Origin of the sequence: Escherichia sp. 20412-1, assembly GCF_003027595.1 — a bacterium.
GTDB classification, from domain to species: Bacteria; Pseudomonadota; Gammaproteobacteria; order Enterobacterales; family Enterobacteriaceae; genus Escherichia; species Escherichia marmotae.
The window spans coordinates 1-56887 of the sequence record NZ_PYQM01000018.1 but is presented as its reverse complement, the minus strand read 5'-3'; the positions used below and the strand labels follow the sequence as shown (position 1 = coordinate 56887).

Here is a 56887-nt window from a genome sequence, read left to right as displayed (position 1 = left end):
TAACTTGCCAAACCAGCCGTGAACGCGCTGCCATTTGGCGTCTTTTACCTGATACAGACTGGTTATCCAGTAACCAGAATCAAACTGCATATCCAGCAATTGCGTGTGACCATTGCCTTGCAAATCCAGCAAATCATCTACGCCAGTTTTGCTTGCGGTGTAAAAACCATCGACCTGGAAAACACACGGGCGACCTTGCTGATTAAAGGTCATCAGGATCAAAAACGAGGAAGGCGCCAGCCCGTTTCCCGAAACGCCTCGCCAGATAACCAAATCCTGAATGCCATTACGATCGAGGTCAGCACGGTAAAATTGCGCATTACCCGCCATATTTTGCAGCACACCCACAGGCACAAACCAGGATTTACCAGCGCGGTCTTTAGCGGTTAATTGCCAGTAATCCTCTTCATTTGGCATCTTCTCAAGCGTCACGCCAGCAACGCCCACTTTTCTAAAATGCCAGTTTTGATCGGTAAAATAAGGCATGGTCAGGAGAGATTTCAGCGCACGCTTTTGCGCGTATTCGCTGTCACTCATCGGCAGATATTCGGTAAAGCTGGTGGCCTGCGCAGGCAGCACAAAGCCCAATAAAAAAGCGCACATCCCTGTCCTGATTTTCAATTCCCTGAATTCCTTAACGAAGAACTACTCTTCTTCCGCCGCTAACTGCGCAAATCCGCCGTTTCCTTCCCAGCCTTCCAGCCGTTGATAAACGGTTTCCACCGCATCTTTAATCGGCTGGGTCATCGGGTAGTAAAAGCCGACGATATCCGGCTGGATGCCGAGGAAAATCACTTCGCCAATATCTTCTTTCAATTGGTCGATAAGGTAATTCAACGGCATGTTATGGGTCGTCATCATAAACATCTCAGCGATGTCATCCGGGTCGATGATGCGGATCTCGCCGGGGTTTAGCCCCATATCAGTGGCGTCGACAATCAGCAGTCGTGTCGGGCGCAGCTCGCGGATGGCGACAATGTCGTTTTCCGGTGCGCTACCGCCGTCAATCACCACCCAGTTACCTTTCGGCGCGGCGGCGCACTTTTCTGCCAGCAACGGGCCCGCGCCATCATCGCCCATCATGCTATTGCCAACACAAAGTAAAACGTCAGTCACGCAATCTCCTCACCATCAAATAGATGGCGTTTTCCTGATGAATATCATGCAGCATACTTAACAGCATTGTACTCCATTCCTTCTGCTGCGAAGTTTGCGCTGCCCGGGCTTTATCGAATGCATTGGCCAGCATCGGCACATGGTTAATGTCGATGACGATCTCACCGTATTTCGGCACGCCTTCCATTTTTCGGCGGGCTTCGCTGCCCGCCTCCAGTGTCGCAATCCATGCCAGGTATTCATCCCACGGGCAGGTAAGCGCCGCTTCCAGGCAATCGATAACCCCAAGGTGGTGACCAATCGCCAGGCTGTAATAGACCACCTGCTGCGCCTCAGAAGGCGTGGCATCGTTCTCATCAATAAATTTACGGCTCAGTTGACTGAACACCACCTTTTCACTCATCGGATACGCGCCTCTTCAACAACATGATTCAGATGGCTGACAATCTCGTTCAGACGCGGATCGTTTTCCGCCTCCAGCCAGCGTGCAACCTGCTCTTCGCCCTGCCCTAACTGCGTCAGGAAATCATCAGCAATCTGGCGACCGTAACGGTAACCCGCCAGGCGGCGCGCTTCGCGATCCACTTTTACGCGCAGCGGCTGCACCATTTCCGGGTGCAGGATTTCTGCCGGTTGTTCATCCAGTTCGCCGGGGCCACGGGCGTGGATTTTCTGTTCCAGCAAACCGAGCGCCATCGCAAAGCCGTACAGCGTGGCGGCAGGCGTTGGCGGGCAACCCGGAATGTAGACATCCACCGGGACGATTTTATCTGTACCGCCCCACACGCAGTAGAGATCGTGAAAAATGCCGCCGCTGTTACCGCAGGCACCGTAGGAGATACAGATTTTCGGGTCCGGCGCGGACTGCCACGCACGCAGCGCAGGGGATCGCATTGCACGGGTGACCGCGCCGGTAAATAGCAAAATATCCGCATGACGCGGGGACGGAACGACTTTAATGCCGAAGCGTTCTGCATCGAACAGCGGCGAAAGCGTGGCAAAAATTTCGATTTCACAGCCGTTACAGCCGCCACAGTCCACGCGGTAAACGTAGGCAGAACGTTTGATTTTTTTCAGTAACGACGCCTTCATGCTGGCGATGGATTCATCCACCGTCATCGGGACCGGAATGCCGTTGGCGTCACGGGGGCCTAATAAATTGCTCATCAGATGGCCTCTTTCATATGGCGAGTCAGTTCAATACGGTCGGACGGCACCAGGCATTTCTGGCGCTTACATTCCGGGCAAGTCTCAAAGCTTTCGCGGTGGTTTTCCGCGCGGCTGTCGCCGTTGTGCTTAAGCAGCGCAATGGCGTAGTCGATCTCTTTCTGTACGGCGAAAGGACGATTGCAGACGCGGCAGTTGCACAGCGCGAAACGGGACTGTTGCAGGAAGTCTTCTTTCTTCCACACTGCCAGTTCGTACTCTTGCGACAGTTTAATCGCCGCTGTCGGGCAGACTTCTTCGCAGCGGCCACAGAAGATGCAACGACCAAGATTGAACTGCCACGCCAGCTCACCAGTGGCGAGGTCGGTTTCAACCGTTAAGGCGTTTGACGGGCAGGCATTGACACAGGCCGCACAGCCGATGCACTGCTGCGGGTTCTGCTCTGGCTTACCACGGAAGTTTTTATCAACCGCAATCGGCTCCAGCGGATAAGACGAGGTCGCCGTGCCGGTTTTGATGACTTTTTTGATAAAGGTAAACATGGCGATTCCTTATTTCAGCGGCGAGTTTTTACGCTCAATGCTGTAGCGCTCAAGTTCTTTGTACGGCACCACTTTGCTCTTCTTCTTACGCACATCGACCACGGTCATGCGGTCGGTACAGGAGTAGCAAGGGTCGAGGCTACCGATAATCAGCGGTGCATCAGAAACGGTGTTGCCACGCAGCATATAGCGTAGAGTCGGCCAGTTAGCGTAGGTTGCCGCGCGGCAGCGCCAGCGGTACAGCTTCTGGTTGTCACCGGTCATGCTCCAGTGAATATCATCACCACGCGGCGCTTCGGCAAAGCCCAACGCAAAACGGTGTGGAATATAGGTGAATCCTTCCACCGCCAGCGGGCCACCTGGCAAGTTATCCAGGCCGTAGTCGATCATATTGAGCGAAGTAAAGACTTCGTTGATACGCACTTTCAGGCGCGAAATAACGTCACAACCCTGTTCGCTGTGTACTTCCATCGGCAGCAAGCCATAACCAACAAACGGGTGATCGGCACGGGTATCACGAGCGTGGCCGCTGGCGCGAACCATCGGCCCAACGTTACTGAAGTCGCGGGCGATTTCTGGATCAAGACGACCAATTCCGACGGTGCGCTGTTCCATGTTTGGCGTACTCAGCAGCACATCCACCAGTTCCCGCACTTCACGACGCATTTGCTGCGCCAGTTGGCGGGTCTGGATCATGTCATCTTTCAGTAGATCGCGGCGAATCCCGCCGATCAAGTTCAGACCGTAAGTTTTACGCGCCCCGGTGAGGATCTCCGCCATTTTCATGGAGGATTCGCGCACGCGGAAGAACTGCATAAAGCCGGAGTCAAAGCCAGTAAAGTGGCAGGCAAGGCCGAGGTTGAGCAGATGCGAGTGCAGACGTTCCACTTCCAGCAGAATGGCGCGGATCATCTGCGCACGCTCTGGTACCTGAATGCCCATCGCGTTTTCCACCGACGTGGTGTAGGCGGTGCTGTGGGCGAAGCCGCAGATCCCGCAAACACGGTCAGAGAGGAACGTCACTTCGTTATAACCCATGCGGGTTTCCGCCAGTTTTTCCATGCCACGATGGACGTAGAACAGGCGGTAGTCGGCGTCGATAATGTTTTCGCCATCGACGAACAGACGGAAGTGCCCCGGTTCGTCAGAAGTGACATGTAGCGGACCAATCGGTACAACGTTATTTTTCTTATCACCCAGTTCGTTGATGAACTCGTAGGTTTCAGCATCGGTGGTCGGTGCCGGACGCTGACGATAATCCATGCTGTCTTTACGCAGCGGGTAGAGTTCATCCGGCCAGTCATCCGGCAGCACCAGACGACGTTCATCCGGCAGGCCAACCGGAATCAAACCGTACATATCGCGCACTTCACGCTCGCCCCACACCGCCGCCGGAACGCGCGGCGTCACGGACGGATATTCTGGTTTGTTGGCGTCAACTTCGACACGCACGGTTATCCAGCACCTGGTGCCCTTCTCCATCGACAGCACGTAGTAAACGGCATAATGGCCATTCAGTTTGCGCTCGTCGTTACCAAACAGCACCGACAGCCAGCCACCCTGTTTGTAGTAGAGAAACTCCACCACTTCCGGCAGGTAGTTCACCTTTACGGTAACGGTAAGCTGATCTTTGGTCTGCCAGGCGTGGTCCAGCACGACGCCCGGAAATGCCTCATTCAGCGCGGCGAGATAATGTTGACCTAATTTTTCTTCAGACATGCTCAAACTCTCTTTAATCACGCCGCCAGCAAGGAGACGAACGCTAAAAATGCAAAACCAAAACCAGCCCAGGTCATGCGCGGAGTAATATCAAGACGCAGACGGGCCATGCTGTTTTCGAATAGCGCGATAACCAGTACACCGACCACCAGTTTGACGATGGCAATCACCAATGCCAGCAGCAGCCCACCGGCGGTGAAGATTTCCATTTGTCCCCACGGGATAAACACCCCGACGAACATCTGCAACACCACCAGTTGTTTCAGGCTGATACCCCATTTCATTACGCCAAAGCCGCTACCGCTGTATTCAGAGAGCGGCCCTTCCTGCAACTCCTGCTCGGCTTCCGCCAGGTCGAACGGCAGTTTGCCCATTTCGATAAAGGTGGCGAATGCACAGGCGCAGAGCGCCAGCACCAGTGGAATACTTTGGCTCAGCGGCCAGTGATAAACGGTGTCGGTGATGTTGCTGATGTTGGTGGAACCGGCAACCTGTGCGGCGACCCACAGCCCAAGCAGCAGCATCGGCTCAACCAGCACACCCAGCATCGCTTCACGGCTCGCGCCGATAGCGGTAAACGGGCTACCGGTATCCAGACCGGAAATGGCAAAGAAGAAACGCGCGATAGCGAAGAGATACAGTAAGGTGATCAAATCACCCAGTTGCGGCAGCGGAGAACCGACGGTCACTACCGGTAACGCAGTGGCGATAGTCAGCATGACGCCCACCATCACATACGGCGTCAGGCGAAACACCCAGCCAGAGGCATCCGGGCCAACGCTCTGGCGACCCAGCAGTTTGATAATGTCGCGATACTCCTGCAGCACGCCTGGTCCGCGACGGTTATGCAGACGGGCGCGCGCCACGCGGGTAATACCGGAGAGCAGCGGCGCAACGGCAAATAACACCAGCGCCTGAATTAACGGATACAAAACACTCATTCTCAGGCTCCTCGTGAAACAATAATCACCACCAGTACCGCCAGTTCAACCAGCGCCATCCGGCGGAACAGCAACGCACTTCCCTCGCTCTGCCAGCCCGGCACCAGCGACACCGGATTCAGCACTTTGCGCAGTTTCAGCACCGGCGCAAACGCCTGTTTCACCGGCATGGCAAAACCGTGAGCAGTAATCACCATTGATTTTTCGTGGTCATAGCCACACACCCATGCCGCGCCACGGGAACGTGACGGCAGACGGTCGCCTTTGCAAATCGCCATAATGATGAATGGCAGCAGCGGGCAGGCAATCAGCAGCAACGTGATCATCGGTTGAGAAACGGTGGTGTTAGCAGGCTCCAGCGGCAGAGGTACAGCAGCAGACAGCATCGGCAGCAGCCACGGCGCAGCAACACCGCCAATCACGCAGCAAATCGCCAGTGCCACCACACTTACGCTCATCAGGATCGGCGCACAGGTGGCGTTTTCAGCTTCTTTGGTACGCGGTGCGCCGAGGAAGGTTACGCCATAGACTTTCGCCATACACATCACCGCCAGCGCACCGGTAATTGCCAGACCCACAGCGAGCAGCGGCCCCAGCAGACGGGCAACAAACGCGCCGCTATTGCTCAGTTTGAAGAAGGATTGATAGATAACCCATTCACCGGCAAACCCGTTCAGCGGCGGCAGCGCCGCCATTGCCATCAGCCCGACTAACATGGCGATGGAGATAACCGGCATTTTCTTGCCAATTCCGCCCAGTTTTTCGATATCGCGATGACCAGTACGGAACCAGACGCTACCCGCGCCGAGGAACAGTACGCTTTTGAACAGGCTATGGTTAAGCAGATGGTACAGACCACCGACCAGGCCAAGGGCAATCAGCGCCGGTTGTTCAAGCGCGATACCCGTTACACCAGCGCCCAGCCCCAGCAGGATAATGCCGATATTTTCCAGCGTGTGGTAAGCCAGCAGACGCTGGATATTGTGCTCCATCAGTGCATACAGACCGCCGACGAACGCGGTGATCATGCCGAGCACCAGCAGCGCAATCCCCCACCACAGCGGCGCGTTACCCCCCAGCAGCGACAGAGTTAAAATACCCAGCAGGCCTATTTTCATCACTACCGTGGAAAACAGCGCTGCCGCTGGCGCAGAGGCGTTGGCATGAGCCTGCGGCACCCAACCATGCAGTGGGATAATCCCGGCCAGCAGGCCAAAGCCAATCACGCCAAGCAGCCAGATATCGGAACCGAGCGGCAGTTGTTGCACGCGCATATCCAACAGGCGCAAATCCAGCGTGCCATAACGCTGCCACACCAGCCAGCAAGCGATCGCCAGCAGCAAAGTGCCAAGACGCCCCAGCGCAAACCACAGTTTGCCCTCTTTGCTATTACTGGTGAGGAACACCGCGCACAGGGCCATGATTTCAGCCATTACCACGAACATGCCCAGGTTACTGGCGATGACAGCGCACACGGCGGCAGCCATCAACATATTGATCTGCAAGCCGTTGCATTTCACCTGCGCATGGCGATGCCAGTCAATGTTGTAGAGGCTGACAAACAGGCCGCACAGACCAAGGGTAATCAGCCAAATCGCGTTAAGCGGGGAAATTTGGATATCAAAACTCACCAGCGACAGCGCACCGCTCACGCCGACCGCGCCAGTCAGCACGGTGAACCCTGCAGCAGCCGTGTACAGGCTACCGACCGCGCCGCCAATCCCGGCAATCCAGCCACTTAGCGCCTTATGAAAAGAAAAGAGAAATGCCAGAACAGCGGCGGCGGCAAACCACGCCACGCCGCTATTGATCAGTGAAATTGCGCTCATTTAGCCTCTCCACTTTGAGCCTGCTGAAACAAGGTGAGATCGCCAAAGTCCGTGTTAAAAGTCAGCTCACGCTTACGCTTGCTGACGCGGGCGATATCGGTGTTATCCACCAGATGCAGGGCTTTGGTCGGGCACATCCGCACGCAGGCCGGACCTTGTTCATCAAAACTACAGAGGTCACATTTGACGGCGATTGCGCGAATACCCGGCACCCAGTCAAGCAACGTGCTGACACGCGCCGGAGCAGGCGGTGCCGGTGGCGCTTTCGCGGTATTGGCGTTTGCCGGAATATCCAGCGGACGGCTGCCGGAAAATTCGATTGCGCCAAACGGACAGGCAATGCCGCACAGTTTGCAGCTTACGCACAGACTTTCATTAAGCTGGACTGCGCCATCAACGCGGGTGATAGCGTTAACCGGGCAGACCACCGCACAGGGCGCATCTTCGCAGTGATGGCAAAGCTGCGGTGCAGATTCTTTATCATTCAGCATCACTCGCAGGCGCGGCATAGATTGCAGGCCGTGCTGGCGATGCGTCTCTGAACAGGCTGCTTCACAGGTGTGGCAGCCGATACAGAGCGTGGAGTCAGCAATTACAAAACGATTCACCAGGCATTCCTCAGGTGATTGTCATTTTTGACGAAAACATGCCGATGAAATGTCATTTTCGACACTCATCGACACGCCCATCCCCAAACAGGCATGACGCCTGCAACACAGGCAAAGCCTCAGCTCATGCTGCCGAGCTTTGTCCCTTTACCAGTTGGCTTAAATTCACCGGGGTATTTTTTTCAATGGCGGTGTATAAGCTGTCGTAAACGCCAGCGATTTTTTCGAGATAGTGTTCCAGCACTTGTTCGCGATTGCGGATGTTGACCTTGCCATCAATCATGCCGTCAATGCCCAACTGAGCCTGTGCAATCTGCTGTTTATCTTCGCCGTCTTTCGTTTCAACGTAGTACTCGATGGTGTGGCTGTTAAAACCATCCCCGAGGGTGACGTAAATTCGAAAATGCTCAAAAAGAACGAAACAGAGTTCTTTATCTGGCGCGCAGCTCATAGCGTGATGCAAACGCGCTTTTGATAACGTGATCCCCTGAACCAGCGAATTGCAGTAAATATGCCACTGGTCCTGTAGGCGACGATGCCGCTGTGCGATGTAATCGGCTTTCTCGCTTATTTCCCAAATAGTCATTGTCAGGTTACCCGTTTAACAGAGATGCCTGCCCTCAAGCATTTTTTGTGCCAATTTTTAACCCATTGTTATTTAAGTATTTTTTATGATTCCACTGAATTTCGACGCCGTGTCGACGTGTCATTTCGACATCATCGACATTATTCACCGCAGCGATAATCAACGCTGGCACAATTATTGCTTATAGCTGGCAATAGTTAATGGGAGGCGATATGCACGAAATAACCCTCTGCCAACGGGCACTGGAATTGATCGAACAGCAGGCCGCAAAGCATGGCGCAAAACGCGTAACTGGGGTCTGGCTCAAAATTGGCGCATTTTCTTGTGTCGAAACCAGCTCTCTTGCCTTTTGTTTTGATCTGGTTTGCCGCGGCAGCGTGGCGGAAGGTTGTAAACTGCACCTCGAAGAACAAGAGGCCGAATGCTGGTGTGAAACATGCCAACAGTATGTGACGCTACTGACCCAGCGCGTCCGCCGCTGTCCACAGTGTCATGGTGACATGCTGCGCATTGTGGCAGACGACGGTTTACAGATTCGGCGGATAGAAATAGACCAGGAGTGAGCGATGTGTACAACATGCGGTTGCGGTGAAGGCAACCTGTATATCGAGGGTGATGAACATAACCCTCATTCCGCGTTTCGTAGCGCGCCTTTTGCCCCGGCAGCACGCCCGAAAATGAAAATCACCGGCATTAAAGCGCCTGAATTTACCCCCAGCCAGACTGAAGAAGGCGACCTGCATTACGGTCACGGAGAAGCAGGCACTCACGCGCCGGGCATGAGCCAGCGTCGGATGCTGGAAGTGGAAATTGACGTGCTGGACAAAAATAACCGTCTGGCTGAACGCAATCGCGCACGCTTTGCTGCCCGCAACCAACTGGTGCTCAACCTGGTTTCCAGCCCTGGTTCCGGTAAAACCACGCTGCTGACCGAAACCTTAATGCGCCTGAAAGATAGCGTTCCGTGTGCGGTTATCGAAGGTGACCAGCAGACAGTTAACGACGCCGCGCGCATTCGCGCTACCGGCACACCGGCAATTCAGGTAAACACCGGTAAAGGCTGCCATCTAGACGCACAGATGATTGCCGACGCCGCACCGCGTCTGCCATTAGACGATAACGGTATTCTGTTTATCGAAAACGTTGGCAATCTTGTATGCCCGGCCAGCTTCGATCTCGGTGAAAAACACAAAGTGGCGGTGCTCTCGGTCACTGAGGGTGAAGATAAGCCTCTGAAATATCCGCATATGTTTGCCGCTGCCTCGCTGATGTTGCTCAACAAAGTTGATCTGCTGCCGTATCTCAATTTCGACGTTGAGAAATGCATCGCCTGCGCCCGCGAAGTCAATCCAGAAATTGAAATCATCCTGATTTCCGCCACCAGCGGCGAAGGGATGGACCAGTGGTTGAACTGGCTGGAGACACAGCGATGTGCATAGGCGTTCCCGGCCAGATTCGCACCATTGACGGCAACCAGGCGAAGGTCGACATCTGCGGCATTCAACGCGATGTCGATTTAACGTTAGTCGGCAGTTGCGATGAAAACGGTCAGCCACGCGTGGGTCAGTGGGTACTGGTTCACGTTGGCTTTGCCATGAGCGTAATTAATGAAGCCGAAGCGCGCGACACCCTCGACGCCTTACAAAATATGTTTGACGTTGAGCCGGATGTCGGCGCGCTGTTGTATGGCGAGGAAAAATAATGCGTTTTGTTGATGAATATCGCGCGCCGGAACAGGTGATGCAGTTAATTGAACATCTGCGCGAACGTGCTTCACATCTCTCTTACACCGCCGAGCGCCCACTGCACATTATGGAAGTATGCGGCGGCCATACCCACGCCATCTTTAAATTCGGTCTCGACCAGTTGCTGCCGGAAAACGTTGAGTTTATCCACGGCCCGGGTTGCCCGGTGTGCGTACTGCCAATGGGCAGAATCGACACTTGCGTAGAAATTGCCAGCCATCCGGAAGTCATCTTCTGTACCTTTGGTGACGCCATGCGCGTACCCGGTAAACAGGGGTCGCTGCTACAGGCAAAAGCGCGCGGTGCCGATGTGCGTATTGTCTACTCACCAATGGATGCGTTGAAACTGGCGCAGGAGAACCCAACCCGCAAAGTGGTGTTCTTCGGCTTAGGGTTTGAAACCACCATGCCGACCACCGCCATCACTCTGCAACAGGCGAAAGCCCGCGATGTGCAGAACTTTTACTTCTTCTGCCAGCACATTACGCTGATCCCGACTCTGCGCAGTTTGCTGGAACAACCCGACAATGGCATTGATGCGTTCCTCGCGCCGGGCCACGTCAGTATGGTTATCGGCACCGACGCCTATAATTTTATCGCCAGCGATTTTCATCGTCCGCTGGTGGTCGCTGGATTCGAACCACTTGATCTACTACAAGGCGTAGTGATGCTGGTAGAGCAGAAAATAGCGGCTCACAGCAAGGTAGAGAATCAGTATCGCCGGGTAGTACCTGATGCCGGTAATCTGCTGGCGCAACAGGCGATTGCTGATGTGTTCTGCGTTAACGGTGACAGCGAATGGCGCGGACTGGGCGTGATTGAATCTTCTGGCGTGCACCTGACGCCGGACTATCAGCGGTTTGACGCTGAAGCGCATTTCCGCCCGGCTCCGCAGCAGGTTTGCGATGATCCGCGCGCGCGCTGTGGCGAAGTATTGACGGGCAAATGTAAGCCGCATCAATGCCCGTTATTTGGGAACACCTGTAATCCTCAAACCGCGTTCGGTGCGCTGATGGTTTCCTCCGAAGGAGCCTGTGCAGCGTGGTATCAGTATCGTCAGCAGGAGAGTGAAGCGTGAATAATATCCAACTCGCCCACGGCAGCGGCGGCCAGGCGATGCAGCAATTAATCAATAGCCTGTTTATGGAAGCTTTTGCCAATCCGTGGCTGGCGGAACAGGAAGATCAGGCACGTCTTGACCTGGCGCAACTGGTGGCGGAAGGCGACCGTCTGGCCTTCTCCACCGACAGCTACGTCATTGACCCGCTATTCTTCCCTGGTGGCAATATTGGCAAGCTGGCGATTTGTGGTACGGCGAATGACGTTGCGGTCAGCGGCGCAATTCCACGTTATCTCTCCTGTGGTTTTATCCTTGAAGAAGGGTTGCCGATGGAGACGCTAAAAGCGGTCGTCACCAGCATGGCAGAAACCGCCCGCGCGGCTGGCATTGCCATTGTGACTGGCGATACCAAAGTGGTACAACGCGGTGCTGCAGACAAATTGTTTATCAACACCGCAGGAATGGGCGCAATCCCGGCGAATATTCACTGGGGCGCACAAACTCTGACCGCAGGCGATGTATTGCTGGTTAGCGGTACGCTCGGTGACCACGGTGCAACTATCCTTAACCTGCGTGAGCAACTGGGGCTGGATGGCGAACTGGTCAGCGACTGTGCAGTGCTGACGCCTCTGATTCAGACACTGCGTGACATTCCCGGCGTGAAGGCGCTGCGCGATGCCACCCGCGGTGGAGTGAACGCGGTGGTTCATGAATTCGCGGCAGCCTGCGGTTGCGGTATTGAACTTTCAGAAGCTGCACTGCCGGTTAAACCTGCCGTGCGCGGGGTTTGCGAACTGCTGGGACTGGATGCCCTCAACTTTGCCAACGAAGGCAAGCTGGTGATCGCCGTAGAGCGTAACGCGGCAGAGCAAGTGTTGGCGGCGCTGCATTCCCATCCACTGGGACAGGATGCTGCGTTAATTGGCGAAGTGGTGGAACGTAAAGGTGTTCGTCTTGCAGGGCTTTATGGTGTGAAACGAACTCTCGATCTACCACACGCCGAACCGCTGCCTCGTATATGCTAATAAAAATCTAAAGCTCCTTTAATTTGTCATTTACCTTTTGCACCGCTTAGCGGTGCTTTCCTGGAAGAACAACATGTCGTATACACCGATGAGTGATCTCGGGCAACAAGGGTTGTTCGACATCACTCGGACACTATTGCAGCAGCCCGATCTGGCCTCGCTGTGTGAGGCTCTTTCGCAACTGGTAAAGCGTTCTGCGCTCGCTGACAACGCGGCGATTGTGTTGTGGCAAGCGCAGACTCAACGTGCGACTTATTACGCGTCGCGTGACAAAGAAACCCCAATAAAATATGAAGACGAAACCGTTCTGGCGCATGGGCCGGTGCGCAGCATTTTGTCGCGTCCTGATACGCTGCATTGCAGCTACGAAGAATTTTGTGAAACCTGGCCACAACTGGCCACAAGCGGTTTATATCCCAAATTTGGTCACTATTGCCTGATGCCACAGGCAGCGGAAGGGCATATTTTTGGTGGCTGTGAATTTATTCGTTATGACGATCGCCCGTGGAGCGAAAAAGAGTTCAATCGCCTGCAAACATTTACGCAGATTGTTTCTGTTGTCACCGAGCAAATTCAGAGCCGCGTCATCAACAACGTCGACTACGAACTGTTATGTCGGGAACGGGATAACTTCCGCATTCTGGTCGCCATCACCAATGCGGTACTCTCCCGCCTGGACATGGACGAACTGGTCAGCGAAGTGGCGAAAGAGATCCACTACTACTTCGATATCGACGATATCAGTATCGTCTTACGCAGTCATCGTAAAAACAAACTCAACGTTTACTCCACTCATTATCTTGATAAACAGCATCCCACTCACGAACAGAGTGAAGTTGATGAGGCCGGAACCCTCACCGAGCGCGTATTTAAAAGCAAAGAGATGCTGCTGATTAATCTCCACGAACGAGATGATTTAGCCCCCTACGAACGCATGCTGTTCGACACCTGGGGAAACCAGATCCAGACGTTGTGCCTGCTACCATTGATGTCTGGTAATACCATGCTGGGCGTATTGAAACTGGCACAGTGTGAAGAGAAAACCTTTACCACCACCAACCTGAGTTTACTGCGCCAGATTGCCGAACGTGTGGCGATTGCCGTGGATAATGCTCTTGCCTACCAGGAAATCCACCGTCTGAAAGAGCGGCTGGTTGATGAAAACCTCGCCCTGACAGAACAACTCAACAATGTGGATAGTGAATTTGGCGAGATTATTGGTCGCAGCGAAGCCATGTATAGCGTGCTCAAACAGGTTGAGATGGTGGCGCAAAGCGACAGCACCGTACTCATTCTTGGTGAAACTGGCACAGGAAAAGAGCTGATAGCCCGCGCAATTCACAATCTGAGTGAGCGAAACGGTCGTCGAATGGTGAAAATGAACTGCGCCGCCATGCCTGCCGGATTGCTGGAAAGCGATCTGTTTGGTCATGAGCGTGGCGCCTTTACTGGTGCCAGCACCCAGCGCATCGGTCGTTTTGAACTGGCGGATAAAAGCTCGCTGTTCCTCGATGAAGTGGGTGATATGCCGCTGGAGTTACAGCCGAAGCTACTGCGCGTGTTGCAGGAACAGGAGTTTGAACGCCTCGGCAGCAACAAAATTATTCAGACGGACGTGCGTTTAATCGCCGCGACTAACCGCGATCTGAAAAAAATGGTCGCTGACCGTGAGTTCCGTAGCGATCTCTATTACCGCCTGAATGTCTTCCCGATTCATCTGCCACCGCTACGCGAGCGTCCGGAAGATATTCCGCTGTTGGCGAAAGCCTTCACCTTCAAAATAGCCCGCCGTCTGGGGCGCAATATTGACAGTATTCCAGCCGAGACTCTGCGCATATTGAGCAACATGGAATGGCCGGGTAACGTCCGCGAACTGGAAAATGTCATTGAGCGCGCGGTGCTGCTGACTCGCGGTAACGTTCTACAACTCTCTTTACCCGATATCTCACTACCGGAACCTGAAACGCCGCCTGCCGCGACGGTCGTCGCCCAGGAAGGTGAAGATGAATATCAACTGATTGTCCGTGTACTGAAAGAGACCAATGGTGTAGTCGCGGGGCCGAAAGGAGCTGCACAACGTCTGGGGCTAAAACGCACCACCCTGCTGTCACGGATGAAACGGCTGGGAATTGATAAAGCGGCATTGGTTTGACAGATTTAGTTATACTCAGTCAACATTCAATGAAAGGAGGCAGTATGGCAGTTTCAGCAAGAAATCAATTAACCGGAACCGTTAGCGCAGTAGCAATGGGCGCGGTGAATGATGAAGTAGAACTGACGCTGGCAGGTGGCGCTAAGCTGGTGGCGATTGTGACCCACAGCAGTCAGCAAGCCCTGGGGCTGGCAAAAGGGAAAGAAGCGATTGCCCTGATTAAAGCCCCGTGGGTAACGCTGGCAACGGAAGACTGTGGACTGAAATTCTCCGCTCGCAACCAGTTTGCTGGCAGCGTGTCGAAAATCACCGAAGGCGCAGTGAATGCCACTGTCCATATCAAAACGGATGCGGGTTTTGAAATTGTGGCGGTGGTAACAAATGAAAGCCAGGATGAGATGAAACTCACCGCTGGCTCGCGCGTTATTGCGTTGATCAAGGCATCAGCAATCCTGATTGCGACCAAAGCGTAAGCGCCGTATTTGCCGGGGAATATAAACTCCTCCGGCAAATTTATTTCTTCGGGCGATATTTTTCTGGCAGTTCCGGCACCGGACGCTTGTCATCAATCAGATGACGCACGGTTAAGATCGGATGACGCCACAGCATTCGCGGCCCCGCCCAACGCATAATCTGCTTCATCTCTTCACGTTTCGCAGGCTGATAACAGTGCACCGGACACTGCTTACAGGCCGGTTTCTCTTCGCCAAACACACATTTATCCAGCCGTTTTTGCGCATAAGCAAACAACGCCTCGTAATGCTCCGGCTCCGCTGACGCCTGCGGGCATTTCGCTTGATAAAGATCGATCATTTTTTTAATCGTCAGTTTTTCACGAGAGATACGCTTGCCGGACATGCTGCCTCCACACTCTTAAGGTGCATTTATATTACAACTTAATTTTAAAGGGGACTATGGCTCTGAAGGAGGAGGTTTCTTCAACCAACGCAATGTTTTCATAATCAACACGCAAAAGCTGCAAAACAGCATCTTTCCCGGAACCAGCATCAAGAACTCACCGTTCGCGTCTTCCCCTGAAATGATTAACTCCGGTATCATGTGCGCCTTATGTGATTACAACGAAAATAAAAACCATCACACCACATTTAACATCAGGGAACCGGACCTAACTCCATGAGTGTAATAGAAAATTTCGAAGCCCATACGCCTATGATGCAGCAGTATCTCAAGCTGAAAGCACAGCATCCGGAGATCCTGCTGTTCTACCGGATGGGTGACTTTTACGAGCTGTTTTATGACGACGCGAAACGGGCGTCGCAACTGCTGGATATTTCGCTGACTAAACGTGGCGCTTCCGCGGGTGAGCCAATCCCGATGGCAGGTATCCCCTATCACGCGGTAGAAAACTATCTTGCCAAACTGGTAAATCAGGGCGAATCCGTCGCTATTTGTGAACAGATTGGCGATCCGGCGACCAGCAAAGGGCCCGTTGAGCGCAAAGTTGTCCGTATCGTCACGCCGGGTACTATCAGCGATGAAGCCCTGTTGCAGGAGCGCCAGGACAACCTGCTGGCGGCTATCTGGCAGGACAGTAAAGGTTTCGGTTACGCGACGCTGGATATCAGTTCCGGGCGTTTTCGTCTGAGCGAACCGGCTGACCGCGAAACGATGGCAGCAGAACTGCAACGCACCAATCCGGCGGAACTGCTGTACGCAGAAGATTTTGCTGAAATGTCGTTAATTGAAGGTCGTCGCGGCCTGCGCCGTCGCCCGCTGTGGGAGTTTGAAATCGACACCGCGCGCCAGCAGTTAAACCTGCAATTTGGCACGCGCGATCTGGTAGGTTTTGGTGTTGAAAATGCGTCACGCGGTCTTTGTGCCGCTGGTTGCCTGTTGCAGTATGCAAAAGATACCCAGCGCACAACCTTGCCACATATCCGCTCTATCACGATGGAACGCGAGCAGGACAGCATCATTATGGATGCTGCGACGCGCCGTAATCTGGAAATCACCCAGAATCTGGCGGGTGGCGCGGAAAATACGCTGGCTTCCGTGCTTGACTGCACCGTCACGCCGATGGGTAGCCGTATGCTGAAACGCTGGCTACATATGCCAGTGCGCGACACCCGCGTGTTGCTTGAGCGCCAGCAGACCATCGGCGCATTGCAGGATTTCACCGCCGAATTACAGCCGGTACTGCGGCAGGTGGGCGATCTGGAGCGTATTCTGGCACGACTGGCGTTACGTACCGCTCGCCCACGCGATCTTGCTCGCATGCGTCACGCCTTCCAGCAACTGCCGGAACTGCGCGCACAGTTAGAAACTGTCGATAGTGCACCGGTACAGGCGCTGCGTGAGAAAATGGGCGAATTTGCCGAACTGCGCGATCTGCTGGAGCGGGCAATCATCGACACGCCGCCGGTACTGGTGCGCGACGGTGGTGTTATCGCACCGGGCTATAACGAAGAGCTGGATGAGTGGCGCGCGCTGGCTGACGGCGCGACCGATTATCTGGAGCGTCTGGAAGTCCGCGAGCGTGAACGTACCGGCCTGGACACGCTGAAAGTTGGTTTTAACGCGGTGCACGGCTATTACATTCAAATCAGCCGTGGGCAAAGCCATCTGGCACCGATTAACTACATGCGCCGCCAGACGCTGAAAAACGCTGAACGCTACATTATTCCGGAGCTGAAAGAGTACGAAGACAAAGTCCTCACCTCAAAAGGCAAAGCACTGGCGCTGGAAAAACAGCTTTATGAAGAGTTGTTTGACCTGCTGCTGCCGCATCTGGAAGCGTTGCAACAGAGTGCGAGCGCACTGGCAGAACTCGACGTGCTGGTTAACCTGGCAGAACGTGCCTATACCCTGAACTACACCTGCCCGACCTTTATTGATAAACCCGGTATTCGCATTACCGAAGGTCGCCATCCGGTGGTTGAACAGGTACTGAATGAGCCGTTTATCGCTAACCCGCTGAATCTGTCGCCACAGCGCCGCATGTTGATCATTACCGGTCCGAACATGGGCGGTAAAAGTACCTATATGCGCCAGACCGCGTTGATTGCGCTGATGGCCTATATCGGCAGTTATGTACCGGCACAAAGCGTGGAAATTGGTCCGATTGACCGTATCTTCACCCGCGTCGGCGCGGCGGATGATCTGGCTTCCGGGCGTTCAACCTTTATGGTGGAAATGACCGAAACCGCCAATATTCTGCATAATGCCACCGAGTACAGTCTGGTGTTGATGGATGAGATTGGTCGCGGGACGTCCACTTACGATGGTCTGTCGCTGGCGTGGGCGTGTGCGGAAAATCTGGCGAATAAGATTAAAGCGTTGACACTGTTTGCCACCCACTATTTCGAACTGACACAGCTACCAGAGAAAATGGAAGGCGTGGCGAACGTGCATCTTGATGCACTGGAGCACGGCGACACGATTGCCTTTATGCACAGTGTGCAGGACGGCGCGGCAAGTAAGAGCTACGGTCTGGCGGTTGCTGCGCTGGCGGGCGTACCAAAAGAGGTAATCAAGCGCGCGCGGCAGAAACTGCGTGAGCTGGAGAGCATTTCACCTAATGCGGCCGCTACGCAGGTTGATGGTACGCAGATGTCTTTGCTGTCATTACCGGAAGAAACCTCGCCAGCAGTCGAAGCACTGGAAAATCTCGATCCAGATTCACTGACCCCGCGTCAGGCGCTGGAGTGGATTTATCGGTTGAAGAGTCTGGTGTAAACCTGATATTCCCGACGGCACTATGCCGTCGGGTTGATTCACTACTTTTTCATTTGCACCCGGCAATACTGAGTCACCACATCTGAAATAGAGGGATATTTCACTTTCACCTGGTAATCAGGAAATGTCGTAAATGTGATATCCTCATGATCAATAAACACGGGGGCAGTTTTCCGTGCAGCTTCTGCTAAGATCGCTTCTTGCTCTGGTGCTAACGGATAAAATACCTTTACACTGTCAGGTACAATCTCTTCTTTTATCTTCGATTTTTCATGAGTAACAATGATATCCATCTCATGGCGGACAAAGGATATTGTGGAACCATTTAAACGATAATATTGTGTCGTGTGGTAGCGTTTTTCATTTTCTACCGAGTAAATGACTTTCATTATTCCCAAAATGCTAAGTTGATATTTTTCGTTATTCTCCGTCACACTGAAATCTGTTGTACACTTAACTACATCACCTTCAGTTATAAGTTTTTCAAAACGATTTATTTCTTCTATAGAAGCAGCTTGTACATTAGATGTAAAAAACAGAAAGCTAACAGGAAAGCATAAAAATATCTAAGCATCTTAAAACATCCTTTTGTAATTTATTACTCCAAAGACTTCGACACTCTGGTCGGGTATAATAATACATTGCTATAATTTTGAGTCTATGCAAATGTCTACCACCCGCTATCAAAAAATTGATGCTCATAACTATCGCCATATATGGGCCGTTGGTGATATTCATGGTGACTATCAATTATTACAATCCCGCTTACATCAATTATCTTTTTGTCCCGAAACAGACTTACTTATTTCTACAGGCGATAATATTGATCGTGGGGCGGAGAGTCTTAACGTACTACGCCTGTTAAACCATCCCTGGTTTACCTCTGTTAAAGGCAACCACGAAGCGATGGCTCTTGATGCATTCGCGACTGGCGATGGCAATATGTGGCTGGCCAGTGGCGGTGACTGGTTTTTCGATTTAAATGATACGGAACAACAAGAGGCAATAGATCTGTTACTAAAATTCCATCACCTTCCGCATATTATTGAAATTACCAACGACATAATAAAATATGTCATCGCACATGCAGATTATCCGGGGAATGAATATCTCTTTGGCAAAGAAATAGCGGAAAGCGAATTACTCTGGCCTGTTGATCGTGTGCAGAAATCGCTTAAAGGCGAATCACAAAAAATAAACGGTGCCGACCGCTTTATCTTTGGTCATATGATGTTTGATAACATTCAGACGTTCGCTAACCAGATTTATATTGATACCGGCTCACCGAAAAGCGGACGGTTATCGTTTTATAAAATAAAGTAATCTCATGCTTCCTCTGTGAAGCATGAGTATCCCGGTTTTATTTCAGGCCATTATTCGTTTTTCGCCACCAGCAAAGAGAGATCAAGCTTCGCCAGCGTGCGGCTGGCGCTTTCCGGCAGACCGCCGTCAGTAATGATCTGATCAAACTCACTTAACGGTAACGCCAGCCATGTCGCCACCTGACCATATTTCGTGGCATCACAGACCAGAATCCGCTGGCGGCTGGCACTGGCAATCGCCCGTTTCACCGTGACTTTATCTTCCGCTGGCGTAGAGATACCCCGCACACTCCATGACGATGCAGAAATAAAAGCCTGATCAATCATCAAGCTGCGCAGCATGGTCGCGGCGGCTTCTCCGACACAGGAACGGTTTTCCCGACAAACTGCACCACCAGTGTGAATAATTGTGCAATTACTGTTGTCGAGCAAGTAGTTTGCGATAACGAAATCGTTGGTGACTACAGTGAGTGGCTCCATGTGAATCAAATGCTGTGCAATCGCTAACGTGGTCGTTCCCGCATCCAGATAGATACAACTCCCCGGCTGAACGAGACTTGCCGCCAGCTTGCCAATAGCCGCTTTTTGCGTCATTGCCAGCGCAGTTTTTACCTGGTGAGAAGGTTCATGCGCCACACGTCCCGGCGACTGGACACCTCCGGACACCAACACAACAGCGCCCTGCTGCTCCAGTTTTTGCAAATCCCGACGAATGGTCATATGTGACACATTCATTCTGTCCGTCAGTTCAGCAATACTGACAATGCCTTTTTCAGCTACCATCTCAAGGATGATTTGGCGACGCTCTACGGGTATCAACTTTTGCTCCTTCCTTTGTCCTGCGGACATTCTACGCTATTTGCCTGCGAAACGTGCGCAACGCAACTATCGCTTAGTTCACATAAAATAACACGCCATGTTAATTTTTGTGAATCAGCTCACCATATCGTTATCGCCTGGCGCTTATATTCACAACATCAAACAAAATATCACTTAAATTAACAAGGAGAGCAGATGAAAACGGGAGCTGAGTTTCATGTCGGTATCGTTGGTTTAGGGTCAATGGGGATGGGAGCGGCGCTGTCGTGTGTCCGCGCGGGTCTTTCTACCTGGGGCGCAGACCTGAACGCCAATGCCTGCGCTACGCTGAAAGAGGCTGGCGCTTGCGGGGTTTCCGATAACGCCGCGACGTTTGCCGAAAAACTGGATGCTCTGCTGGTGCTGGTGGTAAATGCGGCCCAGGTCAAACAAGTACTGTTTGGTGATAAAGGCGTTGCACAGCATCTGAAACCCGGCACGGCTGTAATGGTTTCTTCCACTATCGCCAGTGCTGATGCGCAGGAAATTGCCACTGCTCTGGCTGCGTTCGATCTGGAAATGCTGGATGCGCCAGTTTCTGGTGGCGCGGTAAAAGCCGCTAACGGTGAAATGACCGTTATGGCCTCCGGTAGTGATCTTGCCTTTGAACGCCTGACCCCCGTGCTGGAAGCCGTCGCCGGAAAAGTTTATCGCATTGGTGCAGAGCCGGGTCTGGGTTCGACAGTAAAAATTATCCACCAGTTGTTAGCTGGCGTGCATATTGCTGCCGGGGCCGAAGCGATGGCGCTTGCTGCCCGTGCGGGGATCCCACTGGATGTAATGTATGACGTCGTAACCAATGCCGCCGGAAATTCGTGGATGTTCGAAAACCGGATGCGCCATGTGGTGGATGGCGATTACACCCCGCATTCTGCCGTAGATATTTTTGTGAAGGATCTCGGGCTGGTTGCTGATACCGCTAAAGCCCTGCACTTTCCGCTGCCGTTGGCCTCAACAGCGTTGAATATGTTCACCAGCGCCAGCAACGCAGGTTACGGAAAAGAAGACGACAGCGCAGTCATCAAGATTTTCTCTGGCATCACTCTACCGGGAGCGAAATCATGATCAAGATTGGCGTTATCGCTGATGATTTTACCGGCGCGACGGATATCGCCAGTTTTCTGGTGGAAAATAGTCTGCCAACGGTGCAAATCAACGGTGTCCCGACAGGGGAAATGCCGGAAGCAATCGATGCCGTTGTGATCAGTCTGAAAACTCGCTCCTGCCCGGTGGCAGAAGCCACACAGCAATCGCTGGCGGCTCTGCGCTGGTTGCAACAACAAGGTTGCAAACAAGTCTACTTCAAATACTGCTCCACTTTCGACAGTACTGAGAAAGGCAATATCGGCCCGGTGACTGATGCATTAATGGATGCACTCGACACGCCGTTTACGGTCTTTTCCCCGGCTCTGCCAGTCAACGGGCGCACGGTTTATCAGGGTTATTTGTTCGTGATGAATCAACTGCTGGCCGAATCCGGGATGCGGCATCATCCAGTAAATCCTATGACCGACAGCTACCTTCCGCGTCTGGTTGAAGCACAATCCACAGGGCGCTGCGGCGTCGTTTCGGCGCATATTCTCGAAAAAGGTGTGGAAGCCATGCGTCAGGAACTGGCCCGTTTACAGCAAGAGGGCTATCGCTACGCGGTGCTTGATGCCCTGACCGAACGCCATCTGGAAATTCAGGGTGAAGCCTTGCGTGATGCCCCATTAGTAACCGGCGGTTCTGGCCTTGCGATAGGTCTGGCCCGGCAGTGGGCGCAAGAAAACGGTAACCAGGCACGCGAAGCAGGGCGTCCACTCGCAGGGCGCGGCGTAGTGCTCTCCGGTTCATGCTCACAAATGACCAATTGCCAGGTGGCACATTACCGTCAGATTGCGCCAGCCCGTGAAGTTGATGTGGCACGTTGTCTCACAACAGAAACACTGGTCGCTTATACACACGAACTGGCGAAATGGGTTCTGAGTCAGGAAAGTGAACTTGCTCCGCTGGTTTTTGCCACCGCCAGCACCGACGCGCTGGCCGCTATTCAACAGCAATATGGCGCACAAAAAGCCAGCCAGGCAGTGGAAGCGCTGTTTTCGCTACTGGCTGCCAGGTTAGCGGCGGAAGGTGTAACACGTTTTATTGTCGCAGGCGGTGAAACTTCCGGAGTGGTCACGCAGAGTCTGGGCATAAAAGGGTTCCATATTGGCCCAACAATTTCCCCCGGTGTGCCGTGGGTTAACGCACTGGATAAACCTGTCTCACTGGCCCTTAAATCCGGCAATTTCGGTGACGAAGCCTTTTTTTCACGAGCCCAAAGAGAGTTTCTACCATGAGCGATTTCGCAAAAGCAGAGCAGTCTTTGCGAGAAGAGATGACGCGGATTGCCAGTTCGTTCTTTCAGCGCGGCTATGCCACCGGTTCGGCTGGCAATCTGTCGCTGCTTTTGCCTGACGGGAATTTACTGGCAACGCCGACAGGTTCATGCCTGGGTAATCTCGATCCGCAGCGGCTTTCCAAAGTCACCGCGGATGGCGAATGGCTAAGTGGTGACAAACCCTCAAAAGAAGTGCTCTTTCATCTGGCGCTGTATCGCAATAATCCGCGCTGTAAAGTTGTCGTGCATTTGCACAGTACGTGGTCGACGGCACTTTCCTGCCTTCAAGGGCTGGACAGCAGTAACGTTATTCGTCCGTTCACACCGTACGTGGTGATGCGGATGGGGAACGTCCCGTTGGTGCCCTATTATCGCCCGGGCGATAAACGCATCGCACAGGATCTGGCGGAACTGGCAGCAAATCATCAGGCCTTTTTGTTAGCAAATCATGGCCCAGTGGTTTGCGGTGAAAGCCTGCAAGAAGCTGCCAACAATATGGAAGAGCTGGAGGAAACGGCCAGGCTGATTTTTATTCTCAGCGACCGCCCGATCCGCTATCTGACCGCAGATGAAATTGCGGAATTAAGGAGTTAATGCAATGCCTCGTTTTGCAGCTAATTTATCCATGATGTTCACCGAAGTGCCTTTTATTGAACGCTTCGCCGCAGCGCGAAAAGCTGGTTTTGATGCCGTGGAATTTCTGTTTCCCTATGACTATTCCATCCAGCAAATCCAGCAACAACTGGCGCAAAACCATCTGACGCTGGCGCTGTTCAATACCGCTCCTGGGGATGTTAATGCGGGTGAATGGGGATTATCCGCCCTTCCCGGACGTGAGCACGAAGCTCGCGCGGACATCGATCTGGCTCTGGAATATGCGCTGGCGCTCAATTGCGAACAAGTTCATGTGATGGCAGGAGTAGTGCCCGCAGGCGAAGACGCTGAACGGTATCGGGCAGTGTTTATCGATAATCTCCGCTACGCTGCCGATAGCTTTGCGCCGCACGGCAAGCGAGTTTTGGTTGAAGCACTCAGCCCAGCCGTTAAACCTGGTTATCTCTTCTCCAGTCAGTATCAGGCACTGGCAATTGTTGAAGAGGTCGCTCGCGATAATGTGTTTATTCAGTTGGATACCTTCCATGCGCAAAAAGTAGATGGCGACCTGACGCATTTAATCCGCGATTACGCTGGGAAATATGCCCACGTGCAAATTGCCGGACTGCCTGACCGACATGAACCAGACGATGGCGAGATCAATTATCCGTGGCTGTTTCGCCTGTTCGATAAGGTGGGATATCAGGGTTGGATCGGTTGTGAATACAAACCCCGCGGCCTCACCGAAGAAGGGCTTGGCTGGTTTGACGCCTGGCGCTAATTCGCTAAATCCATAATTACAACGTACCCATACATCCCCCCATCTACGGATGGGGTAGGTTAACTATAACTTTCAGACAGGGTTTTCCATGTCCACAATTACATTGTTATGCATTGCGTTAGCTGGCGTAATCATGCTGTTGCTGCTGGTCATCAAGGCAAAGGTACAACCATTCGTCGCGCTGCTTCTCGTCAGCCTGTTAGTCGCACTTGCAGCGGGTATCCCGGCTGGCGAAGTAGGTAAAGTGATGATCGCCGGGATGGGTGGCGTGCTTGGTTCCGTCACCATTATCATCGGCCTTGGCGCTATGCTGGGGCGCATGATCGAGCACTCTGGCGGCGCAGAATCACTGGCCAATTATTTCAGCCGTAAGTTAGGGGATAAACGAACAATCGCCGCACTGACTCTGGCAGCATTCTTCCTCGGCATCCCCGTCTTCTTTGATGTCGGCTTTATTATTCTTGCGCCAATCATTTATGGCTTTGCCAAGGTTGCAAAAATATCACCGCTTAAATTTGGTCTGCCTGTTGCTGGGATCATGCTGACCGTTCACGTAGCTGTGCCGCCACATCCTGGCCCCGTCGCCGCAGCGGGACTCCTTCACGCAGACATCGGCTGGCTGACCATAATCGGTATTGCGATTTCTATTCCAGTGGGCATTGTCGGCTATTTTGCAGCGAAAATAATCAATAAGCGCCAATATGCGATGTCGGTGGAAGTACTGGAGCAGATGCAACTGGCTCCAGCCAGTGAGGGAAACGCAACAAAATTAAGCGATAAAATAAATCCGCCAGGCGTAGCGCTGGTCACCTCGCTAATTGTTATCCCTATCGCGATTATTATGGCGGGTACGGTTTCGGCAACACTAATGCCAGCCTCGCATCCCCTGCTTGGTACGTTGCAACTGCTCGGCTCACCGATGGTAGCATTGATGATTGCGCTGGTACTGGCGTTCTGGTTATTGGCCTTACGTCGCGGCTGGAGCCTGCAACACACCAGCGATATTATGGGCTCAGCCCTTCCCACTGCGGCGGTAGTTATTCTGGTTACTGGAGCTGGTGGGGTGTTCGGCAAAGTGCTGGTGGAATCTGGCGTCGGTAAGGCTCTTGCCAACATGCTACAAATGATTGACCTGCCTCTGTTGCCTGCGGCATTTATTATTTCACTGGCGCTGCGTGCATCGCAGGGTTCGGCAACCGTAGCAATCCTGACAACAGGCGGACTACTTTCAGAAGCGGTTGTGGGGCTGAATCCGATTCAGTGCGTACTGGTGACACTGGCGGCCTGCTTTGGTGGGCTTGGCGCATCGCACATTAACGACTCCGGTTTCTGGATCGTCACCAAATATCTGGGTTTATCGGTGGCAGATGGTCTGAAAACCTGGACAGTGTTAACGACCATCCTCGGTTTTACCGGATTCTTAATCACCTGGTGCGTGTGGGCAGTAATTTAACCTTAGCGAAAAGGTTCGATGGGTACTTGCTGCGGCGATCCCATTGGTAACCGCGTGGATGATGAATTTTTGGGGCGTTTGAGTAGAGAAGAGCAGGTGTTGTTTATGCGACTGGTGCGCAAGATGATGAACACATAGGGTGCTGATTGCCGGATGCGACGCTGTCGCATCTTATCCAGGCGACAAAATACACCAACTCCCCAAACAAAAGAAAAAGGCCAGCCTCATATGAGACTGGCCTTTCTGACAGATGCTTGCTTATTCGCGGAACAGCGCTTCGATATTCAGCCCCTGAGTCTGCAAAATCTCACGCAGACGGCGCAGGCCTTCAACCTGAATCTGGCGAACACGTTCTCGTGTGAGGCCTATTTCACGACCTACATCTTCCAGTGTTGCCGCTTCATACCCCAGCAAACCGAATCGACGTGCCAGCACTTCACGCTGCTTGGCGTTCAGTTCGAACAGCCATTTGACGATGCTCTGCTTCATATCGTCATCTTGCGTGGTGTCTTCCGGACCGTTCTCTTTTTCGTCGGCCAGGATGTCCAGCAACGCTTTTTCGGAATCACCACCCAGCGGGGTGTCTACCGAGGTAATGCGCTCGTTAAGACGAAGCATACGGCTGACGTCATCAACTGGCTTATCCAGTTGCTCTGCGATTTCTTCCGCGCTCGGTTCGTGATCCAGCTTATGGGACAACTCACGTGCGGTTCGCAGGTAAACGTTCAGCTCCTTTACGATGTGGATCGGCAAACGAATCGTACGGGTTTGGTTCATAATCGCCCGTTCGATCGTCTGGCGAATCCACCATGTTGCGTATGTTGAGAAGCGGAAACCACGTTCCGGGTCAAACTTCTCAACCGCGCGGATCAGCCCCAGGTTACCCTCTTCGATAAGATCCAGCAACGCCAGACCACGATTGCCATAACGGCGGGCAATTTTTACCACCAGACGCAAGTTACTCTCGATCATCCGGCGGCGGGAGGCGACATCTCCACGCAGTGCGCGACGCGCAAAATAAACTTCTTCTTCGGCCGTTAACAGTGGCGAATAACCAATCTCACCAAGGTAAAGCTGAGTCGCGTCCAGCACACGCTGTGTGGCACCCTGCGATAACAGCTCCTCTTCGGCCAAATCGTTATCACTGGGTTCCTCTTCAACTAAGGCCTTTTCGTCAAAAACCTCAACTCCGTTCTCATCAAATTCCGCATCTTCATTTAAATCATGAACTTTCAGCGTATTCTGACTCATAAGGTGGCTCCTACCCGTGATCCCTTGACGGAACGCTCAAGCAAAAGCCTGGTTCCGCCGAATTATCGCTGCGGTAAATAACGCAGCGGGTTTACGGATTTCCCCTTGTAACGAATTTCAAAATGCAATCGTGTTGAACTGGTTCCGGTGCTACCCATGGTTGCTATTTTTTGCCCCGCCTTCACTTCTTGTTGTTCCCGGACCAGCATTGTGTCGTTATGGGCGTAGGCACTCAGGTAATCATCATTATGTTTGATGATAATCAGATTACCGTAGCCGCGCAGCGCATTACCGGCATAAACAACGCGGCCATCTGCGGTCGCGATAATTGCCTGTCCTTTGCTACCTGCGATATCAATCCCCTTGTTGCCTCCCTCAGAAGCGCCAAAGGTTTCAATCACTTTGCCCTCAGTTGGCCAGCGCCAGGTGGAAATCGGCGTACTGGTTGATGTACTGCTGACAGTCGGCTCGGTTGTGCTTGCTGTTGGTACAGTTACAGGCGCTGTGACCGTGGTCGCAGTTGGCTTGTTGTTCGGCAACATTTTGTTAGCACTCTGTTCACCCGAAGATTCAGAATACGTAATTGTCGGTTGCGACGCAACAGCAACGGTGGAATTTTGTGCAGGCTTGATCACAACTCCTTGCTCTGCTGCATCCGCCTGGGTAATGGCATTTCCGCCAGTGATTGGCGTGCCAGAAGCATTGCCAACCTGTAAAGTCTGACCTACGTTCAACGCGTATGGTGCCTCAATATTATTACGTTGGGCGAGATCGCGGAAATCGTTACCGGTGATCCAGGCAATATAGAAAAGTGTGTCGCCTTTTTTCACGGTATAAGTACTACCGCTATAACTGCCTTTCGGAATATTCCCGTACTGACGGTTGTAGACGATACGCCCATTTTCCATTTGCACCGGTTGCTGAGTGACAGGCTGCACCGGCTGGATTTGTGGTTGTTGCGTAGATTGAATTTGTGGCTGCTGTACCGGCTGAATTTGCGGTTGCTGCGTTTTAGACGTCGTCCCCATTTTCGGCGGTGGCGTAATCAACATACCTGAATTGGTATTTGCAGGTGCATTGCCGTTAACGGAACTGACTGGTGCCGGTGGATTCGATGTGTCAGAACAGCCAGCCAACCATAGCGAAACCAGTGACAAAGCCGCAATACGGCGAACGGTGAATTTTGGGCTTCCCGCGCTCATTTATCCCCCAGGAAAAATTAATTAATAACCAGTGACATAATTACCGTGCAAGGCACCCTACTGAACACTGGAAAAGATGTTCACGATACGCTGACCTGCTGCAAAATAACCAGGAAAATTCCAGGTATTTCCTCGCACTTTAAGCCAGCTCCCCCTTCACTAAGGGAACAAAGCGCACGGCCTCTACGGTATCGATAATAAATTCGCCCCCGCGACGACGCACCCGCTTCAAATACTGGTGCTCTTCCCCTACCGGCAAGACGAGAATCCCGCCTTCATCCAGTTGCGTCATTAGTGCAGTAGGAATTTCGGGCGGTGCTGCCGTTACAATGATAGCGTCAAACGGCGCACGTGCTTGCCAACCTTGCCATCCATCGCCGTGACGGGTTGAAACATTATGTAAATCAAGATTTTTCAGGCGACGACGCGCCTGCCACTGCAATCCTTTAATCCGTTCAACCGAACATACATGCTGGACAAGATGTGCCAGGATTGCCGTTTGATAGCCCGAACCGGTGCCGATTTCCAGCACCCGCGACTGCGGCGTCAGTTCGAGTAATTCGGTCATTCGCGCCACCATGTACGGCTGCGAAATTGTCTGCCCCTGACCTATCGGCAACGCGATATTGTCCCAGGCTTTTTGTTCAAACGCTTCATCAATGAATTTTTCACGCGGCACGGCGGCAAGTGCGTTCAACACCTGCTCATCCTGAATACCTTGCGCACGTAATTGATCCAGAAGTGCTTGTACGCGTCTGCTTACCATTGCGTGCCAACTCCCACGCTGTTTAACCAGTCTGAAACCACATCTTGCGCGTTGTGCGCGGTTAAATCTACATGCAGCGGCGTGATGGAGACATAGCCTTCATCTACCGCAGCAAAATCAGTCCCCGGACCGGCATCGCACTTACCGCCCGGCGGGCCAATCCAGTACAGCGTATTACCGCGCGGATCCTGTTGCGGGATAACTTGATCTGCCGGATGTCGTGTACCGCAGCGAGTGACGCGGATACCTTTAATCTGATCCAGCGGTAAATCCGGGACGTTAATATTGAGAATACGCCCGGTGCGCAGCGGCTCTTTGCACAGTGCGCGCAAAATAGAACAGGTTACCGCCGCAGCAGTGTCATAATGCTTATGCCCGTCAAGCGAGACGGCCAGCGCTGGAAAACCTAAATGACGGCCTTCCATCGCGGCTGCCACCGTACCGGAATAGATAACATCATCACCCAGATTCGGCCCGGCGTTAATGCCCGAAACCACAATATCCGGACGCGGACGCATCAGTGCATTCACACCAAGATATACACAATCGGTCGGGGTTCCCATTTGCACGGCGATATCACCATTTTCAAAGGTAAACGTGCGCAGGGAGGATTCCAGTGTCAGAGAATTTGAAGCGCCGCTGCGGTTACGATCGGGGGCAACCACCTGAACGTCAGCAAACTCACGCAAGGCTTTCGCCAGCGTTTGTATACCGGGTGCATGTACCCCGTCATCATTACTCAGCAATATGCGCATAATCACCTGTTGTGTTGATAAGTTCCCTGACAACGCTGGTTGCAAAACTTCCCGCCGGAAGCCAGAAACGGATTTCTACGGTGACGTCATCCCACCAGTTCCAGCTTAATTGTTGTGGATATAACAGCATCGCTCTGCGCGCGGCGTCTACTTTTTCGCGTACCAGTAATGCTTGCAATTCAGTTTCGTCGGCAACCGCCGCTTGTTCGAATGCCAGCGCCTCACGCTGGGTTCCCCACTCGCCGCTACCGGGCAAAGCAGCGGTAATCATCAGCTCTTTATCGTTGACGCGACGCTGTAATTCCGCCATTTCATCGTTAGTAGCAACAAACCAGCTACCACGCCCGGCTAATTGTAGCGCATCGCCGTCAACAACTTGATTAACGTCCGCTTTTTTGAGGCGCTCAGCAACAATCTGATTAAACAACGCACTACGGGCTGCCGACAACCAAAAACTGCGTTTATTGCGATCGCGCACCGGAGTATTCGTTTGCGCCCAGCGCAGCGCCCCCTGCAAGTTACTGCCGCCAATACCAAAACGTTGCGCACCAAAGTAGTTCGGTACACCTTTCACGCAAATATCGATCAGACGCTGTTCAACGTCATCGCGATTGCTCACTTCGCGTAGCACCAGGGTAAAGGCGTTACCTTTCAGCGCCCCTAAACGCAGCTTACGCTTGTGCCGCGCATACTCCAGCACCTGGCAACCTTCCAGTTGAAACGCACTCAGATCAGGCATTTCTTTGCCCGGTACACGCGCGCATAACCACTGTTCCGTAACGGCATGTTTGTCTTTCTGCCCCGCGAAGCTGACTTCACGAGCATGAATTTTCAGGAATTTTGCCAGTGCGTCCGCCACAAACCGGGTATTGCAACCGTTTTTAAGCACCCGCACCAGAATATGCTCACCTTCACCATCAGGCTCAAAGCCTAAATCTTCCACCACCACAAAGTCTTCCGGGTTGGCTTTCAGCAGCCCGGTGCCTTGCGGTTTGCCGTGGAGGTAAGTGAGATTATCAAACTCAATCATTTTGTTGCCTTAATGAGTAGCGCCACCGCTTCACAGGCAATCCCTTCCCCACGTCCGGTAAATCCAAGTTTTTCCGTGGTGGTGGCTTTCACGTTAACATCATCCATATGGCAGCCGAGATCTTCGGCAATAAACACGCGCATTTGTGGAATGTGCGGCAACATCTTCGGTGCCTGAGCGATGATAGTGACATCAACGTTGCCGAGGGTATACCCCTTCGCCTGAATGCGTCGCCAGGCTTCGCGTAGCAGCTCGCGGCTATCGGCACCTTTAAATGCCGGATCGGTATCCGGAAACAGCTTGCCGATATCCCCCAGCGCCGCGGCACCAAGTAGTGCATCGGTCAGCGCATGCAGCGCCACGTCGCCATCAGAATGCGCCAACAGCCCTTTTTCGTAAGGAATGCGCACGCCACCAATGATAATTGGGCCTTCGCCACCAAAGGCGTGTACATCAAAACCGTGTCCAATTCGCATTATGTATTCTCCTGATGGATGGTTCGGGTGAGGTAAAATTCAGCAAGCGCCAAATCTTCCGGGCGCGTGACTTTAATGTTATCCGCACGGCCTTCGACAAGCTGCGGATGAAAACCGCAATATTCCAGCGCCGAGGCTTCATCGGTAATGGTTGCGCCTTCATTTAAAGCACGCATCAAGCAGTCATATAACAGCTCTCGAGGGAAAAATTGCGGCGTCAGCGCGTGCCATAAACCGTTGCGATCAACGGTATGTGCAATGGCATTTTTATCAGGTTCGGCGCGTTTCATGGTATCGCGCACCGGAGCGGCAAGAATCCCCCCCGTGCGGCTGGTTTCGCTCAGAGTTAACAGCCGTGCAAGATCATCCTGATGCAGGCAAGGACGAGCGGCGTCATGCACCAACACCCACTGCGCGTCGCCAGCAGCTTTCAGTCCTGCCAGCACAGAATCGGCACGCTCTTCACCACCATCAACAACAGTGATTTGCGGATGATTCGCCAGAGAAAGTTGTGCAAAACGACTATCGCCCGGGCTTATTGCAATGACGACACGCGTCACCCGGGGATGCGCCAGGAGCGCATACACCGAGTGTTCAAGAATGGTTTGATTACCTATTGAGAGATATTGCTTAGGACATTCCGTTTGCATTCGGCGGCCAAATCCGGCCGCCGGAACCACGGCGCAAACATCCAAATGAGTGGTTGCCATGTTAATTCCTGGGCTGATTTATCGATTGTTTTGCCCCGCAGACTGCGCGCGCTTCGACGCGTCAGGCACCAGACGATAAAAAGTTTCGCCCGGCCTGGTCATGCTGAGTTCATTACGCGCACGCTCTTCGAGCGCCTCCTGGCCGCCATTGAGATCGTCAATTTCGGCAAAAAGCTGATCGTTTCGCGCTTTAAGTTTCGCGTTTGTAGCTTGCTGTGCCGCCACATCATCATTGACGCGGGTATAGTCATGTATACCGTTCTTACCGAACCACAGCGAATACTGTAGCCAGACCAGAATAGCCAGCAACAGCAGCGTTAGTTTACCCATCCTGCCCCCTGAAAAACGGCATCATCATCCCATGCATCCGAAGACGACTCTACATCCTCTGTTGGGGATACCGCGACAACGCGGGCAAATGTACCACATTTGTCCATTGTTACGTATACCCAGGGCGTGCAGAACATAATCTCATTATTGGTTACGGTTTGAATTATGAACAGACCAGACGGGAAAGAACAAATTAGCCCAGCAACCACATAAACAGTGCGGCAAACATAATGCCGACTGTCACCAGGGTGAAAACAATGCTGTAGCGTAGCTTTCCGTCCATCAATGAATGCAGCGCAATACCCACCACCACCGCGACGGGCATCAGCGCCAGAAAGAAAGGCCAGGTATAGATAAAGAAGAACAGCGTGTTAGAGCCATAAATCAACATCGGTATCGCCAGCGCGCACAGCCAGGAGACAAAACCGACCACGGCCCCTGACAGCGACCATGTGGTTTCTTCATCTTCGGTAAGGCTTTCGCTATTTGTTAGTGTAATGTTATGGCTATTACGCATATCGGATCCTGTTACTTTGACGAACCGGGCATGTAAACCCGGTGGTGTCTCAGGATCTGATAATATCGTTCTGTCTCAGTAGATCTAATAATTGCTGAACCAAATTTGTTACCAATTGTTCACCATTGAGATGAATTTCTGCTGATTCAGGCGCTTCGTAAACGGCATCTATCCCCGTAAAGTTACGCAGTTCACCGGCACGCGCTTTTTTATATAAACCTTTTGGATCGCGAGCTTCACAAATCGCCAACGGCGTATCGACAAACACTTCGATAAACCGCCCTTCTCCTACACGTTCGCGAACCATCTGACGTTCAGCGCGATGTGGTGAGATAAACGCAGTCAGCACTACCAGACCGGCTTCAACCATTAAATTCGCCACTTCGCCAACCCGACGGATATTTTCTTTACGATCGGCATCGCTAAAACCGAGATCGCTGCATAAACCGTGGCGAACGTTGTCGCCATCCAGCAAATACGTGCTGACGCCAAGTTTATGCAGCGCCTCCTCCAGCGCCCCGGCAACTGTCGATTTCCCTGAACCAGAGAGGCCGGTAAACCACAACACAACACCACGATGCCCGTGGTGTTGCTCGCGCTGTTGTGGAGTCACCGGATGACTATGCCAGACGACGTTTTCGTCATGCAGCGCCATTATTTACCTCCCAGCAAATCGCGCGCGCCCCAGTGTGGGAAGTGGCGACGTACCAACGCATTCAGTTCCAGCTCAAATGCGCTAAATTCTGATGGCGCAACGGCAACCTCATTTTTCGGCTCATGCACCATACCGGCACCAACGGTCACGTTGCTCAGGCGATCGATAAAAATCAGCCCACCAGTTACCGGATTTTGTTGATAACGATCTAACACTAGCGGCTCATCAAAAGTGAGATCCACCAGACCAATGCCGTTCAGCGGCAGATTTTCAACTTCACGCTGGTTAAGGTTATTAATATCAATCTGATAATGAATGTCATCAACACGAGCACGCGTCTTCTTCCCGGCAATTTTGATGTCGTAACTCTGCCCTGGGGAAAGCGGTTGTTCCGCCATCCATACCACATCCACTGACGCGCTCTGCACCGTCGACAACGCTTCATCTGCTGCCAGCAGCAAATCGCCACGACTGATGTCGATCTCATCCGTCAGCACCAGGGTGATCGCTTCTCCGGCAAAGGCGTCTTCGCGATCGCCATCAAACGTGACGATCCGCGCAATATTTGACTCAACACCAGAGGGGAGCACTTTGACATGTTGCCCGACTTTCACGCTGCCAGAGGCCAGCGTTCCTGCGTAGCCTCGAAAATCAAGATTCGGGCGGTTAACGTACTGCACCGGGAAGCGCATTGGCTGGTCATCAACCACTCGCTGAATCTCAACGGTTTCCAGCACTTCCAGCAGTGTCGGGCCGCTGTACCACGGCATACTTTCACTTTGCGAAGCAACATTATCGCCTTCCAGCGCGGAGAGCGGCACAAAGCGGATATCCAGATTGCCCGGCAGTTGCCCGGCAAAGGTCAGATAATCTTCACGAATGCGGATGAACGTTTCTTCGCTGTAATCCACCAGATCCATCTTGTTGATCGCCACTACCAGATGTTTGATCCCCAGAAGCGTGGAGATAAAACTGTGACGACGGGTTTGATCAAGCACACCTTTACGGGCGTCGATCAATAAGATCGCCAGATCACACGTCGACGCGCCGGTCGCCATATTGCGGGTGTACTGCTCGTGCCCTGGGGTGTCGGCAATAATAAATTTGCGTTTTTCGGTGGAGAAATAACGGTAAGCCACGTCAATGGTGATGCCTTGTTCACGCTCAGCCTGCAGGCCATCCACCAGCAGCGCCAGATCCAGTTTTTCACCCTGGGTGCCGTGGCGTTTACTGTCGTTATGCAGCGATGAGAGCTGATCTTCGTAGATCTGGCGGGTATCGTGCAACAGGCGACCTATCAGGGTACTTTTGCCGTCATCAACGCTGCCACAGGTCAGAAAACGCAGCAAGCTTTTGTGTTGTTGCGCGATCATCCAGGCTTCGACGCCGCCTTCATTGGCGATTTGTTGTGCAAGTGCGGTGTTCATCTTAAAAATACCCCTGACGTTTTTTCAGCTCCATAGAACCGGACTGGTCGTGGTCAATCACACGGCCCTGACGTTCGCTGGTAGTGGAAACCAGCATCTCTTCGATGATCTCGGGCAGTGTTTGCGCATTTGACTCTACTGCGCCGGTCAGCGGCCAGCAGCCCAGCGTACGGAAACGCACCATCCGTTTTTTAATCACTTCGCCGGGTTGCAGGTCGATACGGTTGTCATCAATCATCATCAACATACCGTCGCGTTCCAGAACCGGACGTTCAGCAGCAAGATACAGCGGAACAATGTCGATATTTTCCAGCCAGATGTATTGCCAGATATCCTGCTCGGTCCAGTTAGAGAGTGGGAAGACGCGGATACTTTCGCCTTTGTTAATCTGCCCGTTGTAGTTATGCCACAGCTCCGGACGCTGGTTTTTCGGATCCCAGCGATGGAAACGGTCACGGAAAGAGTAGATACGTTCTTTAGCGCGGGATTTCTCTTCATCGCGGCGCGCGCCGCCGAAGGCAGCATCAAAACCATATTTGTTCAGCGCCTGTTTCAGGCCTTCGGTTTTCATGATGTCAGTGTGTTTGGCGCTGCCGTGAACGAATGGATTAATCCCCATCGCCACACCTTCTGGATTTTTATGCACCAACAGCTCGCAGCCGTAGGCTTTTGCCGTACGATCGCGAAATTCATACATCTCACGGAATTTCCAGCCGGTATCAACATGCAGCAACGGGAAAGGCAGCGAACCTGGATAAAACGCCTTGCGCGCCAGATGTAGCATGACGCTGGAATCTTTGCCGATGGAGTAGAGCATCACCGGATTTGAGAATTCTGCCGCCACCTCGCGAATGATGTGGATGCTTTCCGCCTCCAGTTGCCGCAGGTGAGTCAGTCGTTTTTGGTTCATAACCGTTCCTTTGCAATACTGCTATTTGCTTGCCATCAGATATTCCGACTATAGGGAGCGTAAGAGTGCGAATGAAATTACCAATTAGAATGAGTAGTTCCTTAACGGAATAACGATTTGGCAAAGCTAATATCAAAAAGTGCTTAAGGCTCCGGATTTCGGGCATTTAGGAAGATTTGAAATTGTTTTAGCGCAGCGGCAGTTTCATACTATGGCGGTAAAAAAATTTGCATGGTATTTAAGGACTCACTATGTTTTCCGCATTGCGCCACCGTACCGCTGCCCTGGCGCTCGGCGTATGCTTTATTCTCCCCGTACACGCCTCGTCACCTAAACCTGGCGATTTTGCTAATACACAGGCGCGACACATTGCCACTTTCTTTCCGGGGCGAATGACCGGAACACCCGCAGAAATGTTATCTGCCGATTATATCCGGCAACAGTTTCAGCAAATGGGTTATCGCAGTGATATCCGGACATTTAATGGCCGATATATTTATACCGCCCGCGATAACCACAAAAACTGGCATAACGTGACAGGAAGTACGGTGATTGCCGCTCATGAAGGCAAAGCACCGCAGCAGATCATTATCATGGCGCATCTGGATACCTACGCCCCACAGAGCGACGCGGATGCCGATGCCAATCTCGGCGGGCTGACATTACAAGGTATGGATGATAACGCCGCAGGTTTGGGGGTCATGCTGGAGCTGGCAGAACGCCTGAAAAATACGCCAACCGAATATGGTATTCGTTTTGTGGCGACCAGTGGTGAAGAGGAAGGGAAATTAGGCGCTGAGAATTTACTCAAACGAATGAGTGACGCCGAAAAGAAAAATACTCTGCTGGTGATTAATCTCGATAACTTAATTGTCGGTGATAAATTGTATTTCAACAGTGGCGTAAAAACCCCCGAAGCAGTAAGGAAATTAACGCGCGATCGGGCGCTGGCAATTGCCCGCAGTCATGGAATTGCCGCGACGACCAATCTTGGTTTGAATAAAAATTATCCAAAAGGCACCGGGTGTTGTAATGACGCTGAAGTTTTTGACAAAGCCGGTATTGCTGTACTTTCGGTAGAAGCAACAAACTGGAATCTGGGAAATAAAGATGGTTATCAGCAACGCGCAAAAACAGCCGCATTCCCCGCAGGAAATAGCTGGCATGACGTAAGACTGGATAATCAACAGCATATTGATAAGGCACTTCCAGGAAGAATAGAACGCCGCTGCCGTGATGTTATGCGGATAATGCTGCCACTGGTGAAGGAACTGGCGAAGGCGTCTTGATGGGTTTGAGCTGATTCCCCATGACTGTGAGGAGTCAATTCTGCCTATAAAAAAATAGGGTGCAGGAGACCAAACTATAACAATTCAATACGCGGGGTTTCACCCCCGCGTGGTGGCTACTTCTTCGGTTCGTAAGCGAGAACAGCCTTAAACTCCATACCACGTTCTCTGATATTCAACTCACACAACGAGTCGTCTACCATCAGCGTGAATCCCAGTACTGTACAACACAGCACTATGACTGCCACAAGGGCATATTTTGTTAGCATGTCTTGCCTCTCTGCAAAGAAGAGACTAGCATTCGAATTGTTGGGTTCGAACGTAGGCCTCAGGTGGATAGAAATATCGCCTGGGGCTTTTGTCCATCTGGAACCTCGCGAATGCTTAACGCCAGACAGCCTCAAGCACCCGACGCCATTCTATACCTGTTGATTCTCCCTGCGACGTTCTCGTTTAAAGGCCAGAATGCTGCTCGCAAAATAAAAACGCCCCCATCATTTCTGACAGAGGCGTTTAATTTATCCGGAAATATTTACCCTTCGTGTAATCCACATTCCCTTTTTAAGCCAAAGAAGCGCGTTTCTTCTTCGGCCATGCCGGGTTCCCATTTACGGGTTGTATGGGTGTCGCCAACCGATAAATATCCTTCGTCCCATAATGGGTGATATTTCAGGCCATGTTTTTGCAGGTACTGATAAATAGTTCGGTTATCCCAGTCGATAATCGGCAGCACTTTAAATACGCCACGCTGGATAGCCAGCACTGGTAAATTGGCACGGCTGCCAGATTGCTCACGGCGCAGACCAGCAAACCACGTTTGCGCGTTAAGTTCTTTCAGTGCACAGTTCATGGGTTCGACTTTGTTGATCTCATTGTACTTTTCAATGCCTTCAACCCCCTGCTCCCACAGTTTGCCGTAGCGTGCTTCCTGCCAGGCGGCGCTTTCAGTGGCACGGTACACTTTCAGGTTGAGTTTAAGTTTGTCCGTTAACTCGTCAATAAAGCGGTAGGTTTCCGGAAACAGATAACCAGTATCGGTAAGAATCACCGGGATATTCGGGCAGATCTGGTTCACCAGATGCAGGCTGACTGCCGCCTGAATGCCAAAGCTGGAAGAGAGCACGTATTCGCCGGGCAGATTCTCCAACGCCCAGGCAACGCGGCCTTCAGCGTCCAGTTTTTCCAGTTGAGCGTTGGTTTGTGCCAGAGCCAGAATGCGCTCTACCTTCGGCAGTTCATTCAGGTCGTTTAGATCAAGTCTGGACATAGATTCCTCACTGTTTGCCTTGCCTGATGCGACGCTTATGCGTCTTATCAGGCCTACAAAACCGAGCAGACGCAGCGATTTATGTTAATCCCACAAATCGCGAGCCGGATCGAGCACCGGGCGAATGATGCCCGCACGCACCGTAAAGTCACCGAAGCCTTCACCCGCTTCGCGCTCTTTCGCCCAGCGCCCTATCAGTTCATCAAGCGACGCCAGGATTTCCGGCTCGGTGATGTTTTCTTTATACATCCGTGGGATACGTGTCCCCATACGGTTGCCGCCAAGATGCAGGTTGTAGCGCCCCGGCGCTTTACCCACCAGACCAACTTCTGCCAGCATCGCCCGGCCACAGCCGTTCGGGCATCCCGTCACACGCATTACGATATGCTCATCGCTGATGCCATGTTTCGCCATTAAGTTATCGATGTTGTCGATAAACGAGGGCAGGAAACGTTCGGCTTCCGCCATCGCCAGCGGACAGGTCGGGAATGACACACATGCCATTGAGTTTTCACGCTGTGGTGTGACGGCATTCATCAACCCGCTCTCTTTGGCGATCTTCTCGATCTTCGCTTTTTCACTTTCCGGTACACCCGCGATAATCAGGTTCTGGTTCGCCGTAATGCGGAAATCGCCTTTGTGGATCTTTGCGATCTCCAGCAGACCGGTTTTCAGCGGACGCCCCGGATAATCGAGAATACGACCATTTTCGATAAACAGCGTCAGGTGCCAGTTATCATCGATACCCTTAACCCAGCCGATGCGATCGCCGCGTCCGGTAAATTCATACGGGCGGATCGGTTCGAACTTGATCCCCGCGCGACGTTCAACTTCCGCCTTAAACGTCTCTACCCCCACGCGTTCCAGCGTGTATTTGGTTTTGGCATTTTTACGGTCAGTACGATTACCCCAGTCACGCTGAGTCGTAACCACAGCTTCCGCCACTGCCAGCGTATGCTCAAGTGGCAGATAACCAAACTCGCTCGCCGTGCGGGCATAGGTTTTTTTATTGCCGTGTTCCATAGAAAGGCCGCCACCCACCAGCAGGTTGAAGCCCACCAGCTTGCCGTTTTCCGCGATAGCCACAAAGTTCATGTCGTTGGCGTGCAGATCGATATCGTTCTGCGGCGGAATAACCACCGTCGTTTTGAACTTACGCGGCAGATAGGTCTGCCCGAGGATCGGTTCTTCATCAGTGGTAGCAACTTTCTCCTGATCGAGCCAGATCTCCGCATAGGCGCGGGTACGCGGCAACAGATGTTCAGAGATCTTCTTCGCCCACTCATAGGCTTCCGCGTGCAACTGTGACTCGTACGGATTCGAGGTGCACAGCACGTTACGGTTCATGTCGTTGGCGGTCGCCAGCGCATCAAGACCGACTGAGTGCAACATTTGGTGTGCAGGTTTGACGTTCTTTTTCAGAATACCGTGGAACTGGAAGGTCTGACGGTTGGTCAGGCGAATGCTACCGTAAATGGTGTTTTCCACTGCAAATTTGTCGATCGCCTGCCACTGTTTGGTGGTGATAACGCCACCCGGCAGGCGGCAGCGGAGCATCATGGCGTGACGCGGCTCCAGCTTCTGTTCAGCTCGTTCGGCGCGAATGTCGCGGTCATCCTGCTGATACATGCCGTGGAAGCGGATCAGCAGGAAGTTATCGCCCTTAAACCCGCCAGTCAGGCCATCATTCAAATCTTCGGCAATCGTGCCGCGCAGAAAGTTGCTTTCAAGCTTCATGCGCTCGGCGTCTGCCAGTTTACCTTCGACCACTAAAGGCCCTGGATGTTTTTCGCTCATTAGTAGACATCTCGCTGATAACGGCGCTCTACGCGCAGCTCACTTAAAAATTCATCCGCCGCTTCAGTGTCCATGCCACCAAATTCGGCAATCACTTCCAGAAGTGCCTGTTCAACGTCTTTCGCCATGCGATTAGCGTCGCCGCAAACATAAATGTGGGCACCGTCATTGATCCAGCGCCACAGCTCTGCCCCCTGTTCACGCAGTTTGTCTTGTACGTAAATTTTTTCTTTTTGATCGCGTGACCAGGCCAGATCGATACGCGTCAGCACGCCCTCTTTGACATAACGCTGCCATTCCACCTGGTAGAGGAAATCTTCCGTAAAGTGCGGATTGCCGAAGAACAACCAGTTTTTGCCCGGCGCTTCGTCGGCGGCACGCTGCTGCATAAAGGCGCGGAATGGCGCGATACCGGTGCCAGGGCCAATCATAATCACCGGGGTTTCCGGGTTAGCTGGCAGGCGGAAGTTGTCGTTATGTTCGATAAAGACGCGAACTTCGCCCTCTTCTCCCACGCGATCCGCGAGGAAGCTGGAGGCACCACCGGCACGGGCACGGCCTTCCACGTCATAACGCACAACGCCGACAGTAACGTGCACTTCACTCTCGACTTCCGCCTGCGATGAGGCGATGGAATAAAGGCGCGGCGTCAGCGGACGCAAAATACTGATGAACGCATCAGCGTCCAGTTGTGCCGGAGAGAAACGCAACATATCGACAATCGGCGTCGTCGCAGCGTAATACTGCAACTTCGTTTTATCGCCCACCAGCGGCAGCAGCGTTTCGCTGCGCGTTAAGGTGGCGTAATTTTCAACAATGTTCGCGGTGTTGACGGTCAGTTCAAAATGCCACTGTAAGGCTTCCGCCAGCGGCAGCGTTTTGCCCTCGACAGTGACGGGTTCATCGCCTTTCAGCCACAGCAGTTCGACAATCTCTTTTACCAGTGCCGGATCGTTCTGATACCAGACGCCCAGCGCATCGCCCGGCTGATAGCGCAGGGCTGAGTCACCTAAATCGATCTCAATATGGCGAACGTCTTTTTCAGAGTTACGTCCAGTGATTTTCTGGTTAACAGAGAGGCTCGCCACCAGCGGCGCTTCTTTGCTATACGGACTGGTATGGATTTCATTCACCGCGCCAGTGGCGACGGATGTCGAAGGTGCTGCGACAGGCGCGCGCGATTTCAGTACATCAACTACATGGGCGCGCCATTCGCTGGCGGCTGCCTGATATTCAACATCGGCATCGACCCGGTCGAGCAGGCGTTCGCCGCCCAGTTCAGCCAGTTTGCTGTCGAAATCTTTACCGGACTGGCAGAAAAACTCATAAGAGGTGTCACCGAGGCTAAACACAGCAAAAGCGGTGTTTTCCAGTTTCGGCGCTTTTTTGGAGAACAGAAACTTGTGCAGCGCAACGGCTTCTTCCGGCGGTTCCCCTTCACCTTGTGTTGAAGTCACCACGATAAGCAGTTTTTCGCTGGCGATTTGTTTGAATTTATAGTCGCCTGCGTTCACCAGCTTAGCGTTCAGTTTTGCCGCTAATAAGTCGTCACGTAATGCTTCAGCGACCCGGCGAGCATTACCCGTTTGCGAGGCGGAAATGATGGTGATACCCGGCATTTCTGCGGCTGGTGTAGCGGCAAGTGTACCTGGCTGCTGGTTAAGCATTCCCCAGAAATAACCAGATACCCACGCAAGCTGGGTCGGTGTCAAATCAGTAGTGGCTGCCTGAAGGCGAGCCAGTTGCTCCGGGTTCAGCGGAAGCAAAGCGGAAGGAGGGACCTGTGTCGTCATGCGTCGTTATGTTCCAGTAAGCAAAGCTGTTTATCGGCCCTGTCAGCGCCCATAAAACAGAAGAGAAGGTAAGGTTAACGGCGCGAAGGGGGTGGATTAAAGACGGGATAGCGATAACTAATAACCAAATCGACTAACCTGTTTTAGCAATAGTCTTTAACAACAAAATAGATTTATTAACTCAATGAAAAATAGATAAATATCGACCGCAATTAAGATAAATCGGTCATTTTGCGCAACAAACCCGTTTTTGGTAATGCGAAAAAACAGGCTTTCCGGTACTCTACGGCGGTTTTATCGTCCAGTAGAGAAATTATGATGTCCACCACGTTATTTAAAGATTTCACCTTCGAAGCCGCTCACCGCTTACCACACGTCCCAGAAGGGCATAAATGTGGTCGCCTGCACGGGCATTCTTTTATGGTGCGCCTGGAAATTACCGGGGAAGTCGATCCGCATACGGGCTGGGTTATCGATTTCGCTGAACTGAAAGCGGCGTTTAAACCGACTTACGATCGTCTCGACCACTATTATCTCAATGATATACCCGGCCTGGAAAACCCGACCAGCGAAGTTTTAGCAAAATGGATTTGGGATCAAGTTAAACCCGTTGTACCACTATTAAGCGCTGTGATGGTGAAAGAAACCTGCACCGCAGGCTGCATCTATCGCGGTGAATAATCAGAGTGTGTCGGCGGTCAATTTCCCTTAAGTAACGCTATGTTAGGGTGTTGTGCTCTGGATATCTGGGGCATGACATGGAAGACGACTGCGACATTATTATTATTGGTGCCGGTATTGCGGGCACCGCTTGTGCGTTACGCTGCGCGCGAGCGGGATTATCTGTTCTGTTACTGGAACGCGCTGAAATCCCTGGCAGCAAAAACCTTTCCGGCGGGCGGTTATATACCCATGCGCTCGCGGAACTCCTCCCTCAATTTCACCTGACCGCGCCCCTTGAGCGACGTATCACTCACGAAAGCCTTTCTCTGTTAACGCCCGATGGCGCAACGACGTTTTCCAGCTTACAACCCGGTGGTGAATCCTGGAGCGTATTACGCGCACGATTCGATCCGTGGCTGGTTGCCGAAGCTGAAAAAGCAGGAGTTGAGTGTATTCCCGGCGCAACAGTAGACGCGTTATATGAAGAAAACAGCAGAGTGTGTGGCGTTATCTGTGGTGATGATATTCTCCGCGCCCGTTATGTTGTGCTGGCGGAAGGGGCCAATAGTGTGCTGGCAGAACATCACGGGTTAGTTACCCGTCCTGCTGGCGAATCGATGGCGTTAGGGATCAAAGAAGTGCTGTCGCTGGAAACGCCCATTATTGAAGCGCGTTTTCATCTGGAAAACAACGAAGGTGCAGCGATACTGTTCAGCGGGGAAATCTGTGATGACCTGCCAGGCGGTGCATTTCTTTATACCAATCAGCAAACGCTCTCTTTGGGGATTGTTTGCCCGCTCTCTTCCCTTGCACAAAACCGCGTTCCGGCAAGCGAGTTGCTGGCTCGTTTTAAGACACATCCGGCAGTAAGACCTCTCATTAAAAACAGTGAAACGCTGGAATACGGTGCACATCTGGTGCCGGAAGGCGGTTTACGCAATATGCCCGTGCAATTCGCCGGTAACGGCTGGCTGCTGGTGGGCGATGCGTTGCGCAGTTGCGTCAATACTGGAATTTCAGTGCGAGGCATGGATATGGCGTTCATTGGCGCACAGGCAGCAGCACAAACACTGATTAGCGCCTGCCAGCAACGCGAGCCGCAAAATCTGTTCCCGATTTATCATCACAACGTAGAACACAGTTTGCTGTGGGATGTTCTACAACGTTATCAGCATGTTCCGGCGCTTTTGCAACGCCCTGGCTGGTATCGGACGTGGCCTGCGTTAATGCAGGATATTTCCCGCGACTTATGGGATCAGGGAGATAAACCTGTTCCACCACTTCGCCAGTTGCTCTGGCGTCATTTACGTCGTCACGGCCTGTGGCATCTGGCGGGCGATGTTATCAGGAGTCTGCGATGTCTGTAGCCCGTAATCTCTGGCGTGCTGCTGATGCGCCACACATTGTTCCGGTTGACCCCGTTGAGCGCCAGACAGCAGAACGGTTGATTAATGCCTGCCCGGCAGGTCTTTTTTCGCTCACGCCGGAAGGCGACTTGCGTATTGATTATCGCAGTTGCCTGGAGTGCGGCACCTGCCGTTTGTTATGCGATGAAAAAACACTACAACAGTGGCGCTATCCGCCTTCTGGATTCGGCATCACCTACCGCTTTGGATAAATAATAAGGATAATTTATGCCCCTCTTACACCTGCTCCGTCAGAATCCGGTGATTGCTGCCGTTAAAGATAATGCCAGCCTGCAACTGGCCATTAATTCTGAATGCCAGTTTATTTCCGTGCTGTACGGCAATATCTGCACCATCAGCAATATCGTCAAAAAGATTAAAAACGCCGGGAAATATGCCTTTATTCATGTCGATTTGCTGGAAGGCGCGTCAAATAAAGAGGTGGTGATTCAGTTTTTGAAACTGGTGACCGAAGCAGACGGCATTATCAGCACTAAAGCGTCGATGCTGAAAGCCGCCAGAGCAGAAGGTTTTTTCTGTATTCATCGCCTGTTTATTGTCGATTCGATTTCGTTTCACAATATTGATAAGCAGGTTGCGCAATCGAACCCAGATTGCATTGAGATCCTGCCTGGCTGTATGCCCAAAGTGCTGGGCTGGGTGACGGAGAAAATCCGCCAACCGCTGATTGCTGGCGGGCTGGTGTGCGATGAAGAAGATGCGCGTAATGCAATTGACGCCGGTGTCGTGGCGCTTTCTACTACTAATACCCGCGTCTGGACGTTAGCGAAAAAATTGCTTTAACGGGATAAACGTAACGAATTGAATTTGTGTGATTTGTAGGCCACATCCGGCATTCAACGCCTGATGCGACGCTAACGCGTCTTATCAGGCCTACAAGTCCCTGACCCAGAACCGCATCCGCCAGTACGTTATTGGCAATCTGCGTGAATATTTGTCACCAGTGCCTCCAGCACCGCTTTCCAGTCATCCACCACGCCAACATCTGCCTGTGAAAAAACAGCCGCGCTGGCGTCATGATTCACAGCCACCACAAACTGGCTATTACGCACACCTGCCATTAACGCTGCCGCGCCGGACGCCCCGGCAACAATGCAAATCTCTGGCGCCAGCAAGTGCCCGGAAATTCCAATCACTTTTTCCGCATCAAAACCACCATTCATCACTCGCGCCCGACTGTAGCCCACTTCGGCGCCCAGCTTTTCAGCCAGCGTAGCGATGTCATGGCTATCAGCCTCGCCGCCCTGCCCTACCACCAGCACCCGTCTGGCTTCTACTAATGGGTCACGGGTAGTATTTTTCAGGTTTTCGATGCTAACAAACCAGTCTGGAAGTGCGCCGGGGACAATGTTTAGTTGCTGCATACCAGATGGCAACATTGCGTTTTTCGCAGCTCCGGCCTGGCGCGCCAGAGAAAGGCATAGCGGACGTTTTTCTGTTTGCAGCGTCGCCGTCAGCGCATTTCCCCAGTGGGATTTGCGCACGCTTGCTGTCGGTATATCCAACGAAATGATCTGGCAGATGCTGGTGCCATGTAAACGCCAGGCCAGTCGGGTCGCCAGTTCATCGCCAGACGCCCCCGGAGGGAAGAGCACAAATTCCGCAGGTGTTCGCTGCCACTGTTCCACGAGCGCATCCAGCACCTGTTCCGCCACTACGGGCTGAGGTTCAATCTGCCAGTGCGTCAGTGTACAACCGCTGAAATCCTGTTCTGCCAGCCAGCCTGCGATAGCTGCATTGTCCTGATTTATTGTCACTATTACGACATTCATGGCTGCATCCTCTGGCGCAAATAATCCCGCCACAGTATTTGTGCTTTTTCTTCTGCTGTTTGCCCATCAATCAACGTCGCGCCACGTCGTTGCTCCGGCCTTTCCAGTTGCAGGCACTGTATCGCTGACGATTCGGCGGCGAGAGTTTCGCGTAAAATTTCCACTTTCCCTGCCGCCATACGCTGGCGCATTCCCGGTACAGGCAAAGCGACTTCGCCACACTGGCGCACGGCAATGACCGCAGGCAAGCGTACCCGGCAACAGCGCAGCCCGTTTTCAGTACGCTGTTCGAGAGTGATAAATGGCGCGTCGAGTGTGAAACGCTCCACCTGGGTAAAACAGGGCCAGGCCAGTATTTCCGCCAGCAAAAACGGCGTTTGCCCGTTCTGCCCCTCGCTGCTTTGGCAGCCGGTAATAATCAGCTCCATCGGATTCTGGTGCTGCCATTCGGCAATATGGCGAGCAACAAATTCCGGCGCAAAACGCAGATCTGCCGCAGTCTCCAGCAATACTGCTTCCTCAAACCCGAGAGCCGTGAAATAGCGAAGCCAATGCAACGCCCGTTCATCCCCCATGCTCAACGCGGTTAAAGTCATCGGCGTGCCGCTTTTTCTCTGCGCCAATAGAATTGCGGCGGCGGCCTGTTCATCAGCACCGGGTAAACTTCGCAACAGTGAAACATCCGGCCCATAATTTGCCGTAGCAGCAGCCTGCCACTCTTTTTCCGCCAGCATTCCGGCATCCGGTTCGGCTTTAAACGCTAACAGAATGTTCATTCGCACCTCCGACATTTCCCGCCGCAACCAGCGGGAGAGCTTTAGTTTCTGGAGCCCATAGCCAGGTCACAACAAAACCAACCAATAGCACGATGGCCAGTAACAATAAGGTGGCCTGCATTCCCCACTGCGCCAGAACCCACGGCAACAAACCGGTGCTAATTGCCGCGCCAAGTCTACTCATGGCGGTCGCAAAACCGACGCCCAGAGAGCGGATATCAGTAGGAAAACTTTCGGCAGGTAGAATGCCAACCAGATTGCTGACCGCCGAAATGGTGGTGCTGAAGAGAATAAAAAGCAGCAGCGTTAACGAACTGCCGGAAGGCAAACAGGCCATCACCATCAGCGTGGCCGCCAGCAGCAAAAAGCTCCCCAGTAAAAATTTGCGATGGGCTAACAAGTGGGTCAACACTAACCCTAATAACGCGCCAACAATTAACAAGGCATTGAGCATCAGGCTGGCGGTCAGCGCATCTTCCAGACCAATAGTCTGGGCGATAGTCGGCAGCCAGGTATAAATCACAAACCACGGGATCACGAGGCAGACAAAGAACACGCTGTTAAATACCGTGCGCCGCCAGTAACGCGAAGAGAACAAGGTTTTGATGTGCTTAGTGGTGGCCGTTGCCACTTCATCGCCCAGTAATACATGAGAGCCAAAGTAACGATGCACAATGGCATGAGCTTCTGCAAAACGCCCCTGTCGCAGCAGCCAGCGCGGCGATTCCGGTGTGCCCCAACGTAACAACGTAATCAACAGCGCGGGCAGAGCTGTTGATGCCAAAAGCCATCGCCAGGCCTCCGGACTTTCTGAAATAAAGTGATGTCCGGCAATACTTGCCAGCACATAACCCACCGTCCACACCACGCTGAACGCGCCCAGCAAAATACCGCGGTGGCGGCGCGGGGAAAATTCTGCCAGCAAGGTATGCCCCACAGAGTAATCACCACCCAGCCCAATGCCGATCAAAATGCGCAAACCAATCAGGTGCTCCGGCGTGGTGGCAAAATATTGTAAAAACGAAGCGAGCGTAATCAGCAAAAAGCTGAAAGTGAAGATTTTTTGCCGCCCGATATGGTCGGAGATCCAGCCCAAAACCAGGCTGCCGATAAACAGGCCAAGTAGCGCTGAGCCACCAATCATTCCCGCCATAAACGGTGTCAGTTGCATGGCTGGAGTAAGCTGAATAATGGCGTAACCAATGACGCCGAGGACATAACCGTCAGTCAGGTGCGCGCCGAAAGTAAGCGCAGCAATGCGACAGTGAAAACGGTTAAGTGGTAAATCATCCATTCGCACCGGTGAAGTGTTCATCTTTACCCCTTCATTGTCCGGTAATAAGAACGGCTTCTCGCTTGAGAAGCCGAAAAGGCAACGCCCCGACATCACAGGACGCTGCCTGACACATTATTTTTCAATCGGATAGATAGTACCCGTGTTCATAATGCCGTTAGGATCGAACTGCTTTTTCAGCCCTTCCAGCAACGCCCACGCGCTGCCGTGTTCCAGTTTGCTCCAGTGAACGCGATGTTTACCAATGCCGTGGTGATGCACCATCGAACCACCGAGGCGAATGGTTTCTTCACAGATGATTTTGTTGAGCGGGTTGTGGTACTTGTCGATTTCCTCTTCCGGTTTGCAGTCAACAACGTTGTAGTCATAAACGAAGTACATGTTGGTGCCGTTTTGGTAGCTGTGAGAAGAGTGACCGCCCAGCATAGTGATGTCGTCGGCGTGCGGGAACTCGGTACGAATACGGTTAATGACGTTTTCATAGATTTCGTGAATACAACTCCAGCAGCCGGACACTTCGGTGGTAAAGCCCATGTTGCCGGTTTTGAGGATCTGCACACGTTCGGCGGCCACTTTATCCGGCCCCCAGTTCAGGTTGTTGAACCAGGTTTCGATCAGTTTGCTGTCCACACGATGGCACTGCGGGTAACGCGCCACGATTTCGGCAATTCCTTCGCCTGTCGCCTGCGCAATACGTGGGTTACCCTCGGCCATAAAGATCAGCACGCATTTACCATCAGCAAAATGAGTGAAGTGTTGCGTGCCATCTTCAGCGTCATACAAACGAGCAATCGACGGGCGATACCCTTCCACCATGATTTCACGCAGGATGTTGAAGCCGGTTTTCATGTCTTCCAGCACATAGCCGTAGAAGAGATTGTTTTCCGGGGTGAATTTGAAGATTTTCACTGTAACTTCAGTGATATAGCACAGTGCACCTTCGTTACCAATAATGATGTGACGAATGTCCGGACCAGCCGCGCGACGTGGAACGTTTTTAATGCGCGTCACGGTGCCATCTGCCAGTACCGCTTCCAGGCCAACGACCATATCTTCAATTGCGCCGTAAAGTGTGGAGAACTGCCCAATACTGCGGGTTGCCACCAGGCCACCCATCTGCGCCAGCGGTTTTGACTGCGGAGAATGCCCCGTGGTGTAGCCTTTTTCACGCAACGCGTTTTCCAGCACCTCCAGCGGAACGCCACATTGCGCCGTGGCCTGCATATTCTCAATATCAATATTAATGATTTGATTCATGGCGGAGCCGTCGAGCACCACCGAGTTTTCTACGACAGTTTCCAGCCCACCTTCGGTGGCGGAAGCGCCGGTACGCGGCACACCGTTAATTTTGTGCGCATTCATAAAATTCAGCACGCGGGACACTTGCTCTGTGGAACCGAGTTTTACGACCGCTGCCGGAATCGGCAAAGTATAAATTCCATGAATATCCGGAAATTTACGAAAACGGTCAATACTGTTTTTCTTTAATACCGTTTCATCGGTAATTACGCGATCTGCACCAACAATTTCCTTTAGCTGGTCGACAATCGCTGCGCGAGATAAAGACATAATAAATCCTTTCTGATAATAAAAATGGAATAGTCATTAATAAAAGAAAACAGAAACCACCGTTATGGATTAGCGCACTAAATAACCACCATCAACCACCAGCAAATGACCATTCACATAATTCGATGCCGGGCTTGCGAGGAATACGGCTGCGCCCATTAAATCCTGTGTATCGCCCCAACGATTTGCCGGAATATGATCAAGAACGCGCTGATTTGTTTCTGGATTGCTGCGTGTCGCCAGCGTAATATCGGTTGCATAATAACCAGGGGCAATACCATTTACCTGAATATTATATTGACCTAATTCATCGCAATAGGCTTTAGTGAATCCAGCAAGTGCGTGTTTAGTTGCAGAATATGCTGGAGACCATTGCCCGCCCAGGTAAGAAAACAATGAACAGATATTAATGATTTTACCGCTTTTTTGCGGGATCATAATTTTTGCCGCTTCGTAACTCAGCTCAAAAGCGGCTGTCAGGTTCACATCAATCATCGGGTCCCAGTCGGCACGGCCGAAGTCCAGCACCTTATTCAGCTTACAAATACCTGCGTTATTGACCAGAATATCGACAGTGCCAAAACGCTCACAACAGGCAGCGATTATCTTCTGCGGCGCGCCTTCTGCGGTGATATCCACCTGCATGAAGTCCACTTCAACGCCTTGTTTTTCAATCATTTCCTTCGTTTCGCCATTATCTTTGACGAAGCTTGGAATAAAGATATTTGCACCTGCTTTTGCCAGTGCCATCGCAAATGCCTGGCCTAAACCACTATTCCCGCCGGTAACAATTGCAGTTTTACCTTTCAGGGAGAAAAAATCCATTGAGAACGCATTGAGTGATTCGATTGACATAGTTAGCTCCAATTTCCGTAAGGCAAAAAAAAAAGAAAGGTAACTTCCCCCGCGAGAGGGAAGTTACCTTTCTCATTATCTCTGGTAACTGGCGATAATTTTTAGCATAAGGGCATAGTCGCTAATGTGATCGTACTCACAGAGTATTACTCATATAATCAAATAATTTTAAAAAGCAGAAGCGTGATTACTCTCACACAACACCTCTGCTTTCCATGTTATTTCTTATCGCAATTACTAGAGACCTGAGAAAAGTAATCCTCCTGAAAAGGCGGCTTACTTTTCTCTTTTTTTTGTCTATTACAAATGGGAATACGATATGCAACACAGCTCATATCGACGTTGGATAACCCTCGCGATAATTAGTTTTAGCGGCGGAGTTAGTTTTGACCTGGCTTATTTACGTTATATTTATCAAATTCCCATGGCGAAATTTATGGGATTCAGCAATACCGAGATAGGTTTAATTATGAGCACCTTTGGTATTGCCGCCATTATTCTTTATGCGCCCAGCGGGGTTATTGCCGATAAATTTTCACATCGCAAAATGATTACTTCCGCGATGGTAATTACCGGATTATTAGGCCTGATAATGGCAACGTATCCACCATTATGGGTCATGCTCTGTATTCAGGTTGCCTTTGCGATAACGACTATTTTAATGCTGTGGTCGGTGTCGATTAAAGCCGCCTCGTTGCTTGGTGACCATAGCGAACAAGGGAAAATCATGGGCTGGATGGAAGGACTGCGCGGCGTCGGTGTAATGTCGCTGGCAGTGTTTACCATGTGGGTCTTTTCCCGCTTCGCCCCGGATGACAGCGCCAGCCTGAAAACGGTCATTATCATCTACAGCGTGGTTTACATCTTGTTGGGGATTCTGTGCTGGTTTTTTGTTAGCGATAACAACAGCCTGCGTAGTACCCATAACGAAGAAAAACAGTCATTCCAGCTTAGCGACATCCTGGCCGTTTTGCGTATCAGTACAACCTGGTATTGCAGCATGGTGATTTTTGGGGTCTTCACCATCTACGCCATTCTGAGTTACTCCACCAACTATCTGACCGAAATGTATGGCATGTCGCTGGTGGCGGCGAGCTACATGGGGATCGTGATCAACAAAATCTTCCGCGCACTGTGCGGCCCACTTGGCGGCATTATCACCACCTACAGCAAAGTGAAATCCCCTACCCGCGTGATCCAAATTCTTTCCGTGGTCGGCCTGCTGGCACTCACTGCCCTACTCATGACTAACTCTAACCCGCAATCGGTCGCGATGGGGATTGGCCTGATTTTACTACTGGGATTCACCTGCTACGCCTCACGCGGGCTGTACTGGGCCTGCCCCGGCGAAGCGAGAACACCATCTTACATTATGGGCACCACGGTAGGTATTTGTTCGGTGATTGGCTTCCTGCCTGATGTCTTTGTTTACCCGATTATCGGTTACTGGCAGGACACCCTGCCCGCAGCAGAAGCCTACCGCAACATGTGGCTGATGGGCATGGCGGCGCTCGGCATGGTGATCGTCTTTACCTTTTTGCTGTTCCAAAAAATTCGTACTGCTGATAGCGCCCCCGCAACGGCTAACAGCAAGTAAGCCCAGAACATTACAGGAGAAAAATCATGTCGAAGAAATACATCATAGGGATTGATGGCGGAAGTCAGAGTACAAAAGTGGTGATGTACGATCTGCAAGGCAACATAGTTTGCGAAGGCAAAGGTTTATTACAGCCGATGCACACGCCGGATGCCGATACCGCAGAACATCCTGACGACGATTTATGGGCATCATTATGTTTTGCCGGTCACGATTTAATGAGCCAGTTTGCCGGGAATAAAGAAGATATTGTTGGCATCGGCCTGGGATCAATCCGTTGCTGCCGTGCCTTACTGAAAGCTGACGGTACACCCGCCGCACCACTGATTAGCTGGCAGGATGCACGAGTTACGCGCCCTTACGAACACACGAATCCTGACGTGGCGTATGTCACTTCTTTTTCGGGCTATCTGGCGCACCGCTTAACAGGCGAGTTTAAAGATAATATCGCCAACTATTTTGGCCAGTGGCCGGTGGATTATAAAACCTGGGCCTGGAGTGAAGATGCCGCGGTAATCGAGAAGTTTAATATCCCCCGCCATATGCTTTTTGGCGTACAAATGCCGGGGACCGTTCTCGGGCATATCACACCACAAGCAGCACTGGCGACACATTTCCCGGCAGGACTGCCGGTAGTTTGTACCACCAGTGATAAACCGGTAGAAGCATTAGGAGCCGGATTGCTGGACGATGAAACGGCGGTGATTTCCTTAGGCACCTATATCGCGCTGATGATGAATGGCAAAGCACTGCCGAAAGACCCGGTAGCGTACTGGCCGATTATGTCTTCTATTCCAGAAACATTGCTGTATGAAGGTTACGGTATTCGCAAAGGGATGTGGACGGTAAGTTGGTTGCGCGACATGTTGGGCGAGTCGTTAATTCAGGATGCCAGAGCACAGGATCTTTCGCCGGAAGATTTGCTCAACAAAAAAGCCTCTTGCGTGCCACCTGGCTGTAATGGGTTGATGACGGTGCTGGACTGGCTGACCAACCCGTGGGAACCGTACAAACGCGGAATTATGATCGGCTTTGATTCCAGTATGGATTACGCATGGATTTATCGTTCGATTCTGGAAAGCGTGGCGCTGACACTGAAGAACAATTACGACAATATGTGTAATGAAATGAATCACTTTGCGAAGCATGTGATCATTACTGGCGGCGGTTCAAACAGCGATCTGTTTATGCAAATTTTTGCCGACGTGTTCAATCTTCCGGCAAGACGTAACGCCATTAACGGGTGCGCTAGTTTGGGAGCGGCTATCAACGCGTCTGTAGGGCTTGGCTTGTACCCGGATTACGCAACTGCTGTTGACAAAATGGTTCGCGTGAAAGACATCTTTATGCCTGTTGAGAGCAACGCCAGACGTTACGACGCGATGAATAAAGGCATTTTCAAAGACCTAACCAAACACACTGATGTGATCCTGAAAAAATCGTATGAAGTGATGCATGGAGAATTGGGCAATGTGGACGCTATTCAAAGCTGGTCTAATGCGTAAGTGAAGAAGACCGGGCGGGAAACCGCCCGCTCTGAGCATACCTGAATGGTTACCTCTAAACATAACCTGTTATTAATTAATGATTTTTCAAGCCAGTTCCAATCTACCAAAATTTGTAGCGATGATTTTTACTCCAGTGAAAAATTAACACTACGGACTTTGTTTTGGTTTGCAATGACGAGTCCGGAAAAACCAGAAGAGAACAATCAGAAGAGGCAAAAATATAAATGGGTGGAATTCTTTACAGGTTCCACCCATTTATAACGCTTATAAATATTTAATCAGGCAATATTCAAATATTTATGCGTTTGCATCGACAAACGCCAGTTCCGCGCAATACAGGTATCGATACATAAACGCGTGGCATCTTCTTTCTGACTAATTGGCTGAAGTGCAATTACTCGCGGTTTATCATCAGTCAGCGTTGCCAGCAATTCATCCAGTGCTTCAATATCCCGTACACGCCCAACCGGATGTTTGATTTCATTGGCGCGTTCCAGCGCCTGCGACAACACTTCATAGCCGCCGCGCATGTTCAGTTTTGGCGACACGGTAACCCAGGTGTTCGGTGTACAACGTACTTCGTGAGTACCGCTGGTTTCTATCTGGCAGCTAAAACCGTTCTTTTCAAGCAAGTCAGTCAATGGCAGCAAATCATGAATGCAAGGTTCACCACCCGTAATCACTACGTGACGCGCGGTATATCCCTGACGACTTATGACCGCTAACAAATCTTCGCTGCTTGCTGCGCCCCACTTATCACTCTCTTTGGTTTTCGCCAAAATACTGAAAAGAGAAACTTCCCGATCCTCAAGTTTTTCCCACGTGTGTTTGGTATCACACCAGGCACAGCCGACCGGGCATCCCTGTAAACGAATAAAAATGGCGGGGACGCCGGTAAAGTAACCCTCACCTTGCAGGGTCTGGAACATCTCGTTAATCGGGTACTGCATAGCATTCTCTGTAAAGTGGATAATTGTTAATTATTGCAGATCCTACCGCAATATTCATGCTTTATTAACATTCTGTTACACGCGGGTTTAAGATAAAAAGGCGAAACAGATCATTAATAAAAAAATGAAACAACGTATTATTCCCCGGGGAATTAAACAAAAGGGATTTAAATATGCTCAGAATATTCATCGTACTTATATTTATTTTCAATTTATCAGGTTGTGGATATAATGATATTCAAACTTATGACGAACAAGTCAATTCATCCTGGTCAGAAGTTCTGAATCAGTATCAACGTCGTGCCGACCTTATTCCTAATCTTGTCGCCAGTATTAAAGGTTATTCCAGCTATGAAAAAGAAGTGTTGGAAGCCGTAACATTAGCGCGTAGCCAGGCTATCAGGGCCAGTAGCGATTTACAGCAAGCGCCAGGCGATGAGCAAAAGCTACAAACCTGGCAACAAGCTCAGGCGCAACTGACTCGTACACTCGGCCAGTTAACGATTATCAGTGAACGTTATCCTGAATTAAAGGCCCAGGAACTCTATCAAAATTTGATAGTACAGCTCGAAGGAAGTGAAAACCGCATTGCCGTTGCGCGAGGAAGATACATTAAAGCTATTGAACAATATAATGTCACTATCCGCAAATTCCCCGCTGTATTAACCGCAAAAATAATGGATTACACCGCAAAGAAAAATTATTTGCCGGATGATGTCGCCGCAGTGAGTAAAGCACCAACAATAGATTTTAGCCAAAATTCTAATATTCATTAAGCGGGCAATCCTTATGCGAATTTTTATCTTTCTTCTGGCTTTCTTCTGTCCATCGGCGTTTGCTACGCAAATTCCAGTACCTGAATTACCTGTGTATGTGAATGACGTAACAGGTACATTGACGAACAGCGAAATAAATGCTCTTGCTGGTCAGATTAAAAACCTGACGCAAAGAAATCTGGCGCAAATGGTGGTGTTAGTAGTTGACACAACAGGCGATGAAACTATCGAGCAGTACGCTACGCGGGTATTCGATAGCTGGAAACCAGGTGATAAAGACCGCGATGATGGTGTTCTACTGTTAGTCGCCTGGCAGGATCATACCGTGCGTATTGAAATCGGTTACGGACTGGAAGGCCTTATTACAGATGCACAGTCCGGACAAATTATTCGCAACAGTATTATTCCAGCATTTAAAAATGGCGACCTTGCTGGCGGCTTACAAAAAGGAATAAACGATATTGAAAGTCGTCTGACGGGGAATGATTTAGCAACGATAACACCAACCGATCACCCTTTGCCCTTTAGCGGTTGGTGGGCTTTGTTGGTCTGGGCAATAGTATTGACCTTTATTTCCGCCAGGGGATATATCAAAACGCTGGGATTGATTTGCTTCGCTGCCATAGTGCTGGCCTTTGTTTTGCCTATTGCAGGTTTCAGCGGAAGCTGGGGAGCGCTTATCACATTATTATGCTTCTCCACACCGTTCCTTATTATTGTTATTTCTTTTACCCCTTTCGGAAAAAAGGTACGTAATTTAATGCGTAGTGCCAACCGACCATCACGCCATACCAGAAGTAATTATAACTCCAGAGATTCGTCATCATCATCGTCCTCTTCTTTCGACAATGACAATTTCAGCGGCGGTGGCGGTTCATCTGGTGGCGGTGGCGCTTCAGGGCGCTGGTGATCAATATGCGCTTAATCCTTTTTCTACTCATATTGTGGTGCGTTCCTGTGTTTGCCCAGCAAATGGCTGTACCGGAACTACACCAACAGGTGACAGATCTTACTAATACGTTAAGTTCACCTGAGCAACAATCTCTGACACTACAGTTGCAGAAGATTGCACAGAATACGCAGGCGCAGGTCGCTATATTAGTGGTGCCATCCACTGGTGAAGATACCATTGAACAATATGCAACACGCGTTTTTGATAGCTGGAAGTTGGGCGATGCACAGCGCAACGATGGTATTTTACTTCTGGTTGCCTGGGAAGATCATGCTGTCCGTATAGAAGTGGGCTACGGGCTGGAAGGGGTGGTTACCGACCTGCAAGCGGCAAAGATTATCCGTGTTATATTGATCCCCGCGTTCAAAAACGATGATCTTATTGGAGGGTTGACACTGGCCAGCGAAAATATCGGCGCGCTTCTGTTGAATGGTGAATTACCGGAAGGCAGCGGAAATCATTACAGTATCAAAACTCCAATTCCATTATCGGTCGCTGTAATTATTTTACTGGCAGTACTTTCGTATTTTATTATTTTTACCGATCCATCAAATCTACCGTGGATTGCACTCACCGGCGCAATTTACGGGATGGTATTCCTCTATGTTGCCGAGCCCGGAGCATGGACGAATTTAATCGTTGCTTGCAGTATGTTAACGCCTTTTGCGATCGTACCTCTGCTTATCTTCTGGCTTCTGGTGAATAAAAAGTTACGCGCCAAATATAAGAAGCTCAGTAAAGAAAGAGCTTCAAGAAAAGGTTCTTCTTCATCCTCTTCCGGTGGAGGCTCAAGTGGCGGCGGATTTAGCGGCGGGGGTGGTTCTTCTGGCGGCGGCGGCGCGTCCGGCCGCTGGTAACTCAACCATAAAAAATGCCAGCCCGAAGGCTGTAATGCCAGTCAGTTAAGCAACTGACTGGCTCTTTTTCGGGGCTGTGGGGTATTTCCAGGGCCTCTCCTTTACCACTCTCGGGAAGGCCCTTTCCCTTCTTGTCGGTAATTTCACAAGTTGTCCC

At 51.7% G+C, this 56887-nt stretch carries 59 protein-coding genes and 2 pseudogenes (1 of these 61 cut by a window edge); 24 read left to right on the top strand and 37 right to left on the bottom strand.

From position 1 onward, the window contains the following. The 10 genes from C7B16_RS13845 to hycA all read right to left on the bottom strand — a co-directional run. Window positions 1-603, bottom strand: partial view of a hypothetical protein gene (locus tag C7B16_RS13845; protein ID WP_001516942.1) — the 5' portion only. 153 nt of this gene lie to the left of the window's left edge; the window shows 603 of its 756 coding nt (coding positions 1-603); its start codon is at window positions 601-603; the stop codon falls past the left edge of the window. Between the two features lie 42 nt (window positions 604-645). Then, window positions 646-1116: a hydrogenase maturation peptidase HycI gene (hycI, locus tag C7B16_RS13840; RefSeq protein WP_000132959.1), complete on the bottom strand. Its 471-nt coding sequence runs from the start codon at window positions 1114-1116 to the stop codon at window positions 646-648. Next, entirely contained in the window at window positions 1109-1519 is a 411-nt protein-coding gene (gene hycH / locus C7B16_RS13835; RefSeq protein ID WP_001291934.1) for a formate hydrogenlyase assembly protein HycH, read from the bottom strand. Before hycH ends, hycI begins: the two co-directional genes overlap by 8 nt. Further along, window positions 1516-2283, bottom strand: a complete 768-nt coding sequence (gene hycG, locus C7B16_RS13830; protein WP_000067394.1) for a formate hydrogenlyase subunit HycG — start codon at window positions 2281-2283, stop codon at window positions 1516-1518. The genes hycH and hycG overlap by 4 nt, the downstream gene beginning before the upstream one ends. Further along, window positions 2283-2825, bottom strand: coding sequence for a formate hydrogenlyase subunit HycF (gene hycF / locus C7B16_RS13825; protein ID WP_000493799.1), 543 nt, complete (start codon window positions 2823-2825; stop codon window positions 2283-2285). Before hycF ends, hycG begins: the two co-directional genes overlap by 1 nt. A 9-nt stretch (window positions 2826-2834) precedes the next feature. Next, the gene (gene hycE / locus C7B16_RS13820) at window positions 2835-4544 is read right to left on the bottom strand and encodes a formate hydrogenlyase subunit HycE (RefSeq protein WP_001288146.1); all 1710 of its coding nucleotides are present in this window, start codon (window positions 4542-4544) and stop codon (window positions 2835-2837) included. Between the two features lie 17 nt (window positions 4545-4561). After that, a complete protein-coding gene (hycD, locus tag C7B16_RS13815) occupies window positions 4562-5485 on the bottom strand; it encodes a formate hydrogenlyase subunit HycD (RefSeq protein WP_107179825.1) in 924 nt (307 codons plus the stop codon). A 2-nt stretch (window positions 5486-5487) separates the two neighbouring features. Beyond that, window positions 5488-7314 carry a formate hydrogenlyase subunit 3 gene (hycC, locus tag C7B16_RS13810; protein WP_001274366.1) on the bottom strand — a complete coding sequence of 609 codons (1827 nt, stop codon included), beginning with the start codon at window positions 7312-7314 and terminating at the stop codon, window positions 5488-5490. After that, window positions 7311-7922 (bottom strand): formate hydrogenlyase subunit HycB, encoded by a 612-nt coding sequence (gene hycB / locus C7B16_RS13805; protein WP_001079169.1) that lies wholly within the window; start codon window positions 7920-7922, stop codon window positions 7311-7313. Before hycB ends, hycC begins: the two co-directional genes overlap by 4 nt. 124 nt (window positions 7923-8046) lie before the next feature. Next, entirely contained in the window at window positions 8047-8508 is a 462-nt protein-coding gene (gene hycA, locus C7B16_RS13800) for a formate hydrogenlyase regulator HycA (RefSeq protein WP_107179824.1), read from the bottom strand. Between the two features lie 212 nt (window positions 8509-8720). Here hycA and hypA point away from each other — a divergent pair, with 212 nt between their 5' ends. The 7 genes from hypA (at window position 8721) to C7B16_RS13765 (ending at window position 14963) form a co-directional block, all read left to right on the top strand. Further along, window positions 8721-9071, top strand: a complete 351-nt coding sequence (hypA, locus tag C7B16_RS13795) for a hydrogenase maturation nickel metallochaperone HypA (protein WP_001516945.1) — start codon at window positions 8721-8723, stop codon at window positions 9069-9071. Window positions 9072-9074: 3 nt separating this feature from the next. After that, the gene (gene hypB, locus C7B16_RS13790; protein WP_000337678.1) at window positions 9075-9947 is read left to right on the top strand and encodes a hydrogenase nickel incorporation protein HypB; all 873 of its coding nucleotides are present in this window, start codon (window positions 9075-9077) and stop codon (window positions 9945-9947) included. Continuing rightward, window positions 9938-10210, top strand: a complete 273-nt coding sequence (gene hypC / locus C7B16_RS13785; protein WP_000334875.1) for a hydrogenase 3 maturation protein HypC — start codon at window positions 9938-9940, stop codon at window positions 10208-10210. Before hypB ends, hypC begins: the two co-directional genes overlap by 10 nt. Further along, window positions 10210-11331 (top strand): hydrogenase formation protein HypD, encoded by a 1122-nt coding sequence (gene hypD / locus C7B16_RS13780; RefSeq protein WP_107179823.1) that lies wholly within the window; start codon window positions 10210-10212, stop codon window positions 11329-11331. Before hypC ends, hypD begins: the two co-directional genes overlap by 1 nt. Further along, window positions 11328-12338, top strand: coding sequence for a hydrogenase maturation carbamoyl dehydratase HypE (gene hypE / locus C7B16_RS13775; RefSeq protein ID WP_001059917.1), 1011 nt, complete (start codon window positions 11328-11330; stop codon window positions 12336-12338). The genes hypD and hypE overlap by 4 nt, the downstream gene beginning before the upstream one ends. Window positions 12339-12411: 73 nt before the next feature. Continuing rightward, window positions 12412-14490, top strand: a complete 2079-nt coding sequence (flhA, locus tag C7B16_RS13770) for a formate hydrogenlyase transcriptional activator FlhA (RefSeq protein WP_038355668.1) — start codon at window positions 12412-12414, stop codon at window positions 14488-14490. A gap of 44 nt (window positions 14491-14534) precedes the next feature. Then, on the top strand, window positions 14535-14963 hold the full coding sequence (locus tag C7B16_RS13765; RefSeq protein ID WP_001516948.1) for a TOBE domain-containing protein: 429 nt from the start codon (window positions 14535-14537) through the stop codon (window positions 14961-14963). 40 nt (window positions 14964-15003) lie between these two features. On the opposite strand, the gene C7B16_RS13760 is transcribed toward C7B16_RS13765, so the two are convergent. Together C7B16_RS13760 and C7B16_RS24810 are read right to left on the bottom strand one after the other, a co-directional pair. Then, on the bottom strand, window positions 15004-15348 hold the full coding sequence (locus C7B16_RS13760; protein ID WP_000015482.1) for a nitrous oxide-stimulated promoter family protein: 345 nt from the start codon (window positions 15346-15348) through the stop codon (window positions 15004-15006). A gap of 31 nt (window positions 15349-15379) precedes the next feature. Next, a pseudogene (locus tag C7B16_RS24810) lies at window positions 15380-15549 on the bottom strand (hypothetical protein). 75 nt (window positions 15550-15624) lie between these two features. On the opposite strand from C7B16_RS24810, the gene mutS reads away from it, so the two are divergent. Continuing rightward, window positions 15625-18186: a DNA mismatch repair protein MutS gene (gene mutS, locus C7B16_RS13755; RefSeq protein ID WP_000110913.1), complete on the top strand. Its 2562-nt coding sequence runs from the start codon at window positions 15625-15627 to the stop codon at window positions 18184-18186. A gap of 41 nt (window positions 18187-18227) precedes the next feature. Here mutS and C7B16_RS13750 read toward each other — a convergent pair whose 3' ends face one another. Continuing rightward, window positions 18228-18620, bottom strand: coding sequence for a hypothetical protein (locus tag C7B16_RS13750; protein ID WP_258182554.1), 393 nt, complete (start codon window positions 18618-18620; stop codon window positions 18228-18230). A gap of 232 nt (window positions 18621-18852) precedes the next feature. Here C7B16_RS13750 and pphB point away from each other — a divergent pair, with 232 nt between their 5' ends. Further along, complete coding sequence (gene pphB / locus C7B16_RS13745) at window positions 18853-19509, top strand: protein-serine/threonine phosphatase (RefSeq protein WP_105269982.1); 657 nt, start codon at window positions 18853-18855, stop codon at window positions 19507-19509. Window positions 19510-19559: 50 nt separating this feature from the next. Here pphB and ygbI read toward each other — a convergent pair whose 3' ends face one another. After that, the gene (gene ygbI, locus C7B16_RS13740) at window positions 19560-20327 is read right to left on the bottom strand and encodes a DNA-binding transcriptional repressor YgbI (RefSeq protein ID WP_001516952.1); all 768 of its coding nucleotides are present in this window, start codon (window positions 20325-20327) and stop codon (window positions 19560-19562) included. Between the two features lie 195 nt (window positions 20328-20522). Here ygbI and ltnD point away from each other — a divergent pair, with 195 nt between their 5' ends. The 5 genes from ltnD to C7B16_RS13715 all read left to right on the top strand — a co-directional run bounded on the left by ltnD (window position 20523) and on the right by C7B16_RS13715 (window position 25559). Beyond that, entirely contained in the window at window positions 20523-21431 is a 909-nt protein-coding gene (gene ltnD / locus C7B16_RS13735) for an L-threonate dehydrogenase (protein WP_105224743.1), read from the top strand. Then, a complete protein-coding gene (gene otnK / locus C7B16_RS13730) occupies window positions 21428-22690 on the top strand; it encodes a 3-oxo-tetronate kinase (protein WP_105267978.1) in 1263 nt (420 codons plus the stop codon). Before ltnD ends, otnK begins: the two co-directional genes overlap by 4 nt. Beyond that, on the top strand, window positions 22687-23325 hold the full coding sequence (locus C7B16_RS13725; RefSeq protein ID WP_107179822.1) for an aldolase: 639 nt from the start codon (window positions 22687-22689) through the stop codon (window positions 23323-23325). The genes otnK and C7B16_RS13725 overlap by 4 nt, the downstream gene beginning before the upstream one ends. A gap of 4 nt (window positions 23326-23329) precedes the next feature. Then, complete coding sequence (locus tag C7B16_RS13720; protein WP_001136907.1) at window positions 23330-24106, top strand: HPr family phosphocarrier protein; 777 nt, start codon at window positions 23330-23332, stop codon at window positions 24104-24106. An 88-nt stretch (window positions 24107-24194) separates the two neighbouring features. Beyond that, window positions 24195-25559, top strand: a complete 1365-nt coding sequence (locus C7B16_RS13715) for a GntP family transporter (RefSeq protein WP_000104436.1) — start codon at window positions 24195-24197, stop codon at window positions 25557-25559. Window positions 25560-25817: 258 nt separating this feature from the next. Here C7B16_RS13715 and rpoS read toward each other — a convergent pair whose 3' ends face one another. The 12 genes from rpoS to cysD all read right to left on the bottom strand — a co-directional run bounded on the left by rpoS (window position 25818) and on the right by cysD (window position 35588). Then, the gene (rpoS, locus tag C7B16_RS13705) at window positions 25818-26810 is read right to left on the bottom strand and encodes an RNA polymerase sigma factor RpoS (protein WP_000081550.1); all 993 of its coding nucleotides are present in this window, start codon (window positions 26808-26810) and stop codon (window positions 25818-25820) included. A gap of 62 nt (window positions 26811-26872) precedes the next feature. Next, window positions 26873-27967: a murein hydrolase activator NlpD gene (gene nlpD, locus C7B16_RS13700; protein WP_306667652.1), complete on the bottom strand. Its 1095-nt coding sequence runs from the start codon at window positions 27965-27967 to the stop codon at window positions 26873-26875. A gap of 184 nt (window positions 27968-28151) precedes the next feature. Next, a complete protein-coding gene (gene pcm / locus C7B16_RS13695) occupies window positions 28152-28778 on the bottom strand; it encodes a protein-L-isoaspartate O-methyltransferase (protein ID WP_000254703.1) in 627 nt (208 codons plus the stop codon). Next, the gene (gene surE, locus C7B16_RS13690; RefSeq protein WP_001516955.1) at window positions 28772-29533 is read right to left on the bottom strand and encodes a 5'/3'-nucleotidase SurE; all 762 of its coding nucleotides are present in this window, start codon (window positions 29531-29533) and stop codon (window positions 28772-28774) included. Before surE ends, pcm begins: the two co-directional genes overlap by 7 nt. Then, on the bottom strand, window positions 29514-30563 hold the full coding sequence (gene truD, locus C7B16_RS13685; protein WP_000568971.1) for a tRNA pseudouridine(13) synthase TruD: 1050 nt from the start codon (window positions 30561-30563) through the stop codon (window positions 29514-29516). The genes surE and truD overlap by 20 nt, the downstream gene beginning before the upstream one ends. Next, window positions 30560-31039, bottom strand: coding sequence for a 2-C-methyl-D-erythritol 2,4-cyclodiphosphate synthase (ispF, locus tag C7B16_RS13680; RefSeq protein WP_001219242.1), 480 nt, complete (start codon window positions 31037-31039; stop codon window positions 30560-30562). The genes truD and ispF overlap by 4 nt, the downstream gene beginning before the upstream one ends. Then, on the bottom strand, window positions 31039-31749 hold the full coding sequence (gene ispD / locus C7B16_RS13675) for a 2-C-methyl-D-erythritol 4-phosphate cytidylyltransferase (protein WP_107179821.1): 711 nt from the start codon (window positions 31747-31749) through the stop codon (window positions 31039-31041). Before ispD ends, ispF begins: the two co-directional genes overlap by 1 nt. 18 nt (window positions 31750-31767) lie before the next feature. After that, a complete protein-coding gene (ftsB, locus tag C7B16_RS13670) occupies window positions 31768-32079 on the bottom strand; it encodes a cell division protein FtsB (RefSeq protein WP_000517476.1) in 312 nt (103 codons plus the stop codon). Window positions 32080-32272: 193 nt separating this feature from the next. After that, entirely contained in the window at window positions 32273-32596 is a 324-nt protein-coding gene (locus C7B16_RS13665; RefSeq protein WP_001246116.1) for a DUF3561 family protein, read from the bottom strand. Window positions 32597-32645: 49 nt separating this feature from the next. Beyond that, window positions 32646-33251 (bottom strand): adenylyl-sulfate kinase, encoded by a 606-nt coding sequence (cysC, locus tag C7B16_RS13660; protein ID WP_001173652.1) that lies wholly within the window; start codon window positions 33249-33251, stop codon window positions 32646-32648. Further along, window positions 33251-34678, bottom strand: a complete 1428-nt coding sequence (gene cysN / locus C7B16_RS13655) for a sulfate adenylyltransferase subunit CysN (protein WP_107179820.1) — start codon at window positions 34676-34678, stop codon at window positions 33251-33253. Before cysN ends, cysC begins: the two co-directional genes overlap by 1 nt. Before the next feature lies 1 nt (window position 34679). Then, the gene (gene cysD / locus C7B16_RS13650) at window positions 34680-35588 is read right to left on the bottom strand and encodes a sulfate adenylyltransferase subunit CysD (protein WP_107179819.1); all 909 of its coding nucleotides are present in this window, start codon (window positions 35586-35588) and stop codon (window positions 34680-34682) included. Window positions 35589-35839: 251 nt separating this feature from the next. Here cysD and iap point away from each other — a divergent pair, with 251 nt between their 5' ends. After that, window positions 35840-36877: an alkaline phosphatase isozyme conversion aminopeptidase gene (iap, locus tag C7B16_RS13645; RefSeq protein WP_107179818.1), complete on the top strand. Its 1038-nt coding sequence runs from the start codon at window positions 35840-35842 to the stop codon at window positions 36875-36877. 116 nt (window positions 36878-36993) lie between these two features. Here the strand turns inward: iap and C7B16_RS13640 are convergent, their stop codons facing one another. The 4 genes from C7B16_RS13640 to cysJ form a co-directional block, all read right to left on the bottom strand. Next, window positions 36994-37146 (bottom strand): Hok/Gef family protein, encoded by a 153-nt coding sequence (locus tag C7B16_RS13640; RefSeq protein ID WP_000956462.1) that lies wholly within the window; start codon window positions 37144-37146, stop codon window positions 36994-36996. Between the two features lie 263 nt (window positions 37147-37409). Then, window positions 37410-38144 carry a phosphoadenosine phosphosulfate reductase gene (gene cysH / locus C7B16_RS13630; protein WP_107179817.1) on the bottom strand — a complete coding sequence of 245 codons (735 nt, stop codon included), beginning with the start codon at window positions 38142-38144 and terminating at the stop codon, window positions 37410-37412. Window positions 38145-38228: 84 nt separating this feature from the next. Continuing rightward, window positions 38229-39941, bottom strand: a complete 1713-nt coding sequence (cysI, locus tag C7B16_RS13625) for an assimilatory sulfite reductase (NADPH) hemoprotein subunit (RefSeq protein WP_001516957.1) — start codon at window positions 39939-39941, stop codon at window positions 38229-38231. After that, window positions 39941-41734 carry an NADPH-dependent assimilatory sulfite reductase flavoprotein subunit gene (cysJ, locus tag C7B16_RS13620; RefSeq protein WP_107179816.1) on the bottom strand — a complete coding sequence of 598 codons (1794 nt, stop codon included), beginning with the start codon at window positions 41732-41734 and terminating at the stop codon, window positions 39941-39943. The genes cysI and cysJ overlap by 1 nt, the downstream gene beginning before the upstream one ends. Before the next feature lie 315 nt (window positions 41735-42049). Here cysJ and queD point away from each other — a divergent pair, with 315 nt between their 5' ends. The 4 genes from queD (at window position 42050) to C7B16_RS13600 (ending at window position 44607) form a co-directional block, all read left to right on the top strand. Then, the gene (queD, locus tag C7B16_RS13615) at window positions 42050-42415 is read left to right on the top strand and encodes a 6-carboxytetrahydropterin synthase QueD (protein ID WP_107179815.1); all 366 of its coding nucleotides are present in this window, start codon (window positions 42050-42052) and stop codon (window positions 42413-42415) included. 77 nt (window positions 42416-42492) lie between these two features. Next, on the top strand, window positions 42493-43764 hold the full coding sequence (locus C7B16_RS13610; RefSeq protein WP_016249127.1) for an FAD-dependent oxidoreductase: 1272 nt from the start codon (window positions 42493-42495) through the stop codon (window positions 43762-43764). Beyond that, complete coding sequence (locus C7B16_RS13605) at window positions 43755-44015, top strand: ferredoxin family protein (RefSeq protein ID WP_000109517.1); 261 nt, start codon at window positions 43755-43757, stop codon at window positions 44013-44015. Before C7B16_RS13610 ends, C7B16_RS13605 begins: the two co-directional genes overlap by 10 nt. Before the next feature lie 16 nt (window positions 44016-44031). Continuing rightward, window positions 44032-44607 carry a glycerol-3-phosphate responsive antiterminator gene (locus C7B16_RS13600; RefSeq protein WP_001130283.1) on the top strand — a complete coding sequence of 192 codons (576 nt, stop codon included), beginning with the start codon at window positions 44032-44034 and terminating at the stop codon, window positions 44605-44607. Window positions 44608-44735: 128 nt separating this feature from the next. Here C7B16_RS13600 and C7B16_RS13595 read toward each other — a convergent pair whose 3' ends face one another. From C7B16_RS13595 to C7B16_RS13575, 5 genes are all read right to left on the bottom strand, one after another. Next, complete coding sequence (locus C7B16_RS13595) at window positions 44736-45596, bottom strand: electron transfer flavoprotein subunit alpha/FixB family protein (protein ID WP_001103599.1); 861 nt, start codon at window positions 45594-45596, stop codon at window positions 44736-44738. Further along, window positions 45593-46372: an electron transfer flavoprotein subunit beta/FixA family protein gene (locus tag C7B16_RS13590; protein ID WP_105263599.1), complete on the bottom strand. Its 780-nt coding sequence runs from the start codon at window positions 46370-46372 to the stop codon at window positions 45593-45595. Before C7B16_RS13590 ends, C7B16_RS13595 begins: the two co-directional genes overlap by 4 nt. After that, the gene (locus tag C7B16_RS13585) at window positions 46350-47687 is read right to left on the bottom strand and encodes an MFS transporter (RefSeq protein WP_024191904.1); all 1338 of its coding nucleotides are present in this window, start codon (window positions 47685-47687) and stop codon (window positions 46350-46352) included. The genes C7B16_RS13590 and C7B16_RS13585 overlap by 23 nt, the downstream gene beginning before the upstream one ends. Before the next feature lie 93 nt (window positions 47688-47780). Next, window positions 47781-49235 (bottom strand): FAD-binding oxidoreductase, encoded by a 1455-nt coding sequence (locus C7B16_RS13580; protein WP_001516963.1) that lies wholly within the window; start codon window positions 49233-49235, stop codon window positions 47781-47783. A gap of 69 nt (window positions 49236-49304) precedes the next feature. After that, window positions 49305-50090: an SDR family oxidoreductase gene (locus C7B16_RS13575; RefSeq protein WP_000021321.1), complete on the bottom strand. Its 786-nt coding sequence runs from the start codon at window positions 50088-50090 to the stop codon at window positions 49305-49307. Window positions 50091-50409: 319 nt separating this feature from the next. On the opposite strand from C7B16_RS13575, the gene C7B16_RS13570 reads away from it, so the two are divergent. Together C7B16_RS13570 and C7B16_RS13565 are read left to right on the top strand one after the other, a co-directional pair. Next, window positions 50410-51687: an MFS transporter gene (locus tag C7B16_RS13570; RefSeq protein WP_001164860.1), complete on the top strand. Its 1278-nt coding sequence runs from the start codon at window positions 50410-50412 to the stop codon at window positions 51685-51687. A 26-nt stretch (window positions 51688-51713) separates the two neighbouring features. Further along, window positions 51714-53192, top strand: a complete 1479-nt coding sequence (locus C7B16_RS13565) for an FGGY-family carbohydrate kinase (RefSeq protein ID WP_000039760.1) — start codon at window positions 51714-51716, stop codon at window positions 53190-53192. A 281-nt stretch (window positions 53193-53473) separates the two neighbouring features. Here the strand turns inward: C7B16_RS13565 and queE are convergent, their stop codons facing one another. Further along, window positions 53474-54145, bottom strand: a complete 672-nt coding sequence (queE, locus tag C7B16_RS13555; RefSeq protein ID WP_001199980.1) for a 7-carboxy-7-deazaguanine synthase QueE — start codon at window positions 54143-54145, stop codon at window positions 53474-53476. Window positions 54146-54318: 173 nt separating this feature from the next. On the opposite strand from queE, the gene C7B16_RS13550 reads away from it, so the two are divergent. From C7B16_RS13550 to C7B16_RS13540, 3 genes and pseudogenes are all read left to right on the top strand, one after another. After that, window positions 54319-54921: a LemA family protein gene (locus C7B16_RS13550; RefSeq protein WP_107179814.1), complete on the top strand. Its 603-nt coding sequence runs from the start codon at window positions 54319-54321 to the stop codon at window positions 54919-54921. Window positions 54922-54934: 13 nt separating this feature from the next. Beyond that, window positions 54935-55606, top strand: a pseudogene (locus C7B16_RS13545) (TPM domain-containing protein); the annotation flags it as partial. A gap of 221 nt (window positions 55607-55827) precedes the next feature. After that, a complete protein-coding gene (locus C7B16_RS13540) occupies window positions 55828-56730 on the top strand; it encodes a TPM domain-containing protein (protein WP_001516968.1) in 903 nt (300 codons plus the stop codon). A gap of 45 nt (window positions 56731-56775) precedes the next feature. Here C7B16_RS13540 and C7B16_RS25320 read toward each other — a convergent pair. Continuing rightward, on the bottom strand, window positions 56776-56887 hold a 112-nt coding region (locus C7B16_RS25320; protein ID WP_223363118.1), incomplete at its 5' end, for a hypothetical protein.

Excerpts from the sequence above, each read along its gene's own strand:
- C7B16_RS13590 (WP_105263599.1), bottom strand. The coding sequence starts at position 46,372 with ATGAACATTCTGTTAGCGTTTAAAGCCGAACCGGATGCCGGAATGCTG.
- mutS (WP_000110913.1), top strand. The coding sequence starts at position 15,625 with ATGAGTGTAATAGAAAATTTCGAAGCCCATACGCCTATGATGCAGCAG.
- C7B16_RS13715 (WP_000104436.1), top strand. The coding sequence starts at position 24,195 with ATGTCCACAATTACATTGTTATGCATTGCGTTAGCTGGCGTAATCATG.
- hycF (WP_000493799.1), bottom strand. The coding sequence starts at position 2,825 with ATGTTTACCTTTATCAAAAAAGTCATCAAAACCGGCACGGCGACCTCG.
- cysI (WP_001516957.1), bottom strand. The coding sequence starts at position 39,941 with ATGAGCGAAAAACATCCAGGGCCTTTAGTGGTCGAAGGTAAACTGGCA.
- flhA (WP_038355668.1), top strand. The coding sequence starts at position 12,412 with ATGTCGTATACACCGATGAGTGATCTCGGGCAACAAGGGTTGTTCGAC.
- cysN (WP_107179820.1), bottom strand. The coding sequence starts at position 34,678 with ATGAACACCGCACTTGCACAACAAATCGCCAATGAAGGCGGCGTCGAA.
- hycD (WP_107179825.1), bottom strand. The coding sequence starts at position 5,485 with ATGAGTGTTTTGTATCCGTTAATTCAGGCGCTGGTGTTATTTGCCGTT.
- hypC (WP_000334875.1), top strand. The coding sequence starts at position 9,938 with ATGTGCATAGGCGTTCCCGGCCAGATTCGCACCATTGACGGCAACCAG.
- queE (WP_001199980.1), bottom strand. The coding sequence starts at position 54,145 with ATGCAGTACCCGATTAACGAGATGTTCCAGACCCTGCAAGGTGAGGGT.
- C7B16_RS13575 (WP_000021321.1), bottom strand. The coding sequence starts at position 50,090 with ATGTCAATCGAATCACTCAATGCGTTCTCAATGGATTTTTTCTCCCTG.
- C7B16_RS13760 (WP_000015482.1), bottom strand. The coding sequence starts at position 15,348 with ATGTCCGGCAAGCGTATCTCTCGTGAAAAACTGACGATTAAAAAAATG.
- C7B16_RS13610 (WP_016249127.1), top strand. The coding sequence starts at position 42,493 with ATGGAAGACGACTGCGACATTATTATTATTGGTGCCGGTATTGCGGGC.
- hypD (WP_107179823.1), top strand. The coding sequence starts at position 10,210 with ATGCGTTTTGTTGATGAATATCGCGCGCCGGAACAGGTGATGCAGTTA.
- pphB (WP_105269982.1), top strand. The coding sequence starts at position 18,853 with ATGTCTACCACCCGCTATCAAAAAATTGATGCTCATAACTATCGCCAT.
- C7B16_RS13600 (WP_001130283.1), top strand. The coding sequence starts at position 44,032 with ATGCCCCTCTTACACCTGCTCCGTCAGAATCCGGTGATTGCTGCCGTT.
- cysC (WP_001173652.1), bottom strand. The coding sequence starts at position 33,251 with ATGGCGCTGCATGACGAAAACGTCGTCTGGCATAGTCATCCGGTGACT.
- hycE (WP_001288146.1), bottom strand. The coding sequence starts at position 4,544 with ATGTCTGAAGAAAAATTAGGTCAACATTATCTCGCCGCGCTGAATGAG.
- C7B16_RS13595 (WP_001103599.1), bottom strand. The coding sequence starts at position 45,596 with ATGAATGTCGTAATAGTGACAATAAATCAGGACAATGCAGCTATCGCA.
- cysD (WP_107179819.1), bottom strand. The coding sequence starts at position 35,588 with ATGAACCAAAAACGACTGACTCACCTGCGGCAACTGGAGGCGGAAAGC.
- rpoS (WP_000081550.1), bottom strand. The coding sequence starts at position 26,810 with ATGAGTCAGAATACGCTGAAAGTTCATGATTTAAATGAAGATGCGGAA.
- C7B16_RS13585 (WP_024191904.1), bottom strand. The coding sequence starts at position 47,687 with ATGAACACTTCACCGGTGCGAATGGATGATTTACCACTTAACCGTTTT.
- C7B16_RS13665 (WP_001246116.1), bottom strand. The coding sequence starts at position 32,596 with ATGCGTAATAGCCATAACATTACACTAACAAATAGCGAAAGCCTTACC.
- C7B16_RS13550 (WP_107179814.1), top strand. The coding sequence starts at position 54,319 with ATGCTCAGAATATTCATCGTACTTATATTTATTTTCAATTTATCAGGT.
- C7B16_RS13605 (WP_000109517.1), top strand. The coding sequence starts at position 43,755 with ATGTCTGTAGCCCGTAATCTCTGGCGTGCTGCTGATGCGCCACACATT.
- hypB (WP_000337678.1), top strand. The coding sequence starts at position 9,075 with ATGTGTACAACATGCGGTTGCGGTGAAGGCAACCTGTATATCGAGGGT.
- hycH (WP_001291934.1), bottom strand. The coding sequence starts at position 1,519 with ATGAGTGAAAAGGTGGTGTTCAGTCAACTGAGCCGTAAATTTATTGAT.
- cysJ (WP_107179816.1), bottom strand. The coding sequence starts at position 41,734 with ATGACGACACAGGTCCCTCCTTCCGCTTTGCTTCCGCTGAACCCGGAG.
- truD (WP_000568971.1), bottom strand. The coding sequence starts at position 30,563 with ATGATTGAGTTTGATAATCTCACTTACCTCCACGGCAAACCGCAAGGC.
- ftsB (WP_000517476.1), bottom strand. The coding sequence starts at position 32,079 with ATGGGTAAACTAACGCTGCTGTTGCTGGCTATTCTGGTCTGGCTACAG.
- C7B16_RS13565 (WP_000039760.1), top strand. The coding sequence starts at position 51,714 with ATGTCGAAGAAATACATCATAGGGATTGATGGCGGAAGTCAGAGTACA.
- surE (WP_001516955.1), bottom strand. The coding sequence starts at position 29,533 with ATGCGCATATTGCTGAGTAATGATGACGGGGTACATGCACCCGGTATA.
- C7B16_RS13725 (WP_107179822.1), top strand. The coding sequence starts at position 22,687 with ATGAGCGATTTCGCAAAAGCAGAGCAGTCTTTGCGAGAAGAGATGACG.
- ispF (WP_001219242.1), bottom strand. The coding sequence starts at position 31,039 with ATGCGAATTGGACACGGTTTTGATGTACACGCCTTTGGTGGCGAAGGC.
- C7B16_RS13580 (WP_001516963.1), bottom strand. The coding sequence starts at position 49,235 with ATGTCTTTATCTCGCGCAGCGATTGTCGACCAGCTAAAGGAAATTGTT.
- hycG (WP_000067394.1), bottom strand. The coding sequence starts at position 2,283 with ATGAGCAATTTATTAGGCCCCCGTGACGCCAACGGCATTCCGGTCCCG.
- queD (WP_107179815.1), top strand. The coding sequence starts at position 42,050 with ATGATGTCCACCACGTTATTTAAAGATTTCACCTTCGAAGCCGCTCAC.
- hycC (WP_001274366.1), bottom strand. The coding sequence starts at position 7,314 with ATGAGCGCAATTTCACTGATCAATAGCGGCGTGGCGTGGTTTGCCGCC.
- iap (WP_107179818.1), top strand. The coding sequence starts at position 35,840 with ATGTTTTCCGCATTGCGCCACCGTACCGCTGCCCTGGCGCTCGGCGTA.
- C7B16_RS13640 (WP_000956462.1), bottom strand. The coding sequence starts at position 37,146 with ATGCTAACAAAATATGCCCTTGTGGCAGTCATAGTGCTGTGTTGTACA.
- cysH (WP_107179817.1), bottom strand. The coding sequence starts at position 38,144 with ATGTCCAGACTTGATCTAAACGACCTGAATGAACTGCCGAAGGTAGAG.
- pcm (WP_000254703.1), bottom strand. The coding sequence starts at position 28,778 with ATGGTAAGCAGACGCGTACAAGCACTTCTGGATCAATTACGTGCGCAA.
- ltnD (WP_105224743.1), top strand. The coding sequence starts at position 20,523 with ATGAAAACGGGAGCTGAGTTTCATGTCGGTATCGTTGGTTTAGGGTCA.
- ispD (WP_107179821.1), bottom strand. The coding sequence starts at position 31,749 with ATGGCAACCACTCATTTGGATGTTTGCGCCGTGGTTCCGGCGGCCGGA.
- hypA (WP_001516945.1), top strand. The coding sequence starts at position 8,721 with ATGCACGAAATAACCCTCTGCCAACGGGCACTGGAATTGATCGAACAG.
- otnK (WP_105267978.1), top strand. The coding sequence starts at position 21,428 with ATGATCAAGATTGGCGTTATCGCTGATGATTTTACCGGCGCGACGGAT.
- C7B16_RS13720 (WP_001136907.1), top strand. The coding sequence starts at position 23,330 with ATGCCTCGTTTTGCAGCTAATTTATCCATGATGTTCACCGAAGTGCCT.
- C7B16_RS13765 (WP_001516948.1), top strand. The coding sequence starts at position 14,535 with ATGGCAGTTTCAGCAAGAAATCAATTAACCGGAACCGTTAGCGCAGTA.
- hycA (WP_107179824.1), bottom strand. The coding sequence starts at position 8,508 with ATGACTATTTGGGAAATAAGCGAGAAAGCCGATTACATCGCACAGCGG.
- C7B16_RS13570 (WP_001164860.1), top strand. The coding sequence starts at position 50,410 with ATGCAACACAGCTCATATCGACGTTGGATAACCCTCGCGATAATTAGT.